Below are 55,751 nucleotides of genomic sequence, written 5' to 3'. Positions count from 1 at the left end.
TTTGTGACGCGCATCCTGCAGAAATGGGGGTGCGGTTCGCGCATCGTGCTGGTAGCGGGGTCGCTTATGCCTGTTGTGGCGATAGGTCACCCGTGTTTTCGCAGGAAGTGCGTCACAAAACTGGAAATAATGGCCGCCCGCCCGATTCGAGGTCGGCCTCGCGCCATCCCGCGTCCGGCTCAAGGTCGACGCGTGGCTCGGCTGGGCGATTTCCGTACGCCCCCTCGCATGGCGCGTCCGCCGTCCGCGTTGATTAGAAGCGCATGCGCCGGGGAATCATGGCCGTATGCGTGAATGGAACGACATAGCGGTCATCGCCCCGCCGCGCGATATCGATATCGCGTCGGTGCCGGCGCTGCGCGACGAGATGGATACCTATATCTCGTCCGGAGCGCGCCGCATTATCGTCAACTGCGAGCACGTGACGTTCATAGATTCCACGGGGCTCGCGCTGCTGCTCACGTGCGCCCGCCGCCTCATGGCCGCCGATGGCCTGCTCTCCCTCGTGAACGCCTCGCCCGCTGTGGCGCGCTTCCTGCAGATCGCGCGGCTCATCGACATCCTCCATGTGAGCGGGGCCAAGCGCCCGCCCGTCCCGGCGCTGTCGCCGGGCGAGCTTCCGCAGTGGTCGAAGAGCATGCAGGTGCAGGAGGGCGTCGAGCACCTGGGCGCGTACCGCCACCGCGTGGTGGAGCTGCTCGAGGGGCTTCCCATGACGAACGAGGACCGCTACGACACCGCGCTCGCGGCAAGCGAGGCGCTCGGCAACGCGTACGACCATGCGTGCGCCGCCGGCTGCGTGCTCAACATGCGCGCCTACCGCGACCGCGTGGTGATCGAGGTACTCGACTGCGGGTGCGGTTTCGAGCTCTCGGACGACGAGGTGCCTGCCGAGTCCGAGGAACGCGGCCGCGGCATTCGCCTCATGCGCCTGCTCGTCGACAGCGTCGAGGTGCGCCGTCGCACCGACGCCCGCGGCACCATGACGCGTCTCGTGAAGCTCCTCGACGCGTGAGGGCGGCGACGCTCATTCTGCTGACTCTAGAGGTTTGGCGGGAATGCGCTTCCTGCCATCACGTTGCCGCGCACACCGGTTGACTTTCGGTGCGAAACGTCAACCAACGCTCGCTTGTTTCCACCAGCGCTCGACCGCATACTGAAGGCAATGGCCGGCCGGCTCCCGTCCATCGCATCAGAGGGGTCATCATGAACGAAACGATCAATATCGGGCGCACGATTGCGCGCAAGCGCCGGAGCAGGGGCATCACGCAGGAGGCGCTCGCGGCGCATCTGGGCGTCTCGAAGGCGGCGGTCTCAAAGTGGGAGCTCGGCCAGAGCCTGCCCGATGTGAGCCTGCTGCCCCGCATCGCCGCGTACTTCTCGCTTACGCTGGACGAGCTCTTCGACTGGCGGGGCGCGCTCTCGGAGGAGGAGTCCGCCGCGCTCTACGCCGAGGTCTATGCGCTGGGGGAGCGGGATCTGCGCGCGGCGCACGAGCGGCTGCGCGCGCTCGCGGCGGAGCACTATTCGGATGCGAACCTGCTCCTCATGCTGGCGTCGCTCCTCACGATGTGGGCGGCGGGCATGGCGACGCCGTTCACGCCGGCGCACGGGGAGGGCGAAGCCGGGGCCGAACCCAGGGCGCTCATCGACGAGACCCTGACGCTGCTCGACCGGGTGCTCGAGGTTGCGACGGATCCCTCGACGCTTTTCCTCGCGCAGCAGCAGAAGGCCGCGACGCTCTTCCAGGCGGGGCGCTATGAGGACGCCGCGGCGCTCCTGGAGCTGCTCGTGCACCGGCAGGACGCGGCCGCCTCGACGATGCTGCTCGCCTCCGCGTACCGCAAACTCGGCCGTGCGGGCGAGGCGCGCGGGCTGCTGCAGGCGGAGCGGCTGCGTGCGGCGAACTTCGTGCTCTCGTCGCTCGCGCAGGAGGTCGCGACGCGGGACGACGCGGCGTTCGCGCGGGCTGCCGGAAGCGCGGCTGAGGCGGTCTTCGAGGCGCTCGACATGGGTGCGGTGAACCCGGCGTACGCGTCGACGATGGCCTTCGAGGTGGCCGAGGCGCTGCGGCGCGCGGGAGAGCAGGAGGCTGCGCTTACGGCGCTCGCCCACGCCGTTGAGGCTGCGGAGGGCGTGTTGGCGCGGCCGGATGCTTCGACCTCCCCGCTCTGGGACTGCGTTGCCGAGCGATTCGACCCCGCGCGCTCCGGCGCGGCATGGGCGGAGCACAAGGAGCGCCAGGCGGACGAGCTGCGTCGCGCCGTGCGCCACATGGCCGCCGAGCGCGTCCTCGCGCCCACGTGGGGCGCGTTTGCCGGCGACGATGCCCGCTACCAGGAGATCGCCGCCGCGGCCGAGCGCGTGCGGGATGAGGGGTAGGAGGCGGCGCAGCAGGAGCACGCTACCGAGAGCGGGCCGATAGAGGCCGTCCGGTCTTACGCTCCGCAGGCCGCGCTACAGCACGTCGAGGACGTGCTTCCAGCCCGCGCGCTCTTCGGGGTGCTCGGCGACGCGCGCCTTGAGCTGCGCGAGCATGTCCGGGTTGCGACGGAATACGTCGATGTCGTTCGCCACGCGGGCGCGCGCGATATGGTCGTCGATCTCCCCGGGCGTGTGGAACGCGGCCGGGTCGGTCGGATCGTACCAGTACCCCCTGTGCTCTCGCGCCGTCCTCGGCCGGTCGTAGTCCAGCCAGTTCGAGCGCTCGACCTTCTCCTTGTCGAGAACTACCATGATCGGCTCCCTTCCTTGTTCGACTCCAGGGTCAAGGGAGAGCATAGCGCGATGCGAAACGCTTTGTTGAGTCGTCGCTAGTAGTGGTATCTCAGCACGGCAAGGGGAAACGGAGTACACTAATTTATTTTGCTTCGATGCGAATGAATCATGCGCCGGTGGGCGGCGGGTCCAGAAGGGCTGCCGTTCGCATGCGTGAGGTGTCACGGGCTCAACGGGCGCCTTGGGTGCGTTCTTGAGCTTGATGGAGCCCATGCAGGCTCTGCCGGCAAATGAAGACACTTTCTACCGGCACATACCAAAACAGGCCAGAGACCATAGCCTCTGACCTGTATCATTCGTGGTGGGCGTTACAAGATTTGAACTTGTGACCTCTTCCGTGTCAGGGAAGCGCTCTCCCCCTGAGCTAAACGCCCGTTCAGGGTGCGCCATCAGCGCAAGGGATAATATACCGAAGCCCGCCCGCCATGTAAAGCGGGAGTTTGAAAAAACTTGAATCTGCGTTCCCGCGCGGCGTGCATCGACAGCCGCGCGCACCGCCGCTCAAGCTCCTACGCGCCGTACGCCAGGTGCGCCTCATCGATCCCGCGGAGCGTCCCTTCCAGGTAGCGCCGCGCCCACCATTGTGCCGCGGGGAGGTTCTGATCGAGGTAGTTGCCGCACTCCGCCGCCGCAGCGCCGGGAATCTCGCCCTCGAAGTCGCAGACGAACTCGAAGAGCCGCGTCACGAGCGGCGCGATCTCGCGCGACGACACCTCGCCGAACACCACGAGGTAGAAGCCCGTGCGGCAGCCCATGGGGCCGAAGTAGACTACGCGGCTCGCCCACTCGGGGTCGTTGCGCAAAAACGTCGCGCCCAGGTGCTCGATGGTGTGCACCTCGGCGGTGTTCATCACGGGCTCGCGGTTGGGCGCGGTGAGGCGCAGGTCGAACGTCGTCACCACGGCGCCCGTGGCGGGGTCGCGGTCGACGCGCGAGACGTATACGCCCGGCTCGAGCGTGAGGTGGTCGACGGTGAAGCTCGCTATCTTCTCCATGGTGCGTCCTTTCGGGTCATGCGGTGCGTTCGTGCAAAGCCGTTCGTGCAAAGCCTGTCCCTAAACATAGCAAAAAGTATCGTTTTGAACCCGTCCCTAAATGACTCATTGGGTGCGGGGGCGCTTGTCGCGGTCGAGGTTGATGTTCTCGAACGTGTCGCTGATGAAGTCGTCGCCGAAGTGCCGGTCGATGTACTCCTCGAAGACGTTCTGCGGCGGGATGCCCTCCTGGCGCTTGCCGGCGCGGTAGAAGCACATGACCGTGATGCTGACGTCGAGCGCGATGAAGGCCGCGAGGAGCCCCGCCACCACCGCCTGCCGGCGCGTCGTGGGCTCGCCGATGCGGAAGAGCATCTCCGGCATGATGAGCTTGCACCACGCGAGCCCCAGCACGCCCCACATGATGAGGAAGCGCCACGCCACCCACTGCGTGATGTGGTCGGGGAAGTGCAGGTACGACCACGACCACGCGTGCATGACCGTCTCCATGCCCCAGCCGGCGATCTGCTCGAGGATGCCGCCGATGCCCGCCGAGATGACGAAGATTATCCAGATGGGCTGGTTGCGCAGCGGCCAGAGCACCGCGGTGAGCAGCACCGCGCCGAATCCGTAGAGCGGCGAGAACGGCCCCCACACCAGGCCCACACGGCTCTCCACGACGCCGTAGAGGGCGTACATGTAGACCGTCTCGAGGATGAGCCCGAGCACCGAGGCGACGAGGAAGATGATGATGTATTGGTAGAACCCCGGGGCGTGGTCGTTCAGGAAGTCCTCACGTAGCGCGCGCCGGGCCTCGTAGATGACGCGCTGCTGCGCGGACGAGATCTTGGGGCGGAGCTTGGTGCGGCCGAACGCGGAGCTCTCGGTCCAGATGGCGTCGTCGTACACGCCGGCGTCGATGCGTCCCTGGCGCAGCATCCGCTTGAAGGTTCTGCCCGCGCCGCGCGCCGCGAGGTAGCGCTGGATGAGGTACGAGATGCCGCGCGCGATGAGGAAGAGCGCGACGATGAGCACGACGATGCGAAACACACGGTCTCCTTACGGATGCAGGTGGCGACGGAAGTTCGATTCGTATGAAATGCTTGCCGACCATTGTACCCGCCCGGAAATATATTCAGAAAAAGCCCTCGTAACGAGCGCATCCAAAAAAAGTTGAAATTTATGCTTGCAAGACGGGGGGAACTTGCGTATAGTACTTTCTCGCAAGCGGACATGGCTCAGTTGGTAGAGCACAACCTTGCCAAGGTTGGGGTCGCGGGTTCGAGCCCCGTTGTCCGCTCCATTGCATGAGACGGGCCGGATGATTTCATTCGGCCTTTTTCATCGGCGACGTGGCCAAGTGGTAAGGCAGAGGCCTGCAAAGCCTTTACCCCCAGTTCGAATCTGGGCGTCGCCTCCATCGAGCGCATGCCGGCGGCGGGTTCACCCGCTGCCGGTTTTTTGTTTCCGCGCGCGGCCGTCCACCCCCGATAGCACAGATCCCGGCCGCCGTACCGCGACCGGGATCCGTCTCGTACCTATATATCCGCGCGCGGTCGGCGGGACGCATGCCCGCCCGCCGCCGGAGCAGCCCGCGTTAGCGCCCCACCTCGGTCTTGCCGATCATGATGTTCAAGATTTCCACGTCCGTGGGCTTCATGCCCACGCGGCCCACGTAGCCCATGCTCGCGATGGTCTCCTCGATGGTCTCCTGAACGAGGCCCTCGCCCGCGCGGAAGCTCCGGCCGGCCATCGCCATGTCGTGCCCGAGGATGGCCGCGTCCACCGCCGCCGAGATCTTCGCCGCGCAGCTCGACTTCGCGCCGTCGCACACGATGCCGCCCACGTTGCCCAGGGTGTTCACGATCGTGGCGCCCACCTGCTCGGGCGTGCCGCCGCTCATCCACGTGATGGCCGCACCCGCGCCGCAGGCCGCGCACACCGCGCCGCAGAACGCCGAGAGCGCGCCGATGTAGCTCTTCACATGGATCGCGACGAGGTCGGAGAGGGCGAGCGCGCGCAGCAGCCGGTCGCCCTCGACCCCGAGGCGCTCGGCGTACTCCAGGACGGGCAGGCACGCGGTGATGCCCTGGTTGCCCGAGCCGCACACGATCACGACGGGCATCGCGCAGCCGCTCATGCGCGCGTCTGACCCGGCCGCAGCGCGGGCGCGGGCGCGGCAGGGGGTGTCGTCCTCGCGGCTGTCGAGCAGCGTGCGGCCCACCTCGGCGCCCCAGGCGTGCTCGAGCCCCTCGCGCGAGATCGCGTCGTTCAGGGAGAGCTGGCGCTCGAGGGCGTCGCGCGCGGCATCGATATCCCCGTCCTCGGCGAACTCGATGATGGCCTCGAGGCTGAGGGCGGAGAGCACCTGGTCGTGCGCATCGCGCGCGTCGCTCGCGACCGCCTCGGGCGAGTCGTAGGCGCCGTCGAGCCTCACCCCGTCGAGCGCGCGGTAGGCGACGTTCGTGTGGTGTTCGGCGATGATGACGTCCGCGGTATGTCCGGAGGCGTGGGCACGCACGCGGATATAGAGGTTCGGCACGTCGACGGCGAGCGAGACCTCTGCATAACCCGCACGGTCGAGCAGCTCGCGGGTGCGCGCCCGGTCCGCGTCATCGACGTCCTCGAGCACCTCGAGCGCGCTCGCGGCGTTCCCGCCCACGGCGCCGAGGGTCGCGGCCGCCTCGAGCCCGGCGAGGCCGCCGGAGTTGGGCACGGTGACGCTCTTGACGTTCTTGATGATGTTGCCGGAGCAGTCGAGCTCGAGGCGCTCGGGCTCGCAGCCGAGGGTCTCGCGCGCCAGCGCGGCGGCATAGGCGACGGCGATGGGCTCCGTGCACCCGAGGGCGCAGACGAGCTCGCGGTTGAGGATGTCGCAGAATGTGCGGTCGCGTTCGGCGGGGGAGAGGGGTTCGGCCATCGTGTGCTCCTTATGATGCGGTCGGGTGACAGAAATCCCCTCCATCATTGCAGCCCGCCCGCACGCCGTCAACGAGGCCTGCCCGCCTCCCGTTCGGCGCGCATATAGAACCGTTCCTCCACCTCATCGAAGTTCCGGGCGAAGTCCTCCATGGACCCGCACCACGTCGCGCGCGGCGGCGTGCCGCGGCCCACGTAGGCGGTCTGGATGCCGCAGTCGGGGAAGGGGATGTCGCGCTTGGGGTCGTTGCCCACCATGAGCACCTCGTGCGGGTCGAGCCCGAGCACCTCGAGGGATTCGAGGTAGTAGCGGGCGTCCGGCTTGCAGCGCGTGGAGTTCTCCATGGTGGTCACGAGCTCGAAGGGCATGTCGAGCATGCCGCCCCAGGCCATACGGCACTCGATGCAGGCGCGGCTGAAGCTCGGGTTCGTGAGGAGCGCGATGCGCAAGCCCCGGTCCACGACCTCCTCGACCGCCTCGTGCGCGCCGGGGCGCGGGCGGGCGGCGACGACCCCGTCGTTTCTGCGGGGAAGCACCTCGCGCTCATAGTATTCGAAGGCGTCGGCGATGACGGGGTCGCTAAGCGGGATGCCCAGGCGCCGCTCGATCTCGTCGTCGACGTAGGCGCGGTTCGTGCGCGCGTCGCTCTCGGCGCGGGCGTTGGCGTTCAGGTCGTGGAGCACGCCGCCCAAGCCGGCGAGGGCGGCGAGCGGGCTCTTGCGCCCGATGTCGGCGAGCAGCCGCGCCTCGTCGCGGGCGAAGACGGCGATGAAGGCGGTCAGGTTGATGCTGAGCAACGTATCGTCCATATCGAAGGCCACCGCTTTGAGCATGCCGCTCTCCTCCTTAGCGCGCGCTGTCCGGCCGTGAACCACGTTCTACCCAAAATGCTATAAAAACCGGTATGAAACCTAGCGAAAAAACAGGTTACGCACGGAAAAAATCGCACGACGTGCTTGAAAACGCGGGCATTTCAACGTAACCTATTACTTCGTGAATCGATACGGTTCACGTTCGTATCTATCGGCCCCCGAGTGTACCAACGGTGGCGTGAGCGGACCTTCCGCATATGCGCGCATCAGCCGGTTCGAGCAATCGGGGCCCCGTACTTCGAAAGGGGTCCACCTTTGAGTGAGATTCAGAACCCGTCCATCTTCTCGCTGGATGACGACATCACCCCGGAGGAGATGAACAGCCTGTATGACGATTCGGTGATCGACTTCAACGAGGGCGACATCGTCAACGGCACCGTGGTCAAGATCGGGAAGGACGAGGTCCTCGTCGATATCGGATTCAAGTCCGAGGGCGTCATCCCGGTCCGTGAGCTGTCCATCCGCAAGGACGCCGACCCGGCGAGCATCGTCGAGATCGGCGACCCGATCGAGGCCCTCGTGCTCCAGAAGGAGGACAAGGAGGGTCGCCTCGTGCTGTCCAAGAAGCGTGCCGAGTACGAGCGCGCCTGGAACCGCATCGAGGAGAAGTTCCACTCCGGCGAGAACGTCGAGGGCGAGGTCATCGAGGTCGTCAAGGGCGGTCTCATCCTCGACATCGGCCTGCGCGGCTTCCTGCCCGCCTCCCTCGTCGACCTGCGCCGCGTGAAGGATCTCACGCAGTACCTGCACACCTCCATCGAGGCGCGCGTCATCGAGATGGATCGCAACCGCAACAACGTCGTGCTCTCCCGCCGCGTGGTGCTCGAGGAGTCCCGCAAGGCCGAGCGCCAGGAGATCCTCTCCAAGCTCAAGCCCGGCATGCGCCTGCGCGGCACCGTGTCCTCGATCGTCGACTTCGGCGCCTTCGTCGACCTCGGCGGCATCGACGGCCTCGTGCACATCTCCGAGCTCTCCTGGAACCACGTCAACCACCCCTCCGAGGTCGTCAAGGTCGGCCAGGAGATCGAGGTCGAGGTGCTCGACGTCGACCTCAACCGCGAGCGCATCTCCCTCGGCCTCAAGCAGACCACCGAGGATCCGTGGCACGCGCTCGTCAAGAAGTACCCGGTGGGCGCCATCGTCGAGGGTACCGTCACGAAGCTCGTGCCGTTCGGCGCGTTCGTCGACCTCGGTGAGGGCATCGAGGGCCTCGTGCACATCTCCGAGATGGCCAACAAGCACGTCGACCAGCCCAGCCAGGTCACCCATGTGGGCGCCAAGGTGCAGGTCAAGGTCATGGAGATCGAGCTCGATCGTCGTCGCATCTCGCTGTCGATGAAGTCCGCCGCCGAGACCCTCGGCGTGGAGATCGAGGTCGCCCCGCTCGACAAGCCCGAGGAGAAGGCCGAGGACGCCGAGTAGCGTCCGGGTTCTATCCCGTACATTGAGAGCCGAGCGCCCTGGTGCCATGTGCATCAGGGCGCTTTTTCATGCTGGAATGCTGGGGGGAAGGGATGTGCGCGCATGGCGCAGGGAAGTGAGGGGCGCTTCGACCGTCCGGTCGTGCTGTTCGATTTCGATGGGACGCTCGCCGATACCGGTCCCGCGGTGAAGCGGGCGGCCGAGTACACGCTCCGGACGCATGGCTTCAGCCTTGACGCGGTGGGCGACCTGCAGTTGCTCATCGGGCCGCCGATCGTCGACGGCTTCATGGAGGTCGCGCACCTGACGCGCGAGGAGGCCGAGGGGCTCGTCGAGACCTATCGCGCCGCCTTCGCGCAGATGACGCGGCCGGAGGACTACCCGGTCTTCCCGGGGATGGCGGAGCTCGTGGCGGCGCTCTCCGCTGCGGGGCGCACCGTGGGCGTCGCGACCTCGCGTTTGCAGGGTTCCGCGGAGCAGATGATCTCGTCGCTGCCCCTGCCGCCCTTCGACGCCATCGTGGGACGCATCGACGGCGTGCGCCACACCAAGGAGGCGTGCGTGCGTGCGTGCCTGGAGCGCCTCGGTGCCGCGCCCGGCGATGCCGTGCTCGTGGGCGACCGGCGCTTCGATGTCGAGGGCGCGCATGCGGTGGGGCTGCCGTGCATCGGCATCTACCGCGACGAGGACGCCCGCGCCGAGCTCGAGCGCGCGGGCGCGGATGCCCTGTGCACGGATGCCGATGAGCTCGCCGCGCTGCTGGGCTGTTCGCTTACGGCGTAAGATAGGGAAGGAACGTTCGTTCAGGGAAACCGGAGGGACTGCGATGGATGCAGAGCTGACGGCGCGCGTCGACGCCTATATCGACGAGGTCTGGGAGGACGTGGTGGCGGACATCGCCGAGCTGGTGAGCCATCCGTCCGTCGCGGATAGCGCGAAGGGGTCCGAGGGCGCGCCCTTCGGCCCGGAGGTGCGGGGCGCCCTCGATTGCGGCCTCGCCATCGCGCGCCGCCTGGGGTACGAGACCGGTGAGGATGCGGGCTACCTCGGTTGGGGCGACATCCCCGGCGAGCAGGCGACGCAGGTCGCCACGATCGCGCACGTCGACGTCGTGCCGGCAGGCCCCGGCTGGGCGACGGACCCCTTCCAGGTCGAGCGCCGCGAAGGCTGGCTGATCGGCCGCGGCGTGAGCGACGACAAGGGTCCCGCGGTCCTCTCGCTGTACGCGGGCGCGTTCTTCCCGCACGAGGGCATCACCCCGCGCTACACCTTCCGCGCGCTGCTGGGCTGCGACGAGGAGGTGGGCATGACCGACGTCCACCACTACCTCGCCGGTCACGACGCGCCCGCCTTTCTGTTCACGCCCGACGCCTCCTTCCCCGTGTGCAACGCCGAGAAGGGCTGCTTCAATGCGCGCTTCTCGAGCGCTCCCATCGAGGACGGGGTGATCCGCTCCTGGACCGCCGCGGAGGTGTCGAACGCGATTCCGGGCGAGTCCATCGTGGAGCTCGCGGTCGATGCCGACGCGCTCGCGGTGCCCGCTGAGCTCGCCGACCGGCTCACCGTCGAGGCCGTCCGTCCCGGCGTCGCCCGCATCACGGCGCACGGCGTCGGCGGCCACGCCTCGACGCCCGAGGGGACGGTCAACGCCCTCAAGCTCGTCGTCTCCTTCCTGCGCGCGAACTCCGATCTGCTGGCACCTACGGAGCGCGCGTTCGTCGAGCTCCTTGCCGTGCTCTCGGCCGATGCCTACGGCGAGGCTTCCGGCGTGGCCACCGCGAGCGAGGCGTTCGGCCCCCTCACCTCCAATGCCGGCAAGATCGTTATGGCCGACGGCGTCATCACGCTCTCCCTCGACATCCGCTACCCCGACAGCACGACCTCCGAGGAGCTCGAGCGGCGTCTTGGCGCGCTCGCCGCGGAGCACGGCGCGTCGTTCGAGGTGGCGTCCGTGAAGCCGCCGTTCTCCGTCTCCGCCGACCACCCGGCCGTGCAGGCGCTCCTCGATGTGTACCGCGAGGTCACCGGCGAGCCGGCCGAGCCGTTCTCGATGGGCGGCGGCACGTACGCGCGGAACTTCCCCTGCGCGGTCTCGTTCGGGCCGGAGGGCGACACCTCGGGCTTCCCGGAATGGGTCGGCCCCATGCACGGCGCGAACGAGGGCGCGAACGAGGCTGAGCTGCGTCGGGCGCTCAAGATCTACATCCTCGCGCTCGCCCGGCTCATGGAGCTCGACCTGTAGGACGTTGAGGGCGCGCGGTACGCGGCGGGGGCGACGTGCTCGACCGCCGTACCGCGCGTCGCGAGGGGAATCGCAGATGGATCAGATCGTGTACATCGCCATCATCGCGGCGGCGATGGTCTTCGGATGGTACCTGGCGCGCAAGCGGCAGGCGGAGCGGCAGGAGCAGGCGCGCGGCGGGGATGCGGCGGAGGTTGCCGCCCGCAAGCGGAAGCCCCGCCCGCGCAAGAAGCGGTAGCGCTCATGCAGGAGCCCGCCGGCACGTGCGACCTCGGTCGCGGTGCCGGCGGGCTCCGTTGTGTGAAGTGGGGGAGGGGGGGGTGCTCCGTCCCCGTGTCACGCTACCCCTCGAGCGCCTCCGACGCCTCGAGCCAGGAGGTCTCGAGCTCGTCGAGGTCGGCGCGCGCCTGCGAGATCTTCTCCTGCTGGGCCTCGAGCGCGAGGTAATCGGTCGGGGCGATATCGACCATCTCGGCCTCGAGCCCCTCGATGCGCGAGCGCTGCGTGGCGATGCGCCGTTCGAGCGAGGCGACCTCTTTGCGCAGGCGCTGGCGCTCGGCGTTGGAGAGCTTGGGCGCGTCATCGGGAGCTTGCGCGGGCCCTGTGACCTCCGCACCCTGAGCGCTGTTGCCGGGTGCGCCCGCGCCCCGCTTGCCGCCCTCGTCCGCGTCCCGCGCGGCGGATTCCACGAGCCGCAGGTACTCGTCCACGCCGCCCGGCACGTGGCGCAGGTGCCCGTCGATGAGCGCGAACTGCTGGTCGGTGACGCGCTCCATGAGGTAGCGGTCGTGCGTCACGAGGATGAGGGTGCCCGGCCAGCCGTCGAGCAGGTCCTCCACGATGGCGAGCATGTCCGTGTCGAGGTCGTTGCCCGGCTCGTCGAGGATGAGCACATTGGGTTCCTCGAGGATCGTGAGCAGGAGCATGAGGCGCCGGCGCTGGCCGCCGGACAGGTCGGCGATGCGGCTCCAGAGCTGCTGCGTGGTGAAGCCGAGACGCTCAAGGAGCTTCTCGGGGCTCGTCTCCTTGCCGTCGATGACGTAGCGCTGCTTGTAGTGGGAGAGCACCTCGCGGATCGTGTCGTTCAGGTGGGGCGTGAGCTCGTCGAGCTGCTGCGAGAGCATGCCGAAGCGCACCGTCTTGCCGATCTTCACGCGCCCCGCGCGCGGTTCGAGCTTGCCGCGCACCACATCGAGCAGGGTGGACTTGCCCGCGCCGTTCTCGCCGAGGAGGCCGAAGCGGTCGCCCGCGCCGATGAGCCAGGTCACGTCCTCGAGGACGGCGGGAGCGGGAGTGCTGGTGCCATCGGTGCCGGGCGCGGCGTCGTCATAGCCCGCCGTCACGTCGAGCACGTCGATGACCTGCTTGCCCAGGCGCGCCACAGCGAGGCGCTTGAGCTCGAGCTCGTTGCGCAGGGGCGGCACGTCGGCGATGAGCTCGCGGGCGGCCTCGACGCGGAACTTCGGCTTCGTGCTGCGCGCCTGCGCCCCGCGCGAGAGCCAGGCGAGCTCCTTGCGCGCCATGTTGCGCCGCCGCTCCTCGGCCACCTGCGCCAGGCGGTCGCGCTCGACGCGCTGCAGGATGTAGGCGGAGTAGCCGCCCTCGAAGGGGTCGACCGTGCCGTCGTGCACCTCCCACATGGAGGTGCAGACCTCGTCGAGGAACCAGCGGTCGTGTGTGACCATGAGCAGCGCGCCCGCGCCGGCCTGCCAGCGGTTCTGCATATGGTGCGCGAGCCAGTTGATGGTGCGCATGTCGAGGTGGTTCGTGGGCTCGTCGAGCATGAGCACGTCGTAGTCGCCGATGAGCAGCCGGGCGAGGTCGACGCGGCGGCGCTGCCCGCCCGAGAGCGCGCCCACGGTGCCGTCCCAGGGCACGTCGTGGATGAGGCCGGCGAGCACGTCGCGCACGCGCGGCGAGGAGGCCCACTCGTATTCGGGTGCATCGCCCACGACGGCGTGGTGTACGGTCTCGGCGTCGTCGAGCGCGTCGCGCTGGCCGAGCAGGCCGATGCGCAGGCCGCGCCGGTGCGTCACGCGGCCGTCGTCCGGCTCGAGCGCGCCGGCCAAGAGGTTCAGAAGCGTGGATTTCCCATCGCCGTTGCGGCCGACGATGCCGATGCGGTCGCCCTCGTTCACCCCGAGCGTCACGTGCGCGAGCACGCGCTTGGTGGGGAACTCGAGCGAGATGTCGTCGCAGCCGAGCAGGATCGCCATAACGTCCCTTCAGGATAGGGGTGATAGGTCGGTTTCGGAACCCATCTTAGCACCATGCACCTGCGCCCCGCGCGGCGCCCGCATGCGGCTGTGCCCGCCCCTCGGGGCGGGGCGGGGTCGCGCGCCCTAGCGCTCGCGCTCCTGCTTGAGGTTCGGGATGATGCGCTTCCAGATCCACCAGACCGCGACGATGACGACGATGGCGATGATGACGTACTTCACGATGTCGGACACCCATTCGGCCTGCTCGGTCACCGTCTCCCAGGCGCTGCCCGCCGCCGCGCCGAGCGAGCACAGCACGGTGTTCCACACCGCCGAGCCCAGCAGGGTGTAGAGGGCGAAGCGCACCATGTTCATGCGCGCCACGCCGGCGGGGATGGAGATGAGGCTGCGGACGATGGGCACGAAGCGGCAGATGAGCACCGAGATCTGGCCGCGGCGGTCGAACCAGTCGATGGCCTTGGAGATGTCGTCGCCCTTGAAGCCCAGAAGGCGCATGGGGCGCGTCTCGAAGAAGCGCATGAGGCGGTCGCGGTTGAGCACCCAGCCGATGCCGTAGAGGATGAAGGCGCCGAGCACCGAGCCCATGGTCGCGGCGATGATGACGCCCGGGAGCGTCAAGTCCGTCGAGGTGGTGAAGAAGCCGCCGAGCGGCAGGATGAGCTCGCTCGGGATGGGCGGGAAGACGTTCTCGATGAAGATGAGCGCGCCCACGGCGAAGTAGCCGAACTGGTCGATGAAGTTGAAGAAGAGCTCTTCCATGGATGTCCCCTCATGCAAGCGGCCCCGGGGCGGAGCCGTCGTTACGCTGGGGGAAAGTGTAGCCCATGCGCGCCGCGGCGGCGCGTTTTCCACGGTACCTACGTATGCGGCGACGCGGGTGCCTGCGCGGTTGGGCCGCCTGCGCATCCTGGGCTCCGCGCACCCGGTGCGCTATCGCCCGGACTCCTCGGGCGTCTCGGGAGCTTTGGGCGCGGGGAGCCAGCGGACGGCCATGAAGCGCGCGAACGGCCGCTCGAAGCCGCGCCAGGCGCAGATCGCCGTGACGCCGCCGGACAGGGCGAGGATGATCGCCGTGCCCACGAGGGGGTCGAGGAGGACGGGCAGGTGGTAGAAGGGCGTCTGGAACGTGAGCCAGGCGCGGATGAGGCGGTGGAGCACGTAGACCTGGAGGGTGCGCTCGCCGAGGCGCGTGAGCGCGCCGCGCGCCGCGGGCACGAGCTTGAGAGCGGCGAGCGAGCAGACGACGGCGCATGCGATCGCGGTGAGCTTCGCGAGCATGCCCGGCAGCACGCCGTGGGTGTAGGGGTTGTCGCCGTACACCATGGGGAAGAACCAGTCGAAGGCATGGGCGTCCACCGCGCGCGCGACGGCGAGGCCAGCGAACGCCGCGACCGCCGCCCAGGGCCAGCGGCTCCGCGCGATGCGCTCGACGCGGTCGGTGGTGCAGTAGTACCCCAGCGCGAAATAGGGGAGGAAGGCGATGGAGCGGCTGATGGCGAGGAAGCCGTCGGACATGTCGATGCAGCCGCCGAGGAGCGCAGCGACCAGGCTTATCGCCACGCCCGCCGGCGCGGGGACGTGCGCGAGCACGGGCGTTGCCAGGTACCACCACACCATGCCGATGAGGTACCACGGCGCGGAGGTGAAGCGCAGGATGCGCGCCGGCGCGAGCAGCCCGCTGATCGCCAGGTAGGCGACCTGGTAGGCAAGCCCCAGCAGCGCGAAGGAGACCATGCGGTTCACGTTGAGCCGCCCGTCCCGGTAGGCGCCCTTGGCGAAGAGCCCCGACATGAACACGAAGAGCGGCATGTGGAAGAGGTAGATGAGGTCGAACAGGTAGCTCAGGACCGGGTTGTCGTTATGGATGGGATGCATGAAGTGCCCCGCCACCACGAGGATGATGAGCAGCCCCTTCACGTTGTCGAAGCGCGCGATGCGCCCGCGTGCCTCCGCCACGGCGCCTCCCCTCGATGCCGATGCCATGGGTCGCGCACCTCGCCCTCGCGGGGATGGGCGGGTGCCCGACCCATGGTATCACGCGGCGCGGTGCGGCTACCGCTTCGAGACCTGCATCGCGCGCATGGCGTTCAGGATCGCGATCATGGCCACGCCCACGTCACCGAACACGGCGAGCCACATGTTGGCGATGCCGAAGGCGGCGAGCACGAGGATCACGACCTTCACGCCGATGGCGAAGACGATGTTCTGCCAGACGATGCGCATGGTCTTGCGGGCGATGCGCATGGCGCTCGCGATCTTCGAGGGCTTGTCGTCCATGAGCACCACGTCGGCGGCCTCGATGGCGGCGTCCGACCCCATCGCGCCCATGGCGATGCCCACGTCGGCGCGCATGAGCACGGGCGCGTCGTTGATGCCGTCGCCCACGAAGGCGAGCTTGCCGTCGCCGCGCTCGAGGCCGAGCAGGTGCTCGACGGCGCTGACCTTGTCGGCGGGCAGGAGCTGCGCGCGCACCTCGTCGATGCCGAGCTGCGCCCCCACGGCCTCTGCCACGTCGCGCCGGTCGCCGGTGAGCATGACGCAGCGCTTCACGCCCGCGGCGTGCAGGTCGCGGATGGTCTGGGCGGCGTCGTCCTTCACCACGTCGGCGATGACGATGTGCCCCACGTATTCGCCGTCGACCGAGACGTGCAGGATCGTGCCGGTGAGGTCGCAGTCGTGCCACGAGTTGCCGTGCTCGCTCATGAGCTTGTCGTTGCCCACCATGATCACGTGCTCGTCCACGCGCGCCGAGACGCCGTGGCCGGACTCCTCGCGGACGTCGGCGATGCGCGCCTGGTCGATGACGCCGGAGTAGGCGGCGCGCACGGAAACGGCGATGGGGTGGTCGCTGAACGCCTCGGCATAGGCGGCATTGCTGAGCACGTAGTCGGGGTCGACGCCCGCCTCGGGGTGCACGGCGACGACGTTGAAGGTGCCGCTCGTGAGGGTGCCCGTCTTGTCGAAGACCACGGTGTCGACCTTCGAGAGCAGCTCGAGGTAGTTCGAGCCCTTGACGAGGACGCCGAGCTTGGAGGCCCCGCCGATGCCGCCGAAGAAGCTGAGCGGTACGGAGATGACGAGCGCGCACGGGCAGCTCACCACGAGGAAGGTGAGGCCGCGCAGCAGCCAGTCGGACCAGGCGCCCATGCCCGCGAGCGGCGGGATCACGGCGAGGAGCACGGCCGAGATCGTGACGACCGGCGTGTACACGCGGGCGAACCGCGTGATGAAGTTCTCGGTGCGCGCCTTCTTCTCGCTCGCGTTCTCCACGAGCTCGAGGATGCGGCTCACCGTGGACTCGCCGAAGGGCTTCGTGGTGCGGATGCGCAGCACGCCCGTCATGTTGATGCAGCCGGAGATGACCTCCGCCCCGGGCTCTACATGGCGCGGGATGCTCTCGCCCGTGAGGGCGGCGGTGTCGAGCTGCGAGGCGCCCTCGGTCACGACGCCGTCGATGGGCACGCGCTCGCCGGGCTTGACGACGATGATGCTGCCCACCGCGACCTCGTCCGGGTCGACCTCCTCGAGCTCGCCGTCGCGCTCGATGTTGGCGTAGTCGGGCGCGATGTCCATCATCTCGCTGATGGACTTGCGGCTCTTGCCCACGGCGTAGCTCTGGAAGAGCTCGCCCACCTGGTAGAAGAGCATGACGGCGCAGCCTTCGGCCGCTTGGGGCTCGGTCTCGGGGAAGAGGATGGTGGCGAAGGCGCCGATGGTGGCGACGGTCATGAGGAAGGCCTCGTCGAACGCCTGCCCGCGACGGATGTTGCGCCATGCCTTGATGAGCACTTCGTAGCCGGCGATGAGGTAGGGCACGAGGTAGAGGGCGAACGCGACATACGGGCTGTACGATCCGAACGCCCGCGCGAGCACGCCCGTCTTCTCGGCAACCAGGATGACGGCGAAGAGGCCAATTGCGAGGAGGATGCGGTTGCGCCATGCGCGCTGCTTCTTGTTCATGTAAAAACACCCCAGGGGTTTTTCAACGTTGCCTATATGAGCATATGTTCATGTGTTCGACAGGAGGCTGCTCCGCGCTCCGACGGGGCGAGGCGGTTAGCGCAGGATCTCGCAGTCGGGCTCGATGTCGGCGGTGAGCTTCACCACGCGGTCGAGCACCTCGTCGAAGTCGGCGTCGTCGGCCGTGGTGAGGGTGAGCTTCTGGGTCAGGAAGTTCACGCGCGCCTTCTCCACGCCGGGGAGCTTGCCGATGGCGTCCTCGAGCTTCTGGGCACAGACGGCGCAATCGATCTCGTCGAGTTTGAATGACTTGCGCATGGCGGGTTCCTTTCTTCGCAGCGCGCGGTGCCGCGCGGCTTATTCGCAGATATGGCTCATGCCCTGGGCGAGCATGGTGTGAACGTGGTCGTCGGCGAGCGAGTAGATGAGGCTGCGCCCGTCGCGGTCGAAGCGCACGAGGCGCGCCTGCTTCAAGATGCGGAGCTGGTGGCTCACGGCGCTCTGCGTGGCGCCGATGGTCTCGGCGATGTCGCCCACGGAGCGCGGCGTGTCGAAGAGCGCGTACAGGATCTTGATGCGCGTCGTGTCGCTGAACACCTTGAAGAGGTCGGCGAGGTCGAGCAGCAGCTCCTCGTCGGGCATGCAGGGCTCGTCGCCGGGTACCGCGGTCGCGGTGGTGTCGGTCATGCTCGCTCCTTTCAACATATGTGCATACGTTCAGATGTTGTTATCTATGATTATATGAACGCATATTCATATGTCAAGGAAAAAGGGGATCAATTTTGGCGCCAGGCGCGCTCATTTTCCCGTGCAGGAGCGTGTCCACCACGAGAACGGCGCCCCTGGAGCATGCTCGAGCCTCGATACTGAGTGGGATTGGGCGCTCGCCGAGTAGACCGCGCATGCGGCCGAAGCCCACCTGCGGTTTTCCGCGCCGTTCGGGCTGGCTACGCGCCGGATTCGAAATCCCACACAGTATCGAGGCTCGAGCACGCGCGCAGGAAGGCGGGCACACCGAAACCGCCCCGATCCCAAGGGAACCGGGGCGGCGACGGAAACGACTTCAATGTGCGAGGGATCCCGCGAGCCCTGCCTATGTGTTCGGCCCCTGGACGAACCAAAGCAGGTCGGATGCGAACGGGTCGGGGCAGAAATCGAGCCGGATGCAGGCTACGGCGCCCGGGGAGAAGCTCAGCTCCGCCCCGCAGAGGCGCTCGGCGACGCGCTCCATGAACGGGATGTGCCCCACAGCGATGACGCACGGCGCGTCGCTTGCGCGGAGCGCATCGAGAAACGCCTCCTCGTCTTGCTCGAAGAGGCTGGGGAGCGGCGTGACCGGCCGCTCGCCGATCGCCGCGACCACGGCCTCCGCCGTCTGCCGGGCGCGGAGCGCGGGGCTCGTCCAGACCACGGCCGCGGCGCGCTCCTCGGCGCCGAGGAGCGAGAACGAGCGGGCGAACCCGTCCGGCGCGGCAAGCGCCGCCAGCCCGTCGGGCGTGAGGGAGCGGTCGGCGTCAGCCATGCCGGGCTGCGCCCGCTCGGCGCGGCCATGGCGGACGAGGATGAGCATGCGATCCATGAGGTTCTCCTATCCCTCGGGGTATCTGCTGCATACCCTTGTGATACCCAGCGAGGGCCTCAGCTGAACTCGACGACGGCGTACGGTTTGCCGTCCGGGGCATCGAGGACGACGACGGTGCGCCCGTCCTCCTGCGCGAACCGGGGATAGATGGTGTCGCCGAGCACCGCCGAGCGCCGATAGTCCACGCGCACGCATGCGGGCACGATGTCGCTCGGCAGCACCTCGAGGGCGATCTGCATGTATTGGCCGTTGTTGACGTGCTCGTTCGTGTCGATCTGGTGGCGGAGCACCGTGAGCGGCTCACAGGGCGCCAGGGCATCGGGCACGCGCACGCGCCGCGTCTCCTCGGGCATGGGAAGTGGCTCGTGCGTGCCGTACGGGGCGGTGTCCTCCTCGGTCGGTCGGATGGGTCGGCCGCTTGCAAGGTCGATGAGCGCCCACGTGGAGCGCGCCTTCGCGATGAGGGAACCCGCCTCGTCGCGCAGGAAGAAGAAGCGCGTGGCCGAGAGGCTCTTGAACGAGCTCGCGAACGTCCCCGCCGTGACGCGCTCGGCGAGGCGGGGGTAGCGCTCGATGACGATCTGCCAATGGGTGAGCACCCAGGCGCGCTGGTGCTCCTTGAGCCACAGCATGCCCACGCCGAGCTCCTCCGACTGGAAGGTGCTGCAATCCTGGAAGTAGTCGATGAGCGCGGGGAGGGTGAGCTGGCCGCGATGATCCACCTCGCTATAGCGGATGCGCGCGTCGAATTCGAAAACCGCGCTCGTGCCCGGTGCTGCCGTGGTCATACGATGGCCTCCAAAGGTGCGGGATGGGTCGGGATGTTCCCTGTGAGGATAGCACGGTGTGGAGCGTGTCGGATGCGGCGCGGCGGGCGGGGTACCGAGTGGCACGGGGCGATGCTCGCACCGCATCCCGCGCGTGGGCGCTGGCGCTGTTGCGAGCGGCGCGTCGGCGTCGCTTCCGCCTGCGCGCGCCTACGCCCGGGGCGAGAACATGTTCTTGCGCGCGAACTCCGCCTGCACGGTACGGAGCATGAGGTCGGCGTCGGCGAGGCCCAGGTGCCGCTCCTTCTCGTCTTGGGCGAGCGTCCCGCGGCGCCGCGCCCAGTTCTCCAGGCTCGCGGGCGCGCTCTCGCGCGGGAGCGCGGCGACCTCGCCGTCGAGCCTGCGGCAGATGTCGCGCGAGTCGATGACCGCGATCTGCCCGGCGCGCCGCGCCTCGGCGTAGCCGTTGAGGTGCAGGCGGAACCACGAATCCTCGAACGCGGCGTTATGCGCCATGATGGGGTAGCGCTTCATGAGGTCGAGCAGGCCGGCTTGGGCCTCCGTGTCGGCGCGGAAGGGCGTTTTGCCCTCGAGGTCGTCCCAGGTGATGCCGTGGATGCGCGTGAGGGGGACGCCTGTGGTGCGGTAGGGCTCCTCGGGCAGGCCGTAGAAGCGCTCGCCGCCCGCGAACGGCTTCGAGTCCGCGGCGAGCTCCATGAGCTCGAGGCCCATGTTGATGATGTAGCCGCGCTCCGGGGCGGTGCCGGTGGTCTCGATATCGATGCCGATGACCACCCCGCGCACCGGCGCGCTCACGTAGGCGACGGCGAGCGCGTCGCGGTCGCCCGCGACCTCGCGCTCCACCTCGGAGGCGGGGCGCTGCTGCATGGCCGCGATGCCCCGGCAGAGGTCCGCCTCCGAGAGGCTCCGCGCGAGTGCCACGGAGTTCAGGTTGCGCAGCTTCTCCTCGCCGATCTGATCGCACAGGGCGCGGTTGCGGTCGGCGAGCTCGCGCACGACGTCGAAGGGGAAGCCGGGGTCCTCGTCGCCGGTGAACGCGTCGAGCAGCGCCCGCAGCGCCTCCTCGTTGCGCTGCCGCTCGGACTGAAGCGCGGCGTCGCCCCCGAAGAGGAGCGGCATCGAGGGCTGCATCGTGTAATCGAGGGCCTGCTCAACGTTCACGGCCATCACCTTCCGTGCGAGTAAAGTTTGCTGAGTTAAACTATCGTGCGTACAATAGCAGATTCCGAGGAGGCGAAACGGTGCCGCCGTGAGGGGTATGAACCCTTGGAGGGGTCGGCGCACCGCCCGGCTCGCGCCCGCAGGGGGCTCGACTCCCCGCGCGAGCTCGGCATCAGCGGACGCCCCGGCACCACGTGAGAGCCTGCGCCCCCGATTGCCGTCGGGCGGCCTCCGACCTGTATCCTAGCACGACGGCGCCGCCCGTGGCGGCCGGTGGCGCGTGCATTACGAAAGAAGGGAAACGGCGTTTCTATGGAACTCGTCGTACATCTGGTGGAACACGCGCTCGAGGACACGCTGCCGCTCGTGCCGTTCCTCTTCGTCACCTACCTCGCGCTCGAGGCGCTCGAGCACGCGGCCGGCTCGCGGGCGACCGCGCTCGTGCGCCGCGCGGGAGCGGCCGGCCCGGTGGTCGGCGCGCTGCTCGGCATCATCCCGCAGTGCGGGTTCTCGGCGATGGCGGCGACGCTCTACGCCGGGCGCGTCATCACGCTCGGGACGCTCGTCTCGGTCTTCCTCTCGACATCGGACGAGATGCTGCCCCTGCTCGTGGCCGAACACGTCGACCCGGGGCGCCTCGCTGCGATCCTTCTGTGCAAGGCGCTCGTGGCGCTGATCACGGGCGTCGTCATCGACGCGCTGCTTCGGCTCGTTAAGCGCAACGCGCGCCTGCATGCCGCGGCGCGCCGCCTGACCGCGCGGCGCGCGGGCGAGCCCGACCTCGTGGACGAGATGGCCGAGGCGGGCGAGGGCGTCGAGCACATCCATCGCCTGTGCGAGCAGGACCGGTGCGGCTGCGACGACGTGGACGAGGGCCATGGGCATGGAAGCGCTGACGCACACGGGGCGGGGCACGCGCACGATGCCGCGCACGGTTGCGCGTGCGGGCACGACCACGGCCACAGCCATGGGCACGGGGGCGCCGCCTCCATCGTGCGCAGTGCGCTCTCGCACACCATCCAGGTGACGGCGTTCATCTTCGTGACCACCCTCATCCTGGTGGTCGTGCTCGAGACGGTCGGGGAGGACGCGCTCGCGACGCTGCTCTCCGCCAACAAGGGGCTCGCGGTCTTCGCCGCGGCGCTCGTGGGGCTCGTCCCCAACTGCGCAGCGAGCGTGGTCGTCACCCAGCTCTACCTCGAGGGCGTGCTCGGGTTCGGTCCGCTCATGGCCGGTACGCTCGTGGCGGCGGGCGTGGGCTTCCTCGTGCTGTTCCGCGCCAACCGCAACGTCCGCGAGAACCTGGTGATCCTCGCCATGCTGTTCGCGGCGGGCGTGTTGTGGGGGCTTTTCTTCTCGATCGTGTAGCGTGGCGGTTCGGGCGGGACGCGGCGGGGCAAGTTGCCAGCCGTTTCGCGCCGCTCGGGGCAAGGGAGGTGCCGGCATGGGCAAGCGCACGGGACGTCGCCGAGCGCTCATCGCGTGCCTCGCGGCGGCTATGGTCGCGGTCATGCTCGGCTGCCTCGTCGCGTCCGTCGCGACGGGAGCGGCATGCATCACCTCCGCCGCGCGCCCTGTCGACCGCTTCGCTGCCTCCATCCCGCGGTACCGCTCGCAGCGCGACCGCGACGGGGACGGCATCGACGACCAGACGGACATCCTCGACAGCGCGCTCGCCTACGTGCAGACGCGCCCGCGGTATCGGAGCGCGTACTACGCGGGCGGGTATCCGGACGACGGCTGCGGTGTCTGTACGGATGTCGTGGCGTTCGCCCTGCGCGGGGCGGGGTTCGACCTGCGCGCGCTCATGGCCGAGGACATCGCCGCCGCGCCCGAGGCCTACGGCATCTTTGAGCCCGACGCGGACATCGATTTTCGCCGTGTGCCGAACGTGCGGGTCTACCTCGAACGCCATGCGGAGGCGCTCACCTGCGACACGGCCGACATCAACGCCTGGCAGGGCGGTGACGTCGTCGTCTACGACGGGCACGTGGGCATCGTGAGCGACCGCCGGAACGCGGACGGCGTGCCCTACCTCATCCACCAGGCGAGCCCGTTCCAGCTCGCCTACGAAGAGGACGCGCTCGCCTCGTTTGGTGAGGTCGTCGGGCATTACCGCCTGGGGTAGCGCGGCCGTGACGGGCTAGCTTTTCATCGCAGCAAGGAGTCGCCGTCTGCAGCCCCGTGCGCTCAGGCTTTCGCGATGCGGTGGATGAAGAGGCCGCTTCTGAGCTTCGGCTCGAACCAGGTGGATTTCGGCGGCATGAGCAGGCCGGCGTCGGCGACGGCGAGCAGCTGGTCGATGCCGGTCGCGTGGAGCGAGAACGCTGCGCCCGCGGTGCCGGCGCGCTCCTCGAGCTCGCGCACGCCGCGGATGCCGCCCACGAACGAGATGCGCGGGTCCTCGCGCACATCGCCGATGCCGAGGATCGGCACGAGCACGTGCTCCTGCAGCACGCTCGCATCGAGCCGGCTCACGGCGTCGCCCGCGGCGACCTGCGCGGCGAGTCCCTCGCCGAGGCCGAGCTTCCACCAGGTCCCTTCGGCATACATGCCGAACGTCCCGGGCGCCTCGGGGGTCACGGGCGCGTCCGCGCGCTCGACGGTGAACCCCGCCTCCGCGATGCGCGCCGCGAGCTCCGCGCCCGTCATGCCGCAGCGATCGGATACCACGCGGTTGTACGGCAGGATGGTGAGCTCGCTCGCCGGGAAGAGCACGGAGAGGAAGTAGTTGAACGGCTCAGTGCCCGTATAGGTGCCCGCGGCCCTCGCCTCGCCGCGGAGCTCCTGCGCCACATGTACTGCGGAGGCGGCGCGATGGTGGCCGTCGGCGATGTAGGCGCAGGGGATGTGCTCGAACATGGCGTGGATGGCCTCGACGGCCTCCGGGCGCGCGACCTCCCAGACGGTCTGGCGCACGCCGTCCTCGTCGGTGAAGCTGTAGAGCGGCGAGCCCTCCTTCGCGGCGGCGATGATGATGCCGAGCACCGGCTCGTCGCGATAGGTGAGGAAGATGGGGCCGGTCTGGCAGGCGAGCGCGCGGATGTGCTCGATGCGGTCGCGCTCCTTCTCCTGTCGCGTGAGCTCATGGCGCTTGATGATGCCGTCCTCGTACTCGTCGATGGCGCACACGCCCACGAGCCCCGTTTGCACGCGTCCCTGCCAGGCGAGCTCGTAGATGTAGTAGGCGCGCGTGCGGTCCTCGATGTAGGTGCCGTCCTCGATGCGCTCCCGCAAGAGCTCGGCTGCGCGCGCGTAGACCTCGGGCGCGTACATGTCCTGTTCGGACGGGAACTGGGTTTCAGGCCGGTCGATGGCGAGGAAGGAGCGCGGGTGCCCCGCGACGTACGCGGCCGCCTCCGCGCGGTCGAAGACGTCGTAGGGAAGCGCCGCGACCTCCGCCGCGCGCTCCGGGACTGGTCGTATGCAGGGGAAAGGAAGAACGCGCATGGAGGCTCCTTATCGTGGCTGGCAAGCTACCGCTCGTGTATCGCCCTATTGTTGCATGGTCGCGCCCGAAAGGGAAACGCCGCACGCCCCGTTTACGCCGAATTGACGGCGTCGACTGCCCGCAAGGGCGGGCGCAGAATATTCGTTCCAGTTGTGTGTGTATCTTTTCGGACGGTGCGCAGACACACGGCGTAGGGTGCAGGAAAACCGCAGGTCGCGAGATCCGAAGCGCATCGTGACGGCTCCTTGCGCCCAGAGAAGCACACACAACTGGAATGAACTTCTTGCGTGGCCGTGCGGAGCCGTATGCGCCTCCGAGATGTCACCTCGATTCCGACAATGAGTTTTCCACGGGGTTTTGCGCACCTATATTTACCAGGCATTTTAGCTGTCAGATTCTTGTCAGATTTGCGACAAGGTTTTTGCAAGGTCGCGAGGGAGAAATTCAGATTCTCAATTGCAGAGGCTTGCAATGGCAGTAGCGTTATGACATGGACATGAAGTTTTGTTCAACAACCGCGTTTGCCCTCCATCGGGTGCCCCCGGTCGTCCTCGCGATGATTGATGACCCCATCGATCTTGCCACGCGAGGAGGTCGGTATCGTTTCCTGGCGTGCGAGCGCCCGCTCGGCCTGCTCGACAAGCCGCTGCACGTCCTGAGCGACACGCGCGAGGGGCGGTTTTGCTCGGACAACCTCGTCGGCCATGTGTGCGGCCTGCACCCCGAGCTCGGCGACTTCACCGAGCTTGGCAGCGAGATGCACGTCGCTTCTCCCGCGCTGACCTTGTTCACCATGGCGCTCAAGGTCGATGTCATCACGCTTGCCATGGCGATGAGCGAGCTCTGCGGCACCTTCGCGGTCTGCCCGCTCAACCCGACGCTGCGCGCGCAACTCGATTCCCTTATCGAGGCACGTAGCCTGCCCGAGCTCGACGGATGGCGCCCGGTGCTCGACCGGAGTGGGCGCACAACCGATCTCTGGCACCGACCCCCGCTCGTCACGCGCTCGGAACTGCAGGCGTTTTCCGAGCGGGCGCGCGGCCGCAAGGGCTACAAATCGTTCGTCCAGGCGCTCGGCTTGATGTGCGAGAACGCGGCCTCTCCTCTTGAGGTACAGGCGGCCATGAAGCTCGGCCTATCCCGGCGTGTGGGTGGGGAGGGGGTCAGCCCCATTTACTTGAACGAGCGCATCGACCTCATCCGGTCCGCGCGCTTGATGGCGGACAAAACATACTGCGTCGCGGACTTGCTCATGCACAGCCGCGATGGAAGCCGGTCGGTCATCGTCGAGTGCCAAAGCAAGCTTATGCACGACAACGCCGAGAGTGCGCTATCCGATGCGACCCGGCTGGCGGCACTGCAAAGCATGGGGTACACGGTCATCCCAATAACATACGAGCAGCTGTCCGACCGGCGCGTATTCGAGCAGATCGCCTCCTATATCCTACGCGAGCTCGGGGAGCGCAGGATTCCGAAGACCGAGCGGCTCGTCGGCCGGGAGCGCGAGCTCAACGCCAAACTCTTCATCGATTGGGCGACGTTGGCGTGAGGGGGGCGCTTTCCGGGCGTGTAACGCGTGGTGCGGAAACGCGAAAAGGGCGCTTGGCAGCACGCTTCCTGCACCCGCGCAGCACACCTCAGAAAACTCATTCCAGTTGTGTGTGTATCTTTTCGGATGGTGCGCGGGCACCGGGCGAAGAGGGCAGAAAAACCGCAGGTCGCGAAATTCTATACACGCCGTGCTGGCTCTCTGCGCTCGGAGAAGCACACACAACTGGAATGAATTTGAGCGCGCCGGGTGCCCAGACGCTCGGACCGCGCTGCCAGGCTGTGCGCTGTGCATATCTTGGTGGCGCGACAGCCCTATTTGATCACGCGGACGCGGTACATCGAGGGGATGCGCTTGAGCGCCTCGATCGTGTCCGCTCCCAGGTGCTCGTCGGTGTCGAACATGGTGTAGGCGTGCTCGCCGGCGCTCTCGTTCACCATGCGCTGGACGTTGGCGTTGTCGTCGGCGAGGATGCGCGTGATCTGGCCGATCATGTTCGGCACGTTCGCGTGCAGGCACGCGATGCGGCTTGCGGCGCGCGCCTTGCCCATCGAGCAGCTCGGGTAGTTCACGGAATGCGCGATGTTTCCGTTCTCCAGGTAGTCCTTGAGCTCGGAGATGGCCATGTCGGCGCAGTTGGCCTCGGCCTCCTCCGTGCCCGCGCCGGAATGCGTGGTCACGAACGTGTTCGGCATGAGCACCGTCTTGGGCGTGGCGAAGTCGGTGGCGAACCACGAGAGGCGCCCCGCGTGCAGCGCGGTGTCGACGGCGTCCTCGTCCACGATGGACTCGCGGGCGAAGTTGATGAGCACGGCGCCGGGGGCGAGGAGCGCGAGCTGCTCGTCGCCGATCATGTGGAAGGTGTCGGCCTTCGCGGGCACGTGGAGCGTGAGGTAGTCGCAGCCGCGGCAGAGGTCCTCGAGCGTGCCCACGCGCTGGACGTCGCGGCTGAGCTCCCAGGCGTGCTCCACGGAGATGAACGGGTCGTAGCCGTACACGTCCATGCCCAGGTAGACGCAGGCGTTGGCGACCTTCGACCCCACGTTGCCCAAACCGATCACGCCCACGCGCTTGCCGCGCAGCTCATGGCCGACGAACGCCTTCTTCGCGCCTTCCGCGTGCGTGAAGATGTCGGGGTCGGTGGCGTTCTCGCGCACCCACTCCATCGACTGCACCACGCCGCGGCTCGCGAGCACCATCATGCAGAGCACCATCTCCTTGACGGCGTTCGCGTTCGCGCCGGGGGAGTTGAACACCACCACACCGCGCTTGGCGTACTCCTCGACGGGGATGTTGTTCACGCCGGCGCCGCAGCGGGCGATGGCGCGGATGCCCGCGGGCAGGTCGTAGCCGTGCAGGTCGGTCGAGCGCATGAGGATGGCGTCCGCCGAGGAGGCGTCATCCACGAACTCGTAGCCCGTGCCGAAGGTGACCTGGCCGTCCTTGGTGATGTCGTCGATGATCTTGATCTTGCGCATGCTGTGCTCCCTAGGCTGTGCTTCCCGGCCGCGCGCGGGGGGCGGCCGGGCGTGTACGGTATCTTACCCGATGCGGTGCCGGGACTCGAACTCCTCCATGAACGCCGCCAGGGCGCGGACGTCGTCCAGGCTCACGGCGTTGTAGATGCTCGCGCGCATGCCGCCCACGGCGCGGTGGCCGCGCACGCCCTCGATGCCGCGCGCCCGCGCGCCCTCGACGAACTCCGCGTCGAGCTCGGGCGTGGAGCAGCGGAACGTGACGTTGGCGATGGAGCGGGAGGCCGGCTCGGCGACCGCGTGGAAGACCGTGCTGCGGTCGAGGAGGCCGTAGAGGAGCGCGGCCTTCTCGCGGTTGCGCGCCTCCATCGCAACGAGGCCGCCCTCGTCCTCCACCCACCGGAACACCTTGCCGCAGAGGTAGATCCCGAAGGTGTTCGGGGTGTTGAGCATGGAGCCCGCGTCCGCCTGCGTGCGGTAGTCGAGGTAGGTGGGGCAGCAGGGGAGCGCGGCGCCCGCGCCCATGAGGTCCTCGCGCACGATGACGATGGTGACGCCCGCCGGCCCCGCGTTCTTCTGCGCGCCGGCGTAGACGAGCCCGTAGCGCTCGATGTCGAGGGGCATGGAGAGAAAGCAGCTCGACACGTCTGCCACGAGGGGCACGTCCAAGCAGCGGGGCAGCTCGTGGTACATGGTGCCGTAGATGGTGTTGTTCTGGCAGATGTGGATGTAGTCGAGGTCGTCGGCCTGCGCGCGCTCCTCGACGGGCGCGAGGTCGGGGATGCGCGTGAAGCCCTCCGCCTCGCTCGTGGCGAGGACCTCGGCCCGCCCGTAGCGCTCCGCCTCGCGCTGGGCCTTGCCCGAGAACACGCCCGAGACCACGTAGCCCGCGCGCCCCGTGCGCATGAGGTTCATGGGCACCGCGGCGAACTGCAGCGTGGCGCCGCCCTGCAGGAAGAGGACGCGGTAGGAGTCGGGGATGCCCACGATGCGGCGGAGCGTGGCCTCCGCGTCGTCGATGATCTCGCGATAGGCGGCCGACCGATGGCTCATCTCCAGGACGGACATGCCGCAGCCCTGGTAGTCCATGAGCTCGGCTGCGGCTTCTTGCAGGACGCGCTCGGGGAGGGCTGCCGGCCCGGCCGAGAAATTGTGCACGCGTGCCATCGGGGCTCCTTCCGCTCGAGATGACGGATGTGCGACACACTCTACCATAGGCGGGGCGGGGCCGACCCACCCGATGCCGGCGTAACCCTAGTGAAACACTCGGATTTCACGGCGCCCCCGAAAAGGGGTTGAAAGGAACACGTCCCCAACCAACCCATTTCGCGCGCCCGCGGCCCCGGGCGGGTACAATGGGGGCGAGCGGCGCTCGGTCGTCGCGCGTACCGGGGAAAGGGGCGGCAACATGGCGATCTACGTGCTTTCCGATGTCCATGGCCACAAGGCGGCGCTCGACGAGGCGCTCGCGCTCGCCTCTCCCGGCGATGACGACTCCATCTATGTGCTCGGCGACATGGTCGACCGCGGGCCGGACCCGCTCGGCGTCATCCAGCTCGTGCGCTCGCTGCCGAACGCGCGCGTTCTCATGGGCAACCATGAGCGCATGCTCGTCGACATCCTCATGGGCACGGGCGAGATGGACAACTTCACCTGGGCGCTCAACGGCGGCGTGGCCACGGCGCTCGGCCTCGACGCGCTCGACAAGGACGAGCTCGCCGAGCTCGTGGGGTGGGTGGCGGCGCTGCCGCTCTATGAGGTGGTCGACACGGAGAGCCGGCGCTACATCCTGGTGCACGCGGGCATCGACGCGCTCGAGGCGCGCGGCTTCCTCGCCACGTCGGGCATCGACGTGAGCGGCGGGCGCGGTGCCGCCGAGGCGACGCGCGACGACCTGCTCAAGATGCTCGCGCGGCAAGACCCCGAGACCTTGCTCTGGACGCGCAAGGCGTTCTGGATGCACCCCACATGGCTCGTGGGCGAGGACGGCACGGGCCCGGTGGTCGTGGCGGGCCACACCCCCTCGATCGTGCTCGCGCGCTACGCGGGCCTCGACGAGGACGTGGGCGTCGATGCTGAGGGCCGCGGCTGCGTGGTGCCCGTGGGCGCCTGCGCGGAGACCGGCGGCGTCGCCGACCGCATCGACATCGACTGCTCGGCGGCGGCGGGCGCGCCGCGCGGCCGCGTGGGCATCGTGCGCCTCGACGACGGCGCCACCTGGTACGCCGCCATCAAAGACGGCGAATAGGTTCAAAAAACGTTGCAGCCCAAGGACACGGTGCAGGCAAACTACAATCTGGAACTTGTTTCGAGCTAAGCCGCCGAGCGCTGGCCGCTGCCCCGTGACGGTCGTGCCGGGGTTCCGGTGTTCCTCGCCGGCGAGTTCCGCAGCGAGCGCAGCGAGCGAGGACTGTTTGAAGCCGGAGGGGAACACCGGAACCCCGGCCAAGGCATCGCGTCGGCCGCAGCCCCCTCGTCCGCCCCTTAGCTCAAAAACGGGTTCCGCTCGCGGCGGATGGCCTGGCGAATGCGGATGTACTCCCACACGAGCAGCGCGAGCAGAAGCGTCATCGACGCGAGGTAGCTCACCACGGCGCCGGCGAGGCCGATGAGGTTCACGAGCACGAGCGAGCTGAGCGTCACCGCCGCGAAGGCCACGAGGTAGAGGCGCATGACCTCGCCCTGGCGGCGCAGCACCGTCACGATGGCGTAGAGGAAGTCGATCGCGGCGATGACGCCGCCCGCCACGACCATGAGGTAGCACAGGAAGCGGAACTGCTCGAAGTCCACGCCGTACAGGAAGCCCGTGAGCGGGATGCCGATCGTGGCCATGAACACGCCCACGCCCGCCGTCACCGCGACGATGACGGCCATCACGGCGAGGATGATGAGGTCGAAGCGGCGGCGCTTGCGGGGGTTCGCCCAGATGTTCGAGAGCCGCACGAGCTGGGGCTTGTAGATGAAGCCGATGATGATCTGAATGCTCTGCGAGGGGAAGTAGAGGGCGTTGAAGTAGAGCTGGTTGTCGTAGGGCAGCGCGCCCTCCATCACGAGCTTCGGCATGGTCTCGATGAGGTTGAACAGGAAGAGCGCCGCGAAGAGCGGGAAGCACTGGCGGAAGAGGTCGATGACCTCTTCGAAGCGCCAGTGCCGGGACTTCTCGGTCTCGAGTAGGGCGAGCGGGATCGTCACGAGCACGAGCGACGCGACGGCGGCGATGCCCATGCCCACCGATGCGACGGCGATGTCGCGCATCACGAACAGGAGCACCGTAAACACGAGGAACACGGCGACGGAGCGGATCGTCTGCGAGATGCCCGCGAGGTAGAGCTTGTCGGCCTGCTGCAGGCGCCCCTCGTACACGTCGGCGGCGCCGTCCACAAGCTTGAAGAGGTACACGCCGAAACAGATCGTGGCCATGTAGGGCTGGTAGTCGCGGATCGTGCAGTACAGGATGCCGAGCACGAGGGCCATGGCCGTCGAGGACCAGCGCTGGATCTGGTAGGACGAGAACGCGTGCGTCTCGTCGATGTCCGAGACCTGGAAGTTGCGCACGCCGTAGTTCGCGGCGTACATGAGCAGCATGCCGGTGGCGAACGCCATCGAGAACATGCCCGCCTGCTCCGCGCCGGCGAGCTGCGACGCCACGATGGAGAGGATCGGCAGCGACATGCCCCAGACGGTGGTGCCGATCGTGTTCCACACGTAGTCGCGCGTGGCGCTGTGCGACTCGTATTCCTCCTCCTGATCGCTGAGCGATCCCTGGTAGATGGCATTGAGCAGGCGGGTCCACCACTGGTTCACGATGCGCGCGAGGAAGGGCTGGCGCGCGCGGCGGCTCCGGGCGCTCGCGGGGCGCGACGGCTCCGCGCTGCGCCGCGCGGCGAGCTTGCCCCTGAGGATATCCAAGGGATTTGCAGGCACGATGCTCCCATCAGCTTGACTGGAGCCGCTTGGCGACCCCGGCATAGCGTTCGAAGTGAACGTTCATTATAATCAGATGCGGAAGGAATTGCGTGAACGAACCCTGTTCCCCCTCACGTCACGATATCGGTTGCAATCGAGGGTGCGCGCCTTGTCGCTCGAGACACGTGCCCGCGTAAGGAAAGGTGTGGAGCGCATGATCGAAACCATACTCTTGGAGAACGGAATCAACTGCGATTTCGACCGTGTGCACGTGGACTGGTGCCCGGCGAAGCTCATCGAGCACTCCGTGTCGCACCATGAGGCGTACCTGACCTCGACGGGGTCGCTCTCCGTCTCCACGGGCGCCTTCACGGGCCGCAGCCCCGAGAACCGCTACATCGTGGATGCGGGCGAGGCCGATGAGCAGGTGAACTGGAACAGCAAGACGAACAAGCCCATCGACGAGGCCACCTACAAGCGCGTGCGCAAGAACGTGACGCGCTACATGTCCCAGCGCCGCCACCTGTTCGTCATCCGCGGCTACGCGGGCGCGGACCGCCAGTACGCGCGCAAGGTCATGGTCGTGTGCGAGCGCGCGCATCAGGCGCTCTTCATCCAGAACATGCTCGTGCGCCCCTCGAAGGACGAGCTCGAGGTCTTCGGCCGCCCGGACATCACCGTCTTCGCCGCCCCCACCTATGTGTGCTCGCGCGACCGCGACGGCCTCGAGCCCGCGGCCGTGATCCTCGACATGAACCGCAAGCAGATCGTCGTCGCCGGCACCGGGTACTGCGGCGAGATCAAGAAGGCCATCTTCACGATGATGAACTACCTCCTGCCCATCGAGGACGGCGTGCTGCCCATGCACTGCAGCGCCAACGTCGACCCCGCCACGGGCAAGACGTGCATCCTGTTCGGCCTCTCCGGCACGGGCAAGACCACGCTCTCGGCCGACCCGGCGCGCCTGCTCATCGGCGACGACGAGCACGGCTGGAGCCCGCGCGGCGTCTTCAACATCGAGGGCGGCTGCTACGCCAAGACCATCGACCTCACGCGCGAGCGCGAGCCCGACATCTTCGACGCCATCCGCTTTGGCAGCGTGAGCGAGAACGTGAAGCTCGACCGCAAGACGCGCGCCGCCATCTACTCCGATAGCTCCATCACCGAGAACGGCCGCGCCGCCTACCCGCTCGACCACATCGAGCGCGTCGTCGAGTCCGGCACCGGCGAGGTGCCGAGCGTGGTGCTCTTCCTCACGGCCGACGCCTACGGCGTACTGCCCCCCATCTCGCGCCTCTCGCGCGAGCAGGCCATGTTCCACTTCCTCACGGGCTACACCGCCAAGGTCGCCGGCACGGAGCTCGGCGTCAAGGAGCCGCAGCCCACGTTCTCCGCGCTCTTCGGCGAGCCGTTCATGCCGCTCGACCACATGGTCTACGCCTACCTGCTGGGCGAGAAGATCACGCAGAACGACACCCGCGTCTACCTGGTGAACACTGGCTGGACGGGCGGCCCGTACGGCATCGGCCACCGCATCGCGCTCTACCACACGCGCGCCCTCGTGAAGGCGGCGCAGGACGGTTCGCTCGACATCGCGGGCTACCGCCACAACGACGTGTTCGATGTCGACGTGCCCGTCGACTGTCCCGGCGTCCCGCGCGAGCTCCTCGACCCGCGCGGCACCTGGGACGATCCCGAGGCCTATGACAAGGCCGCGGCGGACCTCGCGGCGAAGTTCAAGGAGAACTTCGAGAAGCGCTATCCGGGCGTCGACCTCAAGAGCATGACCCGCGAGCGCTAAATGGGTTGATTGGGGACGTGTTCCTTCCAACCCCTTTTCTCGGGTGAGGGACTTATCTATCCCATGCCATGTTCGGGGCGGTGGCTGCGCGCAGCTGCCGCCCCGTGTCTTTGACGCTCGGCAACGCCGCTGGTATCATACTCACCGACATATGCGCCCCATCCCCGGATGGGGCGGCGCGGGCGCGTGCGGGCCGACATCGTAGGGCATTGAAGATGGTCGGCGGGCACGCGTTCTGCGTTTCTTTGCCGCCCGCATGGGGCGGCGCCGACCGCGCGCCCTGGGCGGCGCGCACGGAAGGGATGACGTCATGAAGCAGTTCATCACCGAGGATTCGTTCTGGCAGCTCTTTCCCGACGCCGCGATCGGCATCGTGGTGGCCGAGGGCATGAAGCCCGCCGACGAGGTGCCCGCGGAGGACGCGGCCGAGATCGAGCGCCTGCTCGACCGCGCCAACGTGCTCGCCGAGCGCCACATCACGAGCAACACGATCTCCGAGAACGCGCCCGTGAAGGCCTGGCGCGAGGCGTATCGCAAGTTCAAGACGAAGAAGGGCGCGCGCTGCTCCATCGAGAACCTGCTCAAGCGCGTGCTCAAGGGCAACCCGGTGGGCCACATCACGCCGTCGGTGGACATCTACAACGCGGTCTCGCTCAAGTACGCCCTGCCCGTGGGCGGCGAGGACATCGATGCGTTCGCGGGCGACCTGCGCCTGGGCATCACCGAGGGCGACGACGCCTTCCTGCCGCTCGGCGAGAACGAGCACGACGACCCCACACTCCCCGGCGAGCTGTGCTATCGCGACGATGCCGGCGCGGTGTGCCGCTGCTGGAACTGGCGCGACGGCGTGCGCACGGCGCTCACGGACACGTCGAAGAACGCGTTCCTCATCATCGAGTGCGTGGAGCCGGAGCGGGTGGAGGACTGCCAGGCGGCCATCGACGAGCTCGCGAGCCTCGTGGAGCGCTACCTGGGCGCGACCATCACGGTGAAGGAGCTCATCACCTTCGATGCGCGCTCCGCCGTCATCTCGGCGTAAGGCACCGAGGCCGGCACACACGCGGAAGCGGCGGGAGGCGTTATGGGGCAGGACGGGTTCTTCGCGCGGGTCTACGACGTCGTCGAGCAGATCCCCGCGGGCATGGTGGCCACGTACGGCCAGGTCGCCGCGCTCGCGGGACGGCCGCGCGCGGCGCGCTACGTGGGCTACGCCCTCCATGCGAACCCGCGCCCGGGCGAGATCCCGTGCCATCGCGTGGTGTTCGCGGACGGCGCCCTGGCTCCCGGCTTCGCCTTCGGCGGCCCGGGGGAGCAGCGGCGCCTGCTCGAGGACGAGGGCGTCGCCTTCCGCGACGAGGGGCATGTGGATCTGCGCGCCTGCCGCTGGCCGGCAGGCGTAGAATAACGGGGAGACCTTGGGGCGCGCGAGGCGCCCCGTCACCCGTTGCGAGGAGAGCCCATGCTGAGTGTCGCGTTCTGCACCTGCACCGATCACGCGTGCCCCAACCACCCGACCAACCACGATCGCGGCTGCACGCCGTGCATCGCCAAGTGCCTGAGCCAGCACGAGATCCCGACCTGCTTCTTCCGGGACGTCTCGCTCGACCTCAAGCCGGGCGACGAGCAGGATTGGACGTACCGGGGCTTCGCCGAGCACGTGCGCGCCCGCCTCGCGGAGGACGAGGCGTAAGCGGCGGCGAGGATTCCGCTGCGCGCGGGTACGCCCCTAAGCCGCGGCGTGCTCGGGTTCCAGCACGCGCGCCACGAGCTCGGGGAAGGCGCCGTCCTCGCCGTGCGTGTCGAGCACGAGCCCGCAATAGGGCCGCACGTCGTCGGTGATGTTCGCCACGCCCACGCCGAGGCCCGCCGCCTGGATCATCTCGAGGTCGTTCGCCGCGTCGCCCACGCCGATGGTCTCCGCGATGGAGATGCCCAGGAGCTCGGCCAGGTGCTTGAGGCCGGTGCCCTTGTTGACGCCGGCGGGGACGAACTCGACGTAGCGGTTTGAGGAATACGTGATGTCGACGAGCGCCGGGTCGAGCTTCGGCTCGAGCTCCTCCCCGATGCGCTTGCACTTCGAGAAATCCGTGTCCATGAAGATGATCTTCACGAGCTCCTCGCCCGCGGCGAAGGAGAGGTCGTGTATGGAATCGTCCACGCGCACGACGCCGGCGATGCCCTGCACGTACTCCTCTTCCTCGGGCGGGAGGAACTGCGTGTAGGTGGTGCCGCTCGCGGTGTAGACGTGGACGGCCTGGCGGTGCTCGACCGCCCAGGCGTAGAGCCATTCGAGCGACGCGCGGTCGATGAGCGTGCGCATGAGCGGCTCGGGGTCGCCGTAGCGGTTGATGAACGCGCCGTTGTACGAGATGACGTAGGTGCCCTGCATGAGCCCCTGGTCGATGTCGGCGAAGTTGGCCATGATGGACTGGTAGGGGCGACCGGAGCTCGGCACGAAGAGCACCCCGAGCTCGCGCATGCGCGCAAGCGCCCCGAGGTTCGGCGCGGGGATCTGGTGCTGCCCGTCGAGGAACGTCTCATCCATATCCGAAGCAACGACCTTGTACATCTTTCATTCCCCCATCTTTGAGCTGAGTGACGTCGTCGACCATCGGCCATTTCCTCCACCACGAGTTCCGCAGCGAGCGCAGCGAGCGAGGACTGTCTGAAGTGGGGGAGGAAATGGCCGATGGCCGGCGGGCGGCGCGGGCTTTTCTAGTACACCATCCCCATGGCCTCGCGCACCTCGGCGAGCGTGGCCTCCGCGATCTCGTTCGCGCGGCGGTTGCCCTCGTGGAGCACGTCCTTCACGTAATCGAGGTCGTTCTCGAAGGCGTGGCGCCGCTCGCGGATGGGCTCGAAGTAGCCGTTCACCGCCTCGGTCACGTACGTCTTGAGCGCGCCGGAGCCCCCCATGCCGATCTCGGCGGCGATCTCCTCGGGGTCGAGGCCGGTGCAGATGGCCGCGGTGGAGAGCAGGCCGGAGACGCCGGGGCGGTTCTCGGGGTCGAAGGTGATCATGCGCTCGGAGTCGGTCTGGCTCTTCTTGATGCGCTTCGCCGTCTCCTCGGGCGTCATGGAGATCGAGATGGCGTTGCCGTAGCTCTTGCTCATCTTGCGGCCGTCGAGGCCGGGCAGCAGCGGCGTGTCGGAGAGCAGGGCGTCCACCTCGGGGAACACCTTGCCGTAGCGGTTGTTGAACTTGCGCGCGATGAGGCGCGTGAGCTCGATGTGCGGCAGCTGGTCGCGGCCCACGGGCACCACGTTGCCCTTGCAGAACAGGATGTCGCAGGCCTGGTGCACGGGGTAGGTGAGCAGAAGGCCCGTGAGCTCGTGCCCGCTCGCCTCCATCTCAGCCTTCACCGTGGGGTTGCGCTGCAGCTCCGCCTCGGAGACGAGCGAGAGGAACGGCAGCATGAGCTGGTTCGCGGCGGGCACGGCGGAGTGCGCGTAGATCATGGTCTTATCCGGGTCGACGCCGCAGGCGAGGTAGTCCATGACCATGTTGTAGACGTTGTCCTGGATGTGCTCGGTGGTGTCGCGGTCGGTGATGACCTGGTAGTCCGCGATGAGGATGCTCGTGTTCACGCCCATGTCCTGCAGCTCGACGCGGCCCTTGATCGTGCCGAAGTAGTGCCCCAGGTGCAGCCGCCCGGTGGGGCGGTCGCCCGTGAGCATGGTGTAGTGCTCCGGATGCTGCGGCAGGTCGGCGCGGATCTCGTTGCTGCGCGCAAGCGCGGTCTCGTAGCTGCGTTCGTTCGGCATGGTTCACCTTTCGCGTGCCATCGGGACGGGGCGGTTCGGCCGCGTCGCGCGGGCGCGCCGGCACCGACCCGTCTACTTCCTCTTCTTGCTGTGGTCGTTGGTATTATCGCGCAACCTGCCCTCGAGGTGCTGCACGGATTCGCGGCGCTGGTCGCGCCGGGCCGCGCGCTCGCGCTCCTCGGCCCGCTGCTCCTCGGTGAAGGCGGGGTCCTCGGGCGTGACGATCTCGTCCTGGTGCGTCTTGGGGTTGTAGTGGTGGCGCAGCACCGGCTCGAAGAGGTGCAGGCGCATCGCGAAGATGGTCGAGCCGCCGAGCAGCACGAGGAAGATGAGGATGCGGAGCTCCATCCGCACCTGGTTGATGAGCGTCGCGCCCACGGCGAGCAGGATGCACCAGGCGTAGATGAGCAGCACCGCCTGGCGCTGGTCGTAGCCCTCCTGGATGAGGCGGTGCTGGATATGGCCCTTGTCCGCCTGGCCGATGCTCACGTGGGCGCGTTTGCGGCGGATGATGGCGGCGAGCGTGTCGAGGATGGGCACGCCGGCCACGATGAGGGGGATGATGAGCGAGGTGAGCGCGGCGGTGCGGTTCACGGAGAGGAGCGACACCGTGCCGAGGGCGAAGCCGAGCAGCAGCGACCCCGAGTCGCCGAGGAAGATGCTCGCGGGATGGAAGTTGTAGCGCAAGAAGGCGAGGCAGCCGCCGAAGAGCGCCATGGAGAGCGCCGCGGCGTCCGTGCGGCCGGCGAGGAAGGCGAGGCCGAACATCGCGATGCTCGCGATGGCGGTGATGCCCGCGGCGAGCCCGTCGAGCCCGTCGATGAGGTTGATGATGTTCGTGTACGCGACGAGGTAGACCACGGTGATGGGGTAGGCGAACCATCCGAGGTCGAGGTTGCCCGGCCCCACGGGGTTCGAGATGGCGCCGATGGTGAGGCCGCCCGCCGCGGCGAGCACGGCCGCGAGCACCTGGCCGGCGAGCTTCGCGCGCGGCGTGAGCGACACCACGTCGTCGATGGCGCCCGTCGCCACGATCGTGCAGAACGAGAGCGCGAGCAGCCTGTAGTCGAGGTTCAGGCTCGGATGCGAGATGAGCGCGGACGGCCAGCCCCATTCCCAGGTGCCGACGACTTGCACCACGAGGGCGGCGACGAGTCCCGCGAAGACCGCGAGGCCGCCCATGCGCGGTATGGGCACCGTGTTGATGCGGCGCTTCGAGGGGTAGTCCACGGCATCGAGGCGAACCGCCAGGCGCTTCACCACGGGGACGAGCAGAAACGTCGTCGTGAACGCGGCGGCGGCGACGCATATGTAGGGAACGAGCGAATCCATCGGTCGAAAGATACCATCCGTACGGGTACGGCAGCGCCTCCTTCGGGCGCCGCGACTCGCACCATGATACCGAAAAAACGCAGCGCCTCGCGTGCGGCGGGAGATAAAACGCGGGTTGCCATCGGATGCCCACCTTGCCGGCCGGCACCTACCCGCAGCGGGTGATAAAAAGGTGTCAGTCACCTTTTTATCACTCTCGCCGTGTCGGCCGCCGCGTGCCCACGACCAGTGATAAAAAGGTGACTGACACCTTTTTATCACCGACACCTTTGTATCATGTTGGGATCGAGGCAAGAAAAAACCGCACCCTGCTTCTCGAAAATGAACCCACCTCTACAAGGTGGGTGCCCTCATCGGCCCCTCCAGCTTCCTTAACAACGAAGGATGCCTGTACTAGGCTCGACTGTGTGGGCTCCCTAAAAAAACGTGACGGTTCACCCAGTTGATCCGCAGGGTGCGGAACACCTCTTATCTTATCGCGCCGTCCACCGATTACCAGTCTTGACATCTCCCGTGTGCCGGGTATGATGGGCGCGAGGGCGCACGCCAAGCGCGCAACGCCCTTCGGGCCGCGCATCGCCGCAGGTGCGATCGGCCGCTTACCCTCTGCGCAACGCCTAACATGTACCACGGTCGGCGCCGTGTTCGCGCGCCGTGCCACCCGCTGTCCGCGCGCCGCCTCAGAGCCGGCTGCGCGTGGCGGTGTCGTGGAAGCAGAACGTGTCCGGGCGATGCCGGGACTCGGTGTACTCGAACATGGTGCCTTGGCTGTCGAACGTCTGGCTCCGCATGACGGCGAGGTAGTCGACGCCCTCGATGTCGAGGAGCTCCGCATCGTGCGCGGTCGCGCGCTCGACCGTGATGGTGCGCTTGCTCGTCTCGATCACCGTGCCGAGCTCCCCCTCGAGGTAGTCGTAGATGGAGCGTTCCGCCACCTCCGCGGTGAGGCCGGGCACGGCGTCGGCGAGGAAATAGCTCCGGTCGAGGATGAGCGCCCGGCCGTTCAGCACGCGCACGCGCTCGACCGTGACGAGGCGCGCGCCGAGGGGGTGGCCGGTCAGCTCGGAGAGCGCTTCATCGGCGACGATGCCGGCGAGGTCCGTGACCTTGGTTTTGGCCTCGAGGTGGTTGCGCTCGACGGTCTCGCGGAAGCTCTCGATGCCGCCCACCTCGAACGTGGCGCGCTCGCGCGGGCGCCAGATCACGCGCACGCCCTTGCCGTGGATGGGCTGCACGTAGCCGCGCTCCTTGAGCAGCGCGATCGCGCGGCGGATGGTGTTGTGCGAGCAGCCGAAGGCCTGGGTGAGCGCGCTCTCCGAGGGCAGGAGGCTCTGGTAGGGGTACGAGCCGTCCTCGATGCTGTCGAGCATGTCCCGGTAGATGGTGTCGTATCGCGCCTTCACAGGTCCGCTCCTCTCGTCGCGCTCCGCGCGCGGCATGCGCCTCCGCCGCGCTCCTTGTAAGTGTAACTTATTTGAATAAGATGTGAAACACGGCGCAGGCCGACCGTTCGGCGGCGCGTATCGACCGCTCGCCGGGAGCTCCTTCATTTCCGACAACTTATTTAAATAAGTTTGCGATACTCAGCTTGCTTATTTGAATAAGTTGGGGACCGAGCGAATCGGTCGAGAGGAAGGAAGCGGGGCATGGCGAAGTACACGGAGGACGCTGGCAAGCTCCTCGACCTCGTGGGCGGCAAGGAGAACATCTCCGCCGTCACGCACTGCATGACGCGCATGCGGTTCGTGCTCGTGGACGAGGGCAAGGCCGACGTCAAGGCCATCGAGGAGCTCCCGAGCGCCAAGGGCACGTTCACGCAGGCGGGGCAGTTCCAGGTCATCATCGGCAACGACGTCGCGGACTTCTACCAGGAGTTCACGAAGATCTCGGGTATCGAGGGCGTCTCGAAGGAGGCGGCGAAGGCCGCGGCGGGCGCGAACCAGAACCCGGCGCAGCGCATCATGGGCATCCTGGGCGAGATCTTCGCCCCGCTCATCCCGGCGCTCATCTGCGGCGGCCTCATCCTGGGCTTCCGCAACATCATCGGCGAGGTGAACTTCTTCACCGATGGCGGCGTGTTCGACCTCGAGCACGGCACGAAGTCCATCGCCGACATGTGGACGTTCTGGAACGCCATGTACAACTTCCTGTGGATCATCGGCGAGGCCGTCTTCCACATGCTGCCCGTGGGCATCTGCTGGTCGGTGACGCGCAAGATGGGCACGACGCCCATCTTGGGCATCGTGCTCGGCCTCACGCTCGTCTCGCCGCAGCTCCTGAACGGCTTCTCCGTGGCCACCGCCTCGCCCGAGGACATCGCCGCGCACACCTATGACTTCGGGTTCTACTCGTTCCTCGGCACCGGCTACCAGGGCCAGGTCATCGCCTCGCTCATGGCCGCCTTCGTGCTCGTGGGGCTCGAGAAGTTCTTCACGCGCATCACGCCCGAGGTGGTGCGCATGATCGTCGTGCCGTTCATGTCGCTCGTGCCGGCCGTGTTCATCGCCCACCTCGTGGTCGGGCCCATCGGCTGGGCGATCGGCGACGCCATCGCCAACGCCGTGCAGTGGGGCCTCGACTCGAACTTCCGCGTGCTGTTCGCCGCGCTCTTCGGCCTGCTCTACGCTCCGCTCGTCATGACCGGCCTGCACCACATGACGAACGCCATCGACTCCCAGATGGTGAGCATCTACGAGTACACCACGCTCTGGCCCATGATCGCGCTGTCGAACATCGCGCAGGGCTCCGCCGTGCTCGCCATGACGGTGCTCCAGAAGAAGAACGACCGCGCCCAGCAGGTGAACATCCCCGCGTGCATCTCGTGCTACCTCGGCGTCACCGAGCCCGCGCTCTTCGGCGTGAACCTCAAGTACAAGTTCCCGCTCGTGTGCGGCATGATCGGCTCCGCCCTCGCGGCGATGGTCTGCACCGGCTTCGGCGTGAAGGCGCTCTCCATCGGCGTCGGCGGCATCCCGGGCATCCTCTCCATCCGCTTCGACTACTGGCTGATCTTCGCGGCGTGCATGCTCATCGCCATCGTGGTGCCCTTCGTGCTCACGCTCATCGTCGGCGGCAAGCAGCTCACGGCCTCCGAGCGCGGGCTCGCGGTCGCGGGTGCTCCCGCCGCGGGCGGCGGCGCGACGGTCATGGTCGAGGTGACCGCGGACGCCCCCGCGGCGGATGCCGCCCCGGCCGTCCCTGGCTCGCTCGTCGCTCCGCTCTCCGGCACGGTGAAGCCCATCGACGAGATGCCCGACCCGGTGTTCAGCAGCAAGTGCATGGGCGACGGCCTGTGCATCGAGCCCGCCGCGGACGCCTGCGAGGTCGTGGCGCCGGCGGACGCCGAGGTGGCCGTAACCATGCCCGCCTCGAATCACGCCGTGGGCCTGCGCCTCGCCAACGGCATGGAGCTCCTCATCCACGTGGGCATCGACACGGTGGACATGGGCGGCGACGGCTTCACCTGCTACGTGGCGCAGGGCGACCACGTGCAGGCGGGGCAGCGGCTCCTTTCCTTCGACCAGGACAAGATCCGCGCCGCAGGGCATCCCACGGTGACCGCCTTCGTGGTCTCCGCGCCCGGGCAGGCGCGCGACATCTCGTTCGCCGCGGGCACGGACGCCGTCGCCGGCGAGACGGCCGTGGTGGATTTCAAGGCCTAGGATTCGGTATACGCAGCGCGCGGTGGGCGGCTCGAGCGGGTCGCCCGCCTCGCGCGTTTCGGGCGCGAGCCCAGAGAGGGAGGCATCATGACGGAGATCGAGCGCGAGCTCGGCAAGATCGCGGTCTACCAGGTCTACATCCGCAGCTTCTGCGATAGCAACGGGGACGGCATCGGCGACCTGCCCGGGATCACGTCGAAGCTCGACTACCTCAAGTACCTCGGCGTGGACTACATCTGGATCACGCCGTTCTTCCCCTCGCCGCAGCGCGACAACGGCTACGACATCTCGGATTACCGCGCCGTCGACCCGGTCTTCGGCACGATGGACGACTTCGACGAGCTCGTGCGCGAGGCGCGCTCGCGCGGGATGGGCATCATGCTCGACATGGTGCTCTGCCACACCTCCGACCAGCACGAATGGTTCCAGCGGGCGCTCGAGGGCGACGAGCGGTACCAGCGCTACTACATACTGCGCGACGGGCGCGGTTCGACCGGCCCGGGCGACCTCGGCGAGCCGCCCACGAACTGGACGTCCATCTTCGGCGGCAGCATGTGGCAGTGGGAGCCGCGCCTGGGCAAGTGGTACCTGCACATGCACGACGTGAGCCAGCCCGACCTCGACTGGACGAACCCCGAGGTGCGTCGCGAGATGGCGGACGTGGTGCGCTTCTGGCGCGACCGCGGCGTGGCCGGCTTCCGCTTCGACGTGGTGAACCTCATCTCCAAGCCCGACGTGTTCGAGGACGACGCGCACGGCACCGGCCGCGCGCTCATCGCCGACGGCCCGCACATCCACGAGTACCTGCAGGGGCTCGTGCGCGATGCGGGGATCGAGGGCATGCTCACCGTGGGCGAGATGGCCTCGACCACCCTCGACGCCTGCGTGGGCTACACGCGCCCGGAGAACCACGAGCTCGACATGGCGTTCAACTTCCACCACCTCAAGGTCGATTACCGCGGCGGTGACAAGTGGGAGCTCATGGACCCGGACATCGCGCGGTTGCGCGAGCTCTTCTCCACCTGGCAGGAGCGCATGCAGGAGGGCGGCGGCTGGAACGCCCTGTTCTGGAACAACCACGACCAGCCGCGCGCCATCTCGCGCTTCGGCGGCCGCGGCGGCGCCGGGCAGGCGGGCAGCAGCTGGGAGAAGGTGGGTAAGATGCTCGCCGTGTGCACGCACCTCATGCAGGGCACGCCCTATATCTACCAGGGCGAGGAGATCGGCATGACGAACCCCGGCTACACCTCGATCGAGGACTTCGACGACGTGGAGAGCCGCAACTACTACGAGATCATGCTCGAGCGCGGCAAGAGCCCGGCCGAGGCGCTGCGGATCGTGAACGAGCGCTCGCGCGACGACGCGCGCACGCCCATGCAGTGGAGCGCGGCGCCCCACGCCGGCTTCACGACGGGGGAGCCCTGGATCAAGGTCGCGCCGAACTACCCGCTCGTGAACGTGGAGGCCGAGCGCGGCGTCCCGGGCTCGATGCTCGAGTTCTACCGGGCGCTCATCCGCCTGCGCAAGGAGCTGCCCGTGGTGAGCGAGGGCGCGGTGCGCTTCGTGGACGCGGGGCCGCGCGCGCCGAAGGTCATCGCCTACGAGCGCGTGCTCGATGGCGACGCGGCGGGCGCGGGCACGCGGGGGCCGCGGCGCCTCGTCGTGCTGTGCTCGTTCGACGACGCGCCGTGCGAGTTCGAGCTGCACGGGCGCTCGGGTTCGCCCATCGACGTGAGCGCCATGGAGAAGCTTTTGGGCAACTACGAGGGCACCTGGGTAGACGCGGCGGCGCACGTGGCGATCTTGCGGCCGTTCGAGTGCGCCGTCTTCGCGGAGGCGTGAGGTGCCGCCGCGCGGCGGCCGGCGCGGCGGTTGGATTTTATTCGCGATTGGGCGTTGACACGCGGCGTGGAGTTGCTAAAATAGACACTCGCTTGGGGACGTAGCTCAGCTGGGAGAGCGCTGCCGTCGCATGGCAGAGGCCGAGGGTTCGATTCCCTTCGTCTCCACCCACACAAGCATGAAGCCCGCCTCGGCGGGCTTTTTTCTTACCTATCGACGTCGGCGCGCGGGGCCGCCGGGTGAGGGGTGGCAATGGATGCACAGCGCGCGGCGCGCACGGACGGGCTCGGGGCGGATGCCGCGAGTTTGGACGGCGTACCCGCCGATACAGGGGACGGCCTGTTCGGCGCCGGGGCACTCGCCGCGTGCGCGCTCTGCCCCCGGCGCTGCGGCGCGGCCCGCGCGGCGGGGGAGCGCGGCGTCTGCGGCGCGGGCGCGGGCCTGCGCCTCGCGCGGGCGGCTCTGCATTTCTGGGAGGAGCCGCCCATCTCGGGCGAGGCGGGGTCGGGCACCATCTTTTTCAGCGGCTGCCCCCTCAAGTGTGTCTACTGCCAGAATCACGAGATCTCGACCGGCAACTTCGGCATCGAGGTGCCGCCCGAGCGCCTCGCGCAGATCATGCTCGAACTGCAGGATCAAGGCGCGCTCAACATCAACCTCGTCACCGCGACGCACTACGCGCACCTGCTGCCCGGGGCGCTCGCCGACGCGCGCTCGCGCGGCCTTTCCATCCCCATCGTCTACAACACGAGCGGCTACGAGCGCGTCGAGGCCGTCCGTGCCCTCGGCGACCTCGTGGACATCTGGCTCACCGATTTCAAGTACGCCGACGCGGGACTGGGGCGCGCGCTCTCGCACGTGCCGGACTATCCTGAGGTCGCGGCGGCGGCGCTCGCCGAGATGTGCCGGCAGCTCGAGCGGCGCGGCGGGGCGGCGGAGCGCGCGGACGGCACCTGGACGCGCGGGATCATCGTGCGCCACCTCGTGCTGCCGGGGCACGCGGACGACTCGTGCCGCGTGCTCGATGCCATCTGGCGCATCGCGGGCGACGTGCCCATCTCGGTCATGAATCAGTACACGCCCAACGCCGTGATGCGTGCGGCGGGCGGTGAGCTCGCGCGCGCCGTGACGGGCGATGAGTACGAGCAGGTGCTCGACCACGCCGACGACCTGGGGTTCACGCAGATGTTCTGGCAGGAGGGCGGCGCCGTCGACGAGAGCTTCACGCCCGCCTTTGACACGACGGGCGTGCTCGCGCCGGCAGGCGCGCGCGATTCGGCCGCCGGCTGAGCGCCTCCGCGCGACTCGATGCGGTTGCGTGCGCATCCTGTGGCGCCCGCACTGTTTCGACGCCCAGCGCGCCCGCCCCTCCGCGCGGATTGCGGGTATACTGACACGCAGCAACGGCGAAGAAAGGTTCGCGCATGGCAGACCAGCAAGATACCCCCTTGTCCGACGACGAGCGTGCCGAGCTCGAGGCGCTGCGTGCCGAGAAGGCCCGCCGCGAGCGCGCCGAGCTCGAGGCGCTCCGCGCGGAGCAGGAGGCGGCGCGCGCGGCGAAGCCCGCCGCGGCTCAGACTGCGCAGCCGGCTCCCGCCCCCAAGGCTGCGCCCGCGCCCAAGGCCGTCCCACAGCAGCCCGCGCCGGCCGCATCGCGCCCCGAGCCCGCCAAGCCCGAGACCTTCGGCCAGCGCATGGTGCTCTCGCAGGGCGAGGACGACGACGGCATCCCCGCGATGCCCCCGGCGCAGAAGATCCTCATCGCGCTCTGCCTTATCGCCGCGCTCGCGGCAGGAGCCTACGTCGTGCTCAACAACCTCGGCATGCTCTAGGGCATGGCCGCTGCGCGCGGGTTCCGGACGCGGCAGGTGCCGCCCCGCGCTCGCGCATCGCTGACTATCTGAGAGGAAGTCGATCGCCATGGCACTAACCGATCCGTCCCGTCCCACAGACGTCGCGCTGCTCACCGACCTCTACGAGCTCACGATGGCGCAGGGCCTTTGGGAGCACGGCAAGCTCGAGGAGCGCGACTGCTTCACGGCGTTCTACCGCGACCATCCCTTCGGCAGCGCCTACGCCGTGATGTGCGGCACCGCCGAGCTCGCCGACCTCGTGGAGAACACGCGCTTCACCTCCGAGGACATCGACTACCTCGCATCCCTCAAGGCGCCGGCGGGCGGCGCGCTCTTCAAGCCCGGGTTCCTCGAGTACCTGCGCGACTTCCGCATGCACGTGGACATCGACGCCGTGCCCGAGGGCGAGCTCGTCTTCGCGCGCGAGCCCATGGTGCGCGTGATGGGCCCCGCCCTCGAGTGCCAGATGCTCGAGACGGCGCTGCTCAACACCATCAATTTCCAGACGCTCGTCGCCACGAAGACGGCGCGCGTGGTGGGCGCCGCGAAGGGCCGCCCCGTGGCTGAGTTCGGCTTGCGCCGCGCCCAGGGGCCGGACGGCGGCATGGCCGTGGCGCGCGCGAGCTACGTGGCGGGCTGCGCCTCGACCTCGAACGTGCTCGCCGGGCGCAAGTACGGCATCCCCGTCTCCGGCACGCACGCGCACAGCTGGGTCATGAGCTTCGAGACGGAGCTCGAGGCGTTCCGCGCCTTCGCCGCCACGAGCCCCAACAACTGCACGCTGCTCATCGACACCTACGACGTGCGCGAGGGCGTGGAGAACGCTATCACGGTCGCGCACGAGATGGAGGCGCGCGGCGAGCGGCTCGCGGGCATCCGCATCGACTCCGGCGACCTCGCGCGGCTCTCGAAGTACGTGCGCGGCCGCTTCGACGAGGAGGGGCTCGAGTACGTGAAGATCGTGGTCTCGAACGACCTCGACGAGTACACCATCCAGAGCCTGCTCGACCAGGGCGCGCCCATCGATTCCTTCGGTGTGGGCACCAAGCTCGCGACCTGCTACGACCAGCCCGCGCTTGGCGGCGTCTACAAGCTCGCGGCGCGCCGCGACCCCGGTGACGCGGCCTGGACGCCCGTGATGAAGCTCTCCGAGCAGCCCTACAAGCGCACCATCCCCGGCGTGCAGCAGGTGCGCCGCTACTTCGACGACGCGGGCAGCCCCGTGTGCGACATGATCTACGACGAGGCCTACGTCGAGGGCGCGGGCGACGCGCGCGGGACGACGCTCGTCGCTGTGAACGACGCGGCGCTCGTGACGAGCGTGGCCGGCATGGAGTACCGCGAGCTCCTCGAGCCCGTGGTGCGCGACGGCCATGCCGTGGCGCCGCGCGAGCCGCTCACGGCCGCGCGCGAGCGCTGCGCCTCGGCGCTCGCGGCGCTCGACCCGGAGTACAAGCGCTTCCTGTACCCGCAGTCCTACATCGTGGGCATGGAGGCGGGCCTGGCGCGCGTCCGCGACGAGCTCGTGCGCGAGCGCATGAACGCCGCCGCGTCGCCCATGCCCTGGAAGGCGCCGAAGTAGCGCCCCAACGCGTCGCCGCGTTCCCGTTTTGCGCGAAACGAGCGGTTTTTGAGGGGGTGTCCGAGTAGCCGGCGAAGCGGCAACCTCGTTACCTGCGCTTTTGTGATGGCGTACTCTTGTGCTACTTCCAGGGGTGCCCATAAACCGTTCGTTTCGACGATTCTGGTTCCCGGCGGCCCCTGCAATCGCCCCGTGAGCGTGCTCCGCGGGCGCCTCGCCGCGCCCGCGCCCTGTTCTGCACCGATGTACCGAAGGAGTTTCCCGTGAAGACGATGGTAGTGAAGATCGGCTCGAGCACCATCGCGCGCCCCGGCGCCGGCGTGCGCCGCCCCTTCCTCGCCGACCTCGCGCGCCAGGCCGCGGAGCTGCGCGATATGGGGTGGGGGCTCGTCGTGGTGAGCTCCGGCGCCATCGCCTGCGGCGCCCCGGCGCTCGGCTTCGAGCAGCGGCCGACCGACATGCCGAGCCTGCAGGCATGCGCCTCGGTGGGGCAGTGCGAGCTCTCCGCCGCCTATGATGAGGAATTCCGCCGCCGCGGCCTCATCACCTCGCTCGTGCTCCTCACGCGCAGCGACACCGCGAGCCGCTCGTCGTACCTGCACGCGCGCGACGCGCTCCGGCGCCTCATCGAGCTCGGCGTGGTGCCTGTGGTGAACGAGAACGACACGGTCGCGGTCGACGAGATCCGCTTCGGCGACAACGACACGCTCGCCGCCCTCGTGAGCTGCCTGGTGGGGGCGGACCTGTGCGTCACGCTCTCCGACATCGACGGTCTCTACACGGCGAACCCCTCAGAAGACCCCGCGGCGCGCTTCATCCCGGAGGTCGACCGCATCGATGCGAAGATCCTCGCCGCGGGCGGGGATTCCTCGAGCTCCGTGGGCACGGGCGGCATGATCACCAAGCTCCGCGCTTCGCGCATCCTCATGACGGCGGGCATCCCGAGCGTCATCGCGAGCGGCGAGGCGCCGGACGCGCTCGTTTCCCTCGCGCGCGGCGAGGCCGTGGGCACGCGGTTCTTGCCTGCGCGCGAGCCGGCGGACATCACGCCGCGCAAGCTCTGGATCGCGCTCGGCGACGCCGTGCACGGCGCGCTGACGATCGACGCGGGCGCGGCGCACGCGCTCGTGGAGGGCGGCTCGTCGCTTCTGCCCGTGGGCATCACGGCCGTGGAGGGGAGCTTCCGCGCGGGCGACGTGCTCGACGTGCACGACGAGAGCGGGTTCACCATCGCGCGCGGCATCGCCGAGGCGGATTCCGACGAGCTCGAGCTCGCGCGCGGCCGCCGCCAGGAAGAGCTCGCCGGCAACCACCTGCTGCGCGCCCTGTCCGAACGACCGGCTATCCACCGCGACAACATGATTGTGTTCGCGTAGGCGCACGTGCGTGGCCGCAGTGTTTCGGCGCCCTCGCGCGTATCGGCCCGTCGCGGATTCAGGTACCATAGGGGGACGATTTCGAACGCAGGGGAGGAACCGATGCGAGAGAGCCAGACCGTCCAGCAGTATGTGATCGAGCTTGCGCGCGCGGCGAAGGCGGCATCCGTCCCCCTCGGGCGCGCGAGCAATGCGGAGCGCCAGAAAGCGGTGCGCGCCATGGCCGACGCTCTGCGCGCCGCAGCGCCCCAGATCCTCGCAGCGAACGCCGAGGACATGCGCGCCGCGGAGGCTGCCGGCACGAGCGAGGGGCTCCTCGACAGGCTCCTGCTCACCCCGGAGCGCATCGAGGACATGGCAGCCGGCCTCGATCGCCTCGCCGAGCTGCCCGACCCGGTGGGGCGCGTGCTCGAGCACCGCACCATCGACTGCGGTCTCGACCTCACGCGCGTCTCGGTTCCGCTCGGGCTCGTCGCCATGGTCTACGAGGCGCGGCCGAACGTGACGGCCGACGCCGCGGGCATCTGCGTCCGCACGGGCAACGCCTGCATCCTGCGCGGCGGGTCGCTCGCACTGAACTCGTGCTCGGCCATCGCCCGCGTGCTCGCCGACGCGGTGGCGTCGTGCGGATTCCCGCGCGAGGCGGTCGCCTTCATCGAGACGACCGACCGCGCCGCCACCGCCGCCCTCATGGGGCTGCGCGGCACGGTCGACGTGCTTATCCCGCGCGGCGGCGCCGGCCTCATCGAACGCTGCGTGCGCGAGGCCACCGTGCCCGTCATCGAGACCGGTACGGGCAACTGCCATATCTATGTGCATGAGACCGCGGATTTCGCCCAGGCGCGCGCCATCGTCATGAACGCGAAGACCCAGCGCGTGGGCGTGTGCAACGCCTGCGAGTCGCTGCTCGTGGACCGCGCGATCGCCGCTTCGTTCCTCCCCGGCATGCTCACCGAGCTCGACCAGGCGGGCGTGACCGTGCACGGCGACGACGAGACGCGCCAGTACGCGGACATCATCAACTTCGTCGACGCGACCGAGGACGACTGGGGCCGCGAGTACCTCTCGATGGACATCTCCGTCAAGGTGGTGGACGGTCTCGACGAGGCGATCGCGCACATCAACCGGTACGGCACGCACCATTCCGAGGCGATCATCGCGCGCGACGAGGCCGCGTGCGAGCGCTTCCTCGCCGAGGTCGACGCCGCGGCCGTCTACACCAACGCGAGCACCCGCTTCACGGACGGCGGGGAGTTCGGCCTGGGGGCAGAGATCGGCATCTCAACGCAGAAGCTCCACGCGCGCGGCCCCTTCGCCGCCGAGGCGCTCACCACCTACAAGTACGAGATCCGCGGCACCGGTCAGGTGCGCCCCTAACCCGCGCGGGCGAGGCTCGTCCGAATCACAGTCGGTGCCGTCGGCAGGCAAGCGCGCCGACGGCACCGGCTTGGTGTTACGCCTCCGGCTCGTCCTTCCCGAAGGTATCGCGGTCGGGGGCGAAGCTCTGCATGGCCTCGATGGTGCGGGCGAAGAGCTCGTCCAGGTCCCAGCCGAGCATCTCGGCGCCCGAGCGGATCACGTCGCGGTTCACGCCGGCGGCGAAGCGCTTGTCCTTGAACTTCTTCTTGAGCGATTTCACGTTGAAATCCATGACGCTCTTGCTCGGGCGCATCACGATCGCCGCGCCGATGAGCCCGGTGAGCTCCTCGGTGGCGAAGAGGACCTTCTCCATCTGGAGCTCGGGGCGCGGGAGCGCGGTGTTGAAGTCGCTCGTGTGCGTCTGGATGGCGCGGATGAGCTCTGGCGTGCCACCCGCCGCCTCGATGTCCTTCGCGGCGTAGATGGTGTGGTTCATGGGGTCGTCCGCATGCTCCTCCCAATCGAGGTCGTGCAGGAGCCCCACGATGCCCCAGAACTCCTCGTTCTCGGGATCGAATTCGCGGGCGAAGTAGCGCATGGTCTGCTCGACCGTCTCGCCGTGCTCGATGTGGAACGGGTCCTTGTTGTGCTCGCACAGGAGCGCGAACGCCTCGTCGCGCGTGAGCCCCGCGGAAAGCTGCTCTGCCATGGCATGTCCCTTCATGCGTCGGTCCGTACTGGCCACAGTATACTCGCGCCGCGCGCCCGTGCGCGCTACCCGGTGAAGCCGGTTTGCCGGAGCGCCTCGTAGAGCGCCACCGCCGCGGCGTTCGAGAGGTTGAGCGCGCTGATGCGGTAGTCGTTCGGGTCGATGAAGTTCCCGCAGATGTCCTGGGCGCGGAGCGCCGCGTGCTCGGTGTCCTCGCCAGCGGGGTGCTTCCAGTCGTCGCGGTTGGCGAGCGAGGCGCGGTCCTCGAGCATGGGGATGCGCTCGCAGCATGCGGCGTAGCGCGCGAGCAGCTCCTCCGGGAGCCCCGCGCTCTCCTTGCCGAGGACGATGAAGTCGCCGTCGCGGTAGCGCGCCTCGGTGTAGAGGCAGCGCGCCTTCTTGGTGAGGAGGTGCAGGCGCGGCTCGGGCGCGGCGGGGGAGAGCCCGTTCGCGGCGAGGAAGCCTTCCCAGCCCTCATAGAGGCGCACGTCGAGGTTCGGCCAGTAGCCGAGCCCCGCCCGCGCGAGTGCCCGGTCGTCGAGCGAGAAGCCCAAAGGGCGGATGAGGTGCAACCGCGTGCCGGTGACCACGCAGGTGCGGCCGATGTTCCCGGTGTTCGCCGGGATTTCCGGTTCCAAGAGGACGAGGTTCAGCATGCACGGCTCCCGATTCGCTCCCGACGTCGTTGCTAGGTCGATGGTAAGGGTACCATTCGGGCCCCGCGCGGGCGATCGCGCTCCGTAACGCTAGTTCACGCTCGCCTCGAAGGCCGATTCCACCACGGAGAGCCGCTCTTCGACGTCCTCCTCGGAGCAGTCGAGGGCCACGGCGAGCTCCTCCACCGAGCGGCGGTGCGCCTCCTTGAGCACGCGCGTGTAGTAGCTACTCGGCTTCTTGGCGTGCCGCTCGGCGTCGCGGATGCGGTAGCGCATGGTCTTGGCGACCCGGACCGTCGCCGGCGCGCCCTCCTTGATGAGCTTCTTGAAATAGGATTCCTCGAGCGAGCTGTTGCGCTCAGTGAACGTGTCGCATTCGATGGCGTCGTAGTGCTCGATGAGGTTCTCGGCCTCTTCGCGCGAGACGGTGGGGTGCAGGCGGTCGGATTGCGCGAGCGGGTACTGCATGCGCGTCTTGGCATGCCCCTGCTTGCACTCCAAGATGATCATGGGCGTGGGTGCGTCCTCGTCGATGCCGGTAACGGTGCAGACGCCCTGACCGGGGTGGATGACGTGCTCTCCGATGCTAAACATGCTTCCTCCGTCTCATAAGCTGGCCATCTTTCTACATTACCACGTTTACGTGGGCATATGATGAAAAAGCCCATATCAAGCCCACAATTGGGAACGTCTTGGGACGTCTCCGCGCGCCGCCGCGCCGCGATGTAAAAATACCCCTGGGGTAATTTGACATGGGGTGCCGCGCGTGGCCGATGACATGCTGCTTTTTTGCCCATAATGAGCTGCGGTGTGCTAAAGTATGCCCCATGTATGCGCTGGGGCCGGGTATGGCTCCGGCTGTAGCAGAAGCAAGGAGGAACGTTCATGCCCGAGAAGATCGAAGAGCTGGTCCGCGCTGCGCTCGCTGCCGCCCAGGAGGCCGGCGACCTGCCCGCATTCGAGCTGGAGGATTGCGGCGTCGAGCGACCGGCCGATACCTCTCACGGCGAGTGGACGTCCACCATGGCGCTCAAGTCCGCCAAGCTCGCCCACCAGGCGCCGCGCGCGATCGCCGAGGCCGTCGTGAAGTACCTGCCCGAGAGCGACGTCGTCGAGCGCGTCGAGATCGCGGGCCCCGGTTTCATCAACTTCTACCTGTCCACCGCGGCTAAGAACTCCGTGTTCGCCGAGGCGCGCGAGCAGGGGATGGATTTCGCCCGCTCCAACGTGGGCGGCGGTGTGAAGACCCAGGTCGAGTTCGTGTCCGCCAACCCCGTGGGCCCCATGCACGTGGGCCATGGCCGCTGGGCCGCGCTCGGCGACTCCATGTGCCGCGTCATGGAGCACGCCGGCTATGACATCGAGCGCGAGTTCTGGATCAACGACTACGGCAACCAGATGAACACGTTCGGCAACTCCATCTCGAAGCGCTACATGCAGCTCGCCGACATCATCGAGAAGCAGGGCGTGGACATCGACACCGCCCGCGACCTTTTGGCTAAGGACCGCGACAACTACGTGCAGGACGAGCTGGACGAGCATCCCGACAGCCACCCCTACATGGACGAGTTCACGGCCGATCTGGGCAAGGACTCCTACGGCGGCACCTACATCATCGACGAGGCCGCTGCCTTCTGGAAGAGCGACGGCGACAAGTGGGTGAACGCCGATCCCGAGGAGCGCATGCTCAGCTTCCGCGAGCGCGGCTACCAGAAGATGCTCAAGGACATGCGCGACACCTGCCACGACGTGCGCTGCGACTTCGACGTGTGGATGAGCGAGCGCACCATGTACCAGAAGGACTGGACGGGCACCAGCCCGGTGGAGCGCGCCTACAAGAAGCTCGACGACATGGGCTACCTCTACCGCACCGATGACGGCGCGCTCTGGTTCAAGTCCACGGAGTTCGGCGACGACAAGGACCGTGTCATCCAGAAGTCCAACGGCGACTACACCTACTTCTCGAGCGACATCGCCTACCACTGGAACAAGTTCCAGCGCGTCGACCTCGTGCTCGACATCTGGGGCGCCGACCACCACGGCTACATCGCCCGCGTGAAGGCCGTCTGCGACGCCCTGGGCTACCCCGGGCAGTTCGAGGTGCCGCTCGGCCAGTTCGTGAACCTGCTGCGCAACGGCAAGCCGGTCCGCATGTCCAAGCGCAAGGGCACGATGATCACGTTCCGTGAGCTCATCGACGAGGTGGGCGCCGACGCGACCCGCTACACGCTCGTGAGCCGCTCCTCCAACCAGACCATCGACTTCGACATCGAGAAGGTCAAGGAGAAGACGGCCGACAACCCCGTGTTCTACGTGCAGTACGCGCACGCGCGCATCTGCTCCATCCTGCGCAAGGCCGCCGGCGTCACGCCCGAGCAGGCCGACCTCATGGGCATGGAGAACGTCGCGGTGAAGGCCATCTACGGCGACGTGGACTACTCGCTGCTCACCGACCCCACCGAGCTCGCGCTTTCCCGCAAGCTCTCCGAGCTGCAGGACCTCATCGCCGGCGCCGCCCGCGACCGCGCGCCGTTCCGCATCACGCACTACGTGGAGGAGCTCGCCTCCGCGTTCCATAGCTTCTACGCCGCCTGCCAGGTGCTGCCGAGCGAGGGCCATCCGGTCGACCCGGCGCTCGTCCGCGCGCGCCTCGGCGCCTGCGACGCCGTGCGCTCGGTGATCGCGCTGTGCCTGTCGCTCGTGGGCGTCTCCGCTCCGACGCAGATGTAAGGGACGCGCCGGTCTCAAGCCTTCGGGGGCATCCCGGGGTTTCCTGCAACGGTTCGAGCCACGTGCTCGTGCGCCGTTCAGGGGAGCCTCCGGGGTGCCCCTTTTTGGTGGGTCGCGCCCCCGTTACAAATCCCTGTGCGATGAAAGCTCGCGTGCACCCCTCACCCGATTTGTGGGACAATGGCACATGTCTGATTCGATGGCGTCGCCCCGGAGCGGGGCGCTGTGTTCACAACGCAAGGAGATGACATGCCCACCTATGTTCTGACCTGCGAATCTACCGCAGACTACCCGAAGTCGTTCTTCGACGCGCGCGACATCCGCGTCGTGTACTTCCACTATGAGCTCGATGGCGTCGTGCACGAGGACGACCTCTACCAGTCCGTCTCGCCCGAGGAGTTCTTCGGCGCGCTCAAGGCGGGATCGATGTCGAAGACCTCGCAGGTGAGCGTCGGCGAGTACACGGAGTTCTGGGAGCCGGAGCTCGCGGCAGGGCATGACGTGCTGCACCTCACGCTCTCGAGCGGCATCTCGGGTACGTACAACTCCGCCGTCATCGCCGCGCAGGGCCTCAAGGAGAAGTACCCCGAGCGCACGGTATGCGTCGTCGACTCGCTCGCCGCCTCGTCGGGCTACGGCCTGCTCATGGACTACCTCGCCGACCTGCGCGATGGCGGTGCGTCCTTCGAGGAGGCGTGCGCCTGGGCGGAGGACAACAAGCTCAACATGAACCACTGGTTCTTCGTCTCCGACCTCGACTGCCTGAAGCGCGGCGGCCGCGTCTCCGCCACGAGCGCGCTCATCGCTACCGCGCTCAAGATCTGCCCGGTCATGAACGTCGACTACGAGGGCAAGCTCATCCCGCGCGAGAAGATCCGCACGAAGAAGAAGGCCATCGTCGAGCTCGTGAACCGCATGATGGAGCACGTCGACGGTGGCGCGGGCTACACGGGCAAGTGCAGCATCTCGCAGTCCGCCTGCCGCGAGGACGCCGAGGAGGTGGCGCGCCTCATCGGGGAGCGCATCCCGGCGCTCAAGGGCAAGGTCGTCATCAACGACATCGGCACGGTCATCGGTTCGCACACCGGTCCGGGGACCGTCGCCCTCTTCTTCATGGGCGACAAGCGCGTGGACTAGGGGATGCGCGGCGGGTCGTGTTCCATCCGTTCTGTGGGGCGCTGCTCGCGTTCGCAGCCGCACCGCGTTTCTGATACGCTGTCATTACGAAGCCCGCGCGTTTGGAAGGTCGATGCCTCATGGGTGCAGCAGATGTCCTGCAGCCGTTTCTCATCATTCTCGGCGTGATCGCCGCGGTCGCCGCGGTGTACTTCATCGTGACCGCCATCAAGGGCCGCGCGTCGCGCTCCAAGCGCGGCGGCGGCAAGCATAGCGCGCGCTAAGTGTTGTGTGCCAATAGGTTGTTTACGCCGACGATGCGCGACATGGGCGGCAGGCCCCCGCACGCGCTGTGCGGACGGTCCCAATTGTAGCGCTCGATGAAGGCGGGCAGGGCCTCGGCCCTGCCCGCCTCGCTGTCCCACGCCCTGCCGTACTGCCACTCCTGCGCGAGCGTCCGGTTCATCCGCTCGACCTTGCCGTTCTGCCAGGGGCTGTAGGGGCGCGTGCAGGGGTGGCGGACCCCCTCGGACGCCAGGAGCGCGTTGAACTCGCGGCTGTGGTACCCCGGGCCGTTGTCGGTCATCACGCGCTCGACCGCGACCCCGAGCCCCGCGAAGAAGGCGAGGCAGCGGGACATGAACGCCGAGCAGGTGCCCTTCCGCTCGT

The 55,751-nt window shown here is 68.0% G+C and carries 50 protein-coding genes and 4 tRNA genes; 27 read left to right on the top strand and 27 right to left on the bottom strand.

Features of this window, described 5'->3' with window-relative positions; translation table 11 throughout:
- The first annotated feature begins 286 nt into the window (after positions 1-286).
- Positions 287-1,015 (top strand): anti-sigma factor antagonist, encoded by a 729-nt coding sequence (locus tag B5G02_RS06275; protein ID WP_094335609.1) that lies wholly within the window; start codon positions 287-289, stop codon positions 1,013-1,015.
- Positions 1,016-1,206: 191 nt separating this feature from the next.
- A complete protein-coding gene (locus B5G02_RS06270) occupies positions 1,207-2,382 on the top strand; it encodes a helix-turn-helix domain-containing protein (protein WP_094335608.1) in 1,176 nt (391 codons plus the stop codon).
- A gap of 75 nt (positions 2,383-2,457) precedes the next feature.
- Here B5G02_RS06270 and B5G02_RS06265 read toward each other — a convergent pair whose 3' ends face one another.
- From B5G02_RS06265 to B5G02_RS06250, 4 genes are all read right to left on the bottom strand, one after another.
- Positions 2,458-2,736: a hypothetical protein gene (locus B5G02_RS06265; RefSeq protein WP_094335607.1), complete on the bottom strand. Its 279-nt coding sequence runs from the start codon at positions 2,734-2,736 to the stop codon at positions 2,458-2,460.
- Positions 2,737-3,077: 341 nt separating this feature from the next.
- Positions 3,078-3,152 (bottom strand) — tRNA-Val (locus tag B5G02_RS06260).
- 135 nt (positions 3,153-3,287) lie between these two features.
- Positions 3,288-3,773 carry an S-ribosylhomocysteine lyase gene (locus B5G02_RS06255; protein WP_094335606.1) on the bottom strand — a complete coding sequence of 162 codons (486 nt, stop codon included), beginning with the start codon at positions 3,771-3,773 and terminating at the stop codon, positions 3,288-3,290.
- Between the two features lie 105 nt (positions 3,774-3,878).
- Positions 3,879-4,802 (bottom strand): putative ABC transporter permease, encoded by a 924-nt coding sequence (locus B5G02_RS06250; RefSeq protein ID WP_094335605.1) that lies wholly within the window; start codon positions 4,800-4,802, stop codon positions 3,879-3,881.
- Positions 4,803-4,979: 177 nt separating this feature from the next.
- On the opposite strand from B5G02_RS06250, the gene B5G02_RS06245 reads away from it, so the two are divergent.
- Positions 4,980-5,055, top strand: a tRNA-Gly gene (locus B5G02_RS06245).
- 43 nt (positions 5,056-5,098) lie between these two features.
- A tRNA-Cys gene (locus B5G02_RS06240) sits at positions 5,099-5,172 on the top strand.
- A 177-nt stretch (positions 5,173-5,349) separates the two neighbouring features.
- Here the strand turns inward: B5G02_RS06240 and B5G02_RS06235 are convergent.
- On the bottom strand, positions 5,350-6,672 hold the full coding sequence (locus B5G02_RS06235; protein WP_094335604.1) for a serine dehydratase subunit alpha family protein: 1,323 nt from the start codon (positions 6,670-6,672) through the stop codon (positions 5,350-5,352).
- 68 nt (positions 6,673-6,740) lie between these two features.
- Entirely contained in the window at positions 6,741-7,505 is a 765-nt protein-coding gene (locus B5G02_RS06230) for an HAD family hydrolase (protein WP_094335603.1), read from the bottom strand.
- Positions 7,506-7,799: 294 nt separating this feature from the next.
- Here B5G02_RS06230 and rpsA point away from each other — a divergent pair, with 294 nt between their 5' ends.
- The 4 genes from rpsA to B5G02_RS10130 all read left to right on the top strand — a co-directional run bounded on the left by rpsA (position 7,800) and on the right by B5G02_RS10130 (position 11,446).
- Entirely contained in the window at positions 7,800-8,966 is a 1,167-nt protein-coding gene (rpsA, locus tag B5G02_RS06225) for a 30S ribosomal protein S1 (RefSeq protein ID WP_019238298.1), read from the top strand.
- A 102-nt stretch (positions 8,967-9,068) separates the two neighbouring features.
- Positions 9,069-9,749, top strand: coding sequence for an HAD hydrolase-like protein (locus B5G02_RS06220; RefSeq protein ID WP_094335602.1), 681 nt, complete (start codon positions 9,069-9,071; stop codon positions 9,747-9,749).
- A gap of 43 nt (positions 9,750-9,792) precedes the next feature.
- Positions 9,793-11,208: a Sapep family Mn(2+)-dependent dipeptidase gene (locus B5G02_RS06215; protein ID WP_094335601.1), complete on the top strand. Its 1,416-nt coding sequence runs from the start codon at positions 9,793-9,795 to the stop codon at positions 11,206-11,208.
- Positions 11,209-11,284: 76 nt separating this feature from the next.
- Complete coding sequence (locus tag B5G02_RS10130; RefSeq protein ID WP_164476334.1) at positions 11,285-11,446, top strand: hypothetical protein; 162 nt, start codon at positions 11,285-11,287, stop codon at positions 11,444-11,446.
- 103 nt (positions 11,447-11,549) lie between these two features.
- On the opposite strand, the gene B5G02_RS06210 is transcribed toward B5G02_RS10130, so the two are convergent.
- The 9 genes from B5G02_RS06210 to B5G02_RS06170 form a co-directional block, all read right to left on the bottom strand.
- Positions 11,550-13,424 (bottom strand): ABC-F family ATP-binding cassette domain-containing protein, encoded by a 1,875-nt coding sequence (locus B5G02_RS06210; RefSeq protein WP_094335600.1) that lies wholly within the window; start codon positions 13,422-13,424, stop codon positions 11,550-11,552.
- A 126-nt stretch (positions 13,425-13,550) separates the two neighbouring features.
- Positions 13,551-14,186: a DedA family protein gene (locus B5G02_RS06205; protein ID WP_094335599.1), complete on the bottom strand. Its 636-nt coding sequence runs from the start codon at positions 14,184-14,186 to the stop codon at positions 13,551-13,553.
- Between the two features lie 171 nt (positions 14,187-14,357).
- Positions 14,358-15,410: an acyltransferase family protein gene (locus B5G02_RS06200; protein WP_094335598.1), complete on the bottom strand. Its 1,053-nt coding sequence runs from the start codon at positions 15,408-15,410 to the stop codon at positions 14,358-14,360.
- 69 nt (positions 15,411-15,479) lie between these two features.
- Positions 15,480-17,387: a heavy metal translocating P-type ATPase gene (locus B5G02_RS06195; protein WP_094335597.1), complete on the bottom strand. Its 1,908-nt coding sequence runs from the start codon at positions 17,385-17,387 to the stop codon at positions 15,480-15,482.
- A 96-nt stretch (positions 17,388-17,483) separates the two neighbouring features.
- Entirely contained in the window at positions 17,484-17,705 is a 222-nt protein-coding gene (locus B5G02_RS06190) for a cation transporter (protein WP_094335596.1), read from the bottom strand.
- Positions 17,706-17,744: 39 nt separating this feature from the next.
- Positions 17,745-18,074, bottom strand: a complete 330-nt coding sequence (locus B5G02_RS06185) for an ArsR/SmtB family transcription factor (RefSeq protein WP_019238307.1) — start codon at positions 18,072-18,074, stop codon at positions 17,745-17,747.
- Between the two features lie 406 nt (positions 18,075-18,480).
- On the bottom strand, positions 18,481-18,966 hold the full coding sequence (locus B5G02_RS06180; protein WP_094335595.1) for a SixA phosphatase family protein: 486 nt from the start codon (positions 18,964-18,966) through the stop codon (positions 18,481-18,483).
- A 59-nt stretch (positions 18,967-19,025) separates the two neighbouring features.
- The gene (locus B5G02_RS06175) at positions 19,026-19,757 is read right to left on the bottom strand and encodes an acyl-[acyl-carrier-protein] thioesterase (RefSeq protein WP_094335594.1); all 732 of its coding nucleotides are present in this window, start codon (positions 19,755-19,757) and stop codon (positions 19,026-19,028) included.
- A gap of 189 nt (positions 19,758-19,946) precedes the next feature.
- Entirely contained in the window at positions 19,947-20,924 is a 978-nt protein-coding gene (locus B5G02_RS06170; protein ID WP_094335593.1) for a 3'-5' exonuclease, read from the bottom strand.
- 306 nt (positions 20,925-21,230) lie between these two features.
- Between B5G02_RS06170 and B5G02_RS06165 the strand changes: the two genes are divergently transcribed.
- A complete protein-coding gene (locus B5G02_RS06165) occupies positions 21,231-22,286 on the top strand; it encodes a putative manganese transporter (RefSeq protein WP_094335592.1) in 1,056 nt (351 codons plus the stop codon).
- 76 nt (positions 22,287-22,362) lie between these two features.
- A complete protein-coding gene (locus tag B5G02_RS06160; RefSeq protein WP_094335591.1) occupies positions 22,363-23,046 on the top strand; it encodes a DUF1287 domain-containing protein in 684 nt (227 codons plus the stop codon).
- A gap of 62 nt (positions 23,047-23,108) precedes the next feature.
- Here B5G02_RS06160 and B5G02_RS06155 read toward each other — a convergent pair whose 3' ends face one another.
- Positions 23,109-24,368 carry a DUF1015 domain-containing protein gene (locus tag B5G02_RS06155; RefSeq protein ID WP_094335590.1) on the bottom strand — a complete coding sequence of 420 codons (1,260 nt, stop codon included), beginning with the start codon at positions 24,366-24,368 and terminating at the stop codon, positions 23,109-23,111.
- Between the two features lie 491 nt (positions 24,369-24,859).
- Between B5G02_RS06155 and B5G02_RS06150 the strand changes: the two genes are divergently transcribed.
- Positions 24,860-25,918 (top strand): hypothetical protein, encoded by a 1,059-nt coding sequence (locus B5G02_RS06150; protein WP_094335589.1) that lies wholly within the window; start codon positions 24,860-24,862, stop codon positions 25,916-25,918.
- 314 nt (positions 25,919-26,232) lie between these two features.
- Here B5G02_RS06150 and B5G02_RS06145 read toward each other — a convergent pair whose 3' ends face one another.
- Together B5G02_RS06145 and serC are read right to left on the bottom strand one after the other, a co-directional pair.
- Positions 26,233-27,396 (bottom strand): phosphoglycerate dehydrogenase, encoded by a 1,164-nt coding sequence (locus tag B5G02_RS06145; RefSeq protein WP_094335588.1) that lies wholly within the window; start codon positions 27,394-27,396, stop codon positions 26,233-26,235.
- 63 nt (positions 27,397-27,459) lie between these two features.
- Positions 27,460-28,560, bottom strand: a complete 1,101-nt coding sequence (gene serC / locus B5G02_RS06140) for a 3-phosphoserine/phosphohydroxythreonine transaminase (RefSeq protein ID WP_094335587.1) — start codon at positions 28,558-28,560, stop codon at positions 27,460-27,462.
- 241 nt (positions 28,561-28,801) lie between these two features.
- On the opposite strand from serC, the gene B5G02_RS06135 reads away from it, so the two are divergent.
- A complete protein-coding gene (locus tag B5G02_RS06135; protein WP_094335586.1) occupies positions 28,802-29,641 on the top strand; it encodes a metallophosphoesterase in 840 nt (279 codons plus the stop codon).
- Between the two features lie 236 nt (positions 29,642-29,877).
- On the opposite strand, the gene B5G02_RS06130 is transcribed toward B5G02_RS06135, so the two are convergent.
- Positions 29,878-31,296: a lipopolysaccharide biosynthesis protein gene (locus B5G02_RS06130; RefSeq protein ID WP_094335624.1), complete on the bottom strand. Its 1,419-nt coding sequence runs from the start codon at positions 31,294-31,296 to the stop codon at positions 29,878-29,880.
- A 217-nt stretch (positions 31,297-31,513) separates the two neighbouring features.
- On the opposite strand from B5G02_RS06130, the gene pckA reads away from it, so the two are divergent.
- The 4 genes from pckA to B5G02_RS06110 all read left to right on the top strand — a co-directional run bounded on the left by pckA (position 31,514) and on the right by B5G02_RS06110 (position 34,790).
- Positions 31,514-33,100: a phosphoenolpyruvate carboxykinase (ATP) gene (gene pckA / locus B5G02_RS06125; RefSeq protein WP_026088968.1), complete on the top strand. Its 1,587-nt coding sequence runs from the start codon at positions 31,514-31,516 to the stop codon at positions 33,098-33,100.
- Between the two features lie 310 nt (positions 33,101-33,410).
- Positions 33,411-34,139 carry a B3/B4 domain-containing protein gene (locus tag B5G02_RS06120; RefSeq protein ID WP_094335585.1) on the top strand — a complete coding sequence of 243 codons (729 nt, stop codon included), beginning with the start codon at positions 33,411-33,413 and terminating at the stop codon, positions 34,137-34,139.
- Positions 34,140-34,181: 42 nt separating this feature from the next.
- Positions 34,182-34,505, top strand: a complete 324-nt coding sequence (locus tag B5G02_RS06115; protein ID WP_019238319.1) for an MGMT family protein — start codon at positions 34,182-34,184, stop codon at positions 34,503-34,505.
- A 54-nt stretch (positions 34,506-34,559) separates the two neighbouring features.
- The gene (locus B5G02_RS06110) at positions 34,560-34,790 is read left to right on the top strand and encodes a DUF6485 family protein (protein ID WP_094335584.1); all 231 of its coding nucleotides are present in this window, start codon (positions 34,560-34,562) and stop codon (positions 34,788-34,790) included.
- Positions 34,791-34,826: 36 nt separating this feature from the next.
- Here the strand turns inward: B5G02_RS06110 and B5G02_RS06105 are convergent, their stop codons facing one another.
- From B5G02_RS06105 to treR, 4 genes are all read right to left on the bottom strand, one after another.
- Positions 34,827-35,669, bottom strand: a complete 843-nt coding sequence (locus tag B5G02_RS06105) for an HAD-IIB family hydrolase (RefSeq protein WP_094335583.1) — start codon at positions 35,667-35,669, stop codon at positions 34,827-34,829.
- Between the two features lie 146 nt (positions 35,670-35,815).
- Positions 35,816-36,865 (bottom strand): tryptophan--tRNA ligase, encoded by a 1,050-nt coding sequence (gene trpS, locus B5G02_RS06100; RefSeq protein ID WP_094335582.1) that lies wholly within the window; start codon positions 36,863-36,865, stop codon positions 35,816-35,818.
- 72 nt (positions 36,866-36,937) lie between these two features.
- Positions 36,938-38,197, bottom strand: coding sequence for a glycosyltransferase family 4 protein (locus B5G02_RS06095; RefSeq protein ID WP_094335581.1), 1,260 nt, complete (start codon positions 38,195-38,197; stop codon positions 36,938-36,940).
- A 680-nt stretch (positions 38,198-38,877) separates the two neighbouring features.
- Positions 38,878-39,600, bottom strand: a complete 723-nt coding sequence (gene treR, locus B5G02_RS06090) for a trehalose operon repressor (RefSeq protein ID WP_026088969.1) — start codon at positions 39,598-39,600, stop codon at positions 38,878-38,880.
- A 243-nt stretch (positions 39,601-39,843) separates the two neighbouring features.
- Between treR and treP the strand changes: the two genes are divergently transcribed.
- The 8 genes from treP to B5G02_RS06050 all read left to right on the top strand — a co-directional run bounded on the left by treP (position 39,844) and on the right by B5G02_RS06050 (position 49,889).
- Positions 39,844-41,859: a PTS system trehalose-specific EIIBC component gene (treP, locus tag B5G02_RS06085; protein WP_094335580.1), complete on the top strand. Its 2,016-nt coding sequence runs from the start codon at positions 39,844-39,846 to the stop codon at positions 41,857-41,859.
- Positions 41,860-41,946: 87 nt separating this feature from the next.
- Positions 41,947-43,701 carry an alpha,alpha-phosphotrehalase gene (locus B5G02_RS06080; protein ID WP_094335579.1) on the top strand — a complete coding sequence of 585 codons (1,755 nt, stop codon included), beginning with the start codon at positions 41,947-41,949 and terminating at the stop codon, positions 43,699-43,701.
- 94 nt (positions 43,702-43,795) lie between these two features.
- A tRNA-Ala gene (locus B5G02_RS06075) sits at positions 43,796-43,868 on the top strand.
- A gap of 85 nt (positions 43,869-43,953) precedes the next feature.
- On the top strand, positions 43,954-44,991 hold the full coding sequence (locus tag B5G02_RS06070) for a radical SAM protein (protein ID WP_094335578.1): 1,038 nt from the start codon (positions 43,954-43,956) through the stop codon (positions 44,989-44,991).
- Between the two features lie 134 nt (positions 44,992-45,125).
- On the top strand, positions 45,126-45,533 hold the full coding sequence (locus tag B5G02_RS06065) for a hypothetical protein (protein WP_094335577.1): 408 nt from the start codon (positions 45,126-45,128) through the stop codon (positions 45,531-45,533).
- Positions 45,534-45,621: 88 nt separating this feature from the next.
- Positions 45,622-47,136, top strand: a complete 1,515-nt coding sequence (locus tag B5G02_RS06060; RefSeq protein WP_094335576.1) for a nicotinate phosphoribosyltransferase — start codon at positions 45,622-45,624, stop codon at positions 47,134-47,136.
- Positions 47,137-47,399: 263 nt separating this feature from the next.
- On the top strand, positions 47,400-48,512 hold the full coding sequence (gene proB, locus B5G02_RS06055) for a glutamate 5-kinase (protein WP_094335575.1): 1,113 nt from the start codon (positions 47,400-47,402) through the stop codon (positions 48,510-48,512).
- A 102-nt stretch (positions 48,513-48,614) separates the two neighbouring features.
- A complete protein-coding gene (locus tag B5G02_RS06050; RefSeq protein ID WP_094335574.1) occupies positions 48,615-49,889 on the top strand; it encodes a glutamate-5-semialdehyde dehydrogenase in 1,275 nt (424 codons plus the stop codon).
- Between the two features lie 76 nt (positions 49,890-49,965).
- On the opposite strand, the gene B5G02_RS06045 is transcribed toward B5G02_RS06050, so the two are convergent.
- From B5G02_RS06045 to B5G02_RS06035, 3 genes are all read right to left on the bottom strand, one after another.
- Entirely contained in the window at positions 49,966-50,580 is a 615-nt protein-coding gene (locus B5G02_RS06045) for an HD family phosphohydrolase (protein WP_094335573.1), read from the bottom strand.
- 65 nt (positions 50,581-50,645) lie between these two features.
- Positions 50,646-51,236 carry a tRNA (cytidine(34)-2'-O)-methyltransferase gene (locus B5G02_RS06040; RefSeq protein WP_094335572.1) on the bottom strand — a complete coding sequence of 197 codons (591 nt, stop codon included), beginning with the start codon at positions 51,234-51,236 and terminating at the stop codon, positions 50,646-50,648.
- 90 nt (positions 51,237-51,326) lie between these two features.
- On the bottom strand, positions 51,327-51,830 hold the full coding sequence (locus tag B5G02_RS06035) for a CarD family transcriptional regulator (protein WP_094335571.1): 504 nt from the start codon (positions 51,828-51,830) through the stop codon (positions 51,327-51,329).
- A gap of 291 nt (positions 51,831-52,121) precedes the next feature.
- Here B5G02_RS06035 and argS point away from each other — a divergent pair, with 291 nt between their 5' ends.
- The 3 genes from argS (at position 52,122) to B5G02_RS10125 (ending at position 55,366) form a co-directional block, all read left to right on the top strand.
- Entirely contained in the window at positions 52,122-53,966 is a 1,845-nt protein-coding gene (gene argS / locus B5G02_RS06030; RefSeq protein ID WP_094335570.1) for an arginine--tRNA ligase, read from the top strand.
- A gap of 249 nt (positions 53,967-54,215) precedes the next feature.
- On the top strand, positions 54,216-55,103 hold the full coding sequence (locus B5G02_RS06025; protein WP_094335569.1) for a DegV family protein: 888 nt from the start codon (positions 54,216-54,218) through the stop codon (positions 55,101-55,103).
- Positions 55,104-55,222: 119 nt separating this feature from the next.
- Entirely contained in the window at positions 55,223-55,366 is a 144-nt protein-coding gene (locus B5G02_RS10125; protein WP_019238336.1) for a hypothetical protein, read from the top strand.
- Here the strand turns inward: B5G02_RS10125 and B5G02_RS06020 are convergent.
- A partial coding sequence (locus B5G02_RS06020) for an integrase core domain-containing protein (protein ID WP_143758289.1) occupies positions 55,363-55,751 on the bottom strand: 389 nt, incomplete at its 5' end. The two genes, B5G02_RS10125 and B5G02_RS06020, sit on opposite strands and share 4 nt — an antisense overlap.

This window comes from [Collinsella] massiliensis (genome assembly GCF_002161605.1).
GTDB lineage: Bacteria > Actinomycetota > Coriobacteriia > Coriobacteriales > Coriobacteriaceae > Enorma.
The sequence above is the reverse complement of the archived record's forward strand: the minus strand, read 5'-3'. Positions and strand labels throughout refer to the sequence as shown.

What these genes read in the sequence shown, in the direction of transcription:
- B5G02_RS06275 (WP_094335609.1), top strand. Translation starts at nt 287, where the DNA reads ATGCGTGAATGGAACGACATAGCGGTCATCGCCCCGCCGCGCGATATC.
- B5G02_RS06270 (WP_094335608.1), top strand. Translation starts at nt 1,207, where the DNA reads ATGAACGAAACGATCAATATCGGGCGCACGATTGCGCGCAAGCGCCGG.
- B5G02_RS06265 (WP_094335607.1), bottom strand. Translation starts at nt 2,736, where the DNA reads ATGGTAGTTCTCGACAAGGAGAAGGTCGAGCGCTCGAACTGGCTGGAC.
- B5G02_RS06255 (WP_094335606.1), bottom strand. Translation starts at nt 3,773, where the DNA reads ATGGAGAAGATAGCGAGCTTCACCGTCGACCACCTCACGCTCGAGCCG.
- B5G02_RS06235 (WP_094335604.1), bottom strand. Translation starts at nt 6,672, where the DNA reads ATGGCCGAACCCCTCTCCCCCGCCGAACGCGACCGCACATTCTGCGAC.
- B5G02_RS06230 (WP_094335603.1), bottom strand. Translation starts at nt 7,505, where the DNA reads ATGCTCAAAGCGGTGGCCTTCGATATGGACGATACGTTGCTCAGCATC.
- B5G02_RS06220 (WP_094335602.1), top strand. Translation starts at nt 9,069, where the DNA reads ATGGCGCAGGGAAGTGAGGGGCGCTTCGACCGTCCGGTCGTGCTGTTC.
- B5G02_RS06215 (WP_094335601.1), top strand. Translation starts at nt 9,793, where the DNA reads ATGGATGCAGAGCTGACGGCGCGCGTCGACGCCTATATCGACGAGGTC.
- B5G02_RS10130 (WP_164476334.1), top strand. Translation starts at nt 11,285, where the DNA reads ATGGATCAGATCGTGTACATCGCCATCATCGCGGCGGCGATGGTCTTC.
- B5G02_RS06210 (WP_094335600.1), bottom strand. Translation starts at nt 13,424, where the DNA reads ATGGCGATCCTGCTCGGCTGCGACGACATCTCGCTCGAGTTCCCCACC.
- B5G02_RS06205 (WP_094335599.1), bottom strand. Translation starts at nt 14,186, where the DNA reads ATGGAAGAGCTCTTCTTCAACTTCATCGACCAGTTCGGCTACTTCGCC.
- B5G02_RS06200 (WP_094335598.1), bottom strand. Translation starts at nt 15,410, where the DNA reads ATGGCATCGGCATCGAGGGGAGGCGCCGTGGCGGAGGCACGCGGGCGC.
- B5G02_RS06195 (WP_094335597.1), bottom strand. Translation starts at nt 17,387, where the DNA reads ATGAACAAGAAGCAGCGCGCATGGCGCAACCGCATCCTCCTCGCAATT.
- B5G02_RS06190 (WP_094335596.1), bottom strand. Translation starts at nt 17,705, where the DNA reads ATGCGCAAGTCATTCAAACTCGACGAGATCGATTGCGCCGTCTGTGCC.
- B5G02_RS06185 (WP_019238307.1), bottom strand. Translation starts at nt 18,074, where the DNA reads ATGACCGACACCACCGCGACCGCGGTACCCGGCGACGAGCCCTGCATG.
- B5G02_RS06180 (WP_094335595.1), bottom strand. Translation starts at nt 18,966, where the DNA reads ATGGATCGCATGCTCATCCTCGTCCGCCATGGCCGCGCCGAGCGGGCG.
- B5G02_RS06175 (WP_094335594.1), bottom strand. Translation starts at nt 19,757, where the DNA reads ATGACCACGGCAGCACCGGGCACGAGCGCGGTTTTCGAATTCGACGCG.
- B5G02_RS06170 (WP_094335593.1), bottom strand. Translation starts at nt 20,924, where the DNA reads ATGGCCGTGAACGTTGAGCAGGCCCTCGATTACACGATGCAGCCCTCG.
- B5G02_RS06165 (WP_094335592.1), top strand. Translation starts at nt 21,231, where the DNA reads ATGGAACTCGTCGTACATCTGGTGGAACACGCGCTCGAGGACACGCTG.
- B5G02_RS06160 (WP_094335591.1), top strand. Translation starts at nt 22,363, where the DNA reads ATGGGCAAGCGCACGGGACGTCGCCGAGCGCTCATCGCGTGCCTCGCG.
- B5G02_RS06155 (WP_094335590.1), bottom strand. Translation starts at nt 24,368, where the DNA reads ATGCGCGTTCTTCCTTTCCCCTGCATACGACCAGTCCCGGAGCGCGCG.
- B5G02_RS06150 (WP_094335589.1), top strand. Translation starts at nt 24,860, where the DNA reads ATGGACATGAAGTTTTGTTCAACAACCGCGTTTGCCCTCCATCGGGTG.
- B5G02_RS06145 (WP_094335588.1), bottom strand. Translation starts at nt 27,396, where the DNA reads ATGCGCAAGATCAAGATCATCGACGACATCACCAAGGACGGCCAGGTC.
- serC (WP_094335587.1), bottom strand. Translation starts at nt 28,560, where the DNA reads ATGGCACGCGTGCACAATTTCTCGGCCGGGCCGGCAGCCCTCCCCGAG.
- B5G02_RS06135 (WP_094335586.1), top strand. Translation starts at nt 28,802, where the DNA reads ATGGCGATCTACGTGCTTTCCGATGTCCATGGCCACAAGGCGGCGCTC.
- pckA (WP_026088968.1), top strand. Translation starts at nt 31,514, where the DNA reads ATGATCGAAACCATACTCTTGGAGAACGGAATCAACTGCGATTTCGAC.
- B5G02_RS06120 (WP_094335585.1), top strand. Translation starts at nt 33,411, where the DNA reads ATGAAGCAGTTCATCACCGAGGATTCGTTCTGGCAGCTCTTTCCCGAC.
- B5G02_RS06115 (WP_019238319.1), top strand. Translation starts at nt 34,182, where the DNA reads ATGGGGCAGGACGGGTTCTTCGCGCGGGTCTACGACGTCGTCGAGCAG.
- B5G02_RS06110 (WP_094335584.1), top strand. Translation starts at nt 34,560, where the DNA reads ATGCTGAGTGTCGCGTTCTGCACCTGCACCGATCACGCGTGCCCCAAC.
- B5G02_RS06105 (WP_094335583.1), bottom strand. Translation starts at nt 35,669, where the DNA reads ATGTACAAGGTCGTTGCTTCGGATATGGATGAGACGTTCCTCGACGGG.
- trpS (WP_094335582.1), bottom strand. Translation starts at nt 36,865, where the DNA reads ATGCCGAACGAACGCAGCTACGAGACCGCGCTTGCGCGCAGCAACGAG.
- B5G02_RS06095 (WP_094335581.1), bottom strand. Translation starts at nt 38,197, where the DNA reads ATGGATTCGCTCGTTCCCTACATATGCGTCGCCGCCGCCGCGTTCACG.
- treP (WP_094335580.1), top strand. Translation starts at nt 39,844, where the DNA reads ATGGCGAAGTACACGGAGGACGCTGGCAAGCTCCTCGACCTCGTGGGC.
- B5G02_RS06080 (WP_094335579.1), top strand. Translation starts at nt 41,947, where the DNA reads ATGACGGAGATCGAGCGCGAGCTCGGCAAGATCGCGGTCTACCAGGTC.
- B5G02_RS06070 (WP_094335578.1), top strand. Translation starts at nt 43,954, where the DNA reads ATGGATGCACAGCGCGCGGCGCGCACGGACGGGCTCGGGGCGGATGCC.
- B5G02_RS06065 (WP_094335577.1), top strand. Translation starts at nt 45,126, where the DNA reads ATGGCAGACCAGCAAGATACCCCCTTGTCCGACGACGAGCGTGCCGAG.
- B5G02_RS06060 (WP_094335576.1), top strand. Translation starts at nt 45,622, where the DNA reads ATGGCACTAACCGATCCGTCCCGTCCCACAGACGTCGCGCTGCTCACC.
- B5G02_RS06050 (WP_094335574.1), top strand. Translation starts at nt 48,615, where the DNA reads ATGCGAGAGAGCCAGACCGTCCAGCAGTATGTGATCGAGCTTGCGCGC.
- B5G02_RS06045 (WP_094335573.1), bottom strand. Translation starts at nt 50,580, where the DNA reads ATGGCAGAGCAGCTTTCCGCGGGGCTCACGCGCGACGAGGCGTTCGCG.
- B5G02_RS06040 (WP_094335572.1), bottom strand. Translation starts at nt 51,236, where the DNA reads ATGCTGAACCTCGTCCTCTTGGAACCGGAAATCCCGGCGAACACCGGG.
- B5G02_RS06035 (WP_094335571.1), bottom strand. Translation starts at nt 51,830, where the DNA reads ATGTTTAGCATCGGAGAGCACGTCATCCACCCCGGTCAGGGCGTCTGC.
- argS (WP_094335570.1), top strand. Translation starts at nt 52,122, where the DNA reads ATGCCCGAGAAGATCGAAGAGCTGGTCCGCGCTGCGCTCGCTGCCGCC.
- B5G02_RS06025 (WP_094335569.1), top strand. Translation starts at nt 54,216, where the DNA reads ATGCCCACCTATGTTCTGACCTGCGAATCTACCGCAGACTACCCGAAG.
- B5G02_RS10125 (WP_019238336.1), top strand. Translation starts at nt 55,223, where the DNA reads ATGGGTGCAGCAGATGTCCTGCAGCCGTTTCTCATCATTCTCGGCGTG.